The organism is Mesorhizobium sp. M0184 (assembly GCF_040322215.1).
Classification (GTDB): domain Bacteria; phylum Pseudomonadota; class Alphaproteobacteria; order Rhizobiales; family Rhizobiaceae; genus Mesorhizobium.
In genome coordinates this window covers 1-53,989 of sequence record NZ_JAMYSZ010000024.1, presented here as the reverse complement: position 1 = coordinate 53,989, position 53,989 = coordinate 1, and the positions used below count along the sequence as shown (strand labels likewise).

The following is a 53,989-nucleotide window of genomic DNA, read 5'->3' as shown; positions in this document are numbered from 1 at the left end:
TCGGCGACGCCGACCGTCGCCTTCCAGTCGCCTGATGTCTTTGAGATATTCATGTGCTCGGGACGGATGCCGACGGTTTTGGCGCCATATTTGGCTGCCGGCGCGCCTTCGAGCAGATTCATCTTCGGCGAGCCGATGAAACCGGCGACGAACAGGTTCTTCGGCGTCTTGTAGAGCTCCATCGGCGAGCCGACCTGCTCGATATTGCCGGCGTTGAGCACGACGATCTTGTCGGCCATGGTCATCGCCTCGATCTGGTCGTGGGTGACGTAGACCATGGTCGTCTTGAGCTGGTGATGCAGCTCGCTGATCTCCAGCCGCATGGTGCCGCGCAGCGCCGCGTCGAGATTGGACAACGGTTCGTCGAACAGGAAGGCCGATGGCTGGCGCACGATGGCGCGGCCGATGGCGACGCGCTGTCGCTGGCCGCCGGAAAGCTGGCCGGGGCGGCGATCGAGATAGTTGGTGAGGTTCAAGATGCGCGCGGCGTCCTTCACCTTCTTGTCGATGGTCGCCTTGTCCTCGCCCGCCATCTTCAGCGGGAAAGCGATGTTCTTGGCCACCGTCATGTGCGGGTAGAGCGCATAGGACTGGAACACCATGGCCAGCTTGCGCTTGGCCGGCGCCTCACCGGTGACGTCGCGGCCATCGATGTTGATGGTGCCGCCGCTAGTGTCCTCCAGGCCGGCAATCAGACGCAGCAGGGTGGACTTGCCGCAGCCCGACGGTCCGACGAAGACGACGAACTCACCGTCCTCGATGACCAGGTCGAGACCGGGAATGATGGATGTCGCCCCGAAGGATTTAGAGACGTTCTTGAGCGTGATGTTTCCCATAGTTTCCTCCCCCGAAGGGCTATTTCGTCGTTTGCGTCATGTCCGTTATTTCGCGGCACCGCCCATTATTTTACGGCACCAAATGTCAAGCCGCGCACCAGCTGCTTCTGGCTGAACCAGCCCATGATCAGGATCGGCGCGATCGCCAGGGTCGAGGCGGCCGAAAGCTTGGCCCAGAACAGCCCCTGCGGGCTGGAGAAGGAACTGATGAAAGCGGTGAGCGGGGCGGCCTCGGTGGTGGTCAGCCGGATCGTCCAGAACGCCTCGTTCCAGGCGAGAATGATGTTGAGCAGCATGGTCGAGGCGATGCCCGGCACAGCCATCGGCGTCAGCACATAGATGATCTCGTTCCAGAGCGATGCGCCATCCATGCGGGCGGCTTCCAGGATCTCGCCCGGGATCTCGCGGAAGTAGGTGTAGAGCATCCACACCACGATCGGCAGGTTGATCAGCATCAGCATGACCATCAGGCCGATGCGGCTGTCGAGCAGTCCGGTATCGCGGAAGATCAGATAGATCGGAAACAGCACGGCAACCGCCGGCATCATCTTGGTGGAGAGCATCCACATCAGGATGTCCTTGGTCCACTTGCCCGGCGAGAAAGCCATCGACCATGCCGCCGGAACCGCGACGATCAGGGCCAGAATGGTCGAGCCGACCGAAAGGAAGACCGAGTTGAGGAAGAACTTGAAGTAGCCGCTCTGCGCCTCGACCTCGGTATAGCTCTCGAACGTCCCCGACGGGAACAGGTTGAAGCCCTGGATGGCCTCCTGCTCCGACTTGAACGAGGTGATGATCGTATAGAGGATCGGGAAGAAGATCAGCAGCGCAACGATCCAGGCGGCCGCGGTCGCAATCGTTTTGTGCTGGGTGGTGACTGCACGTGCCATCGTTTCCTCCCTTATTTGTCCAGGTTCTTGCCGACGGCGCGCATGGCGAAGAAGGCGACGATGTTGGCGAGAATGACCGCGATGATACCGCCGGCGGACGCCTGGCCGATTTTGAACTCCAGCAATGCCTTCTGGTAGACGAGGAAGGGCAGGTTGGTGGAGGCATAACCGGGGCCGCCATTGGTGGTGACGAGGATCTCGGCATAGACCGACAGAAGGAAAATCGTCTGGATCAGGATGACCACTGTTATGGCGCGCGACATATGCGGCAGCGTCAAATAGATGAAGCGGCTGATGAAGCCGGCGCCATCCATTTCGGCGGCTTCCTTCTGCTCGCTGTCGAGCGACTGAAGCGCGGTCAACAGGATCAGCGTCGCAAACGGCAGCCACTGCCAGGCGACGATGATGACGATCGCCAGGAGCGGGTGCTGCCCGAACCAGTCGATCGGCTGCCCGCCGAAGAAACGCGCAATGTCGGCGAAGACGCCGTATTGGGGATGCATGATCATGTTCTTCCAGACGAGTGCCGCCACCGGCGGCATGACGAAGAACGGCGAGATGACGAGGATGCGAACGATGCCCTGTCCCCACATCGGCTGATCGAGCAGAAGGGCCAGCAGGGTGCCGCCGATCACCGTGATCAAAAGCACGCTGACGACGATGGTGAGCGTGTTGAGGATCGACTGCAGGAATGCCGGGTTGGAATAGAAAAGCGCGTAATTCGAAAAGCCGACGAAGCCGTCGCGGATCGGATTGAGCGGGTTGTACTGCTGGAAAGAGAACCACAGCGTGAATGCCAGCGGCACAATCATCCAAACCAGCAGCAGCACCACGGATGGCGCCATCATGAAGCGGGCAAGCGAACGGGTCTGCTGAGTAGCCATGACGGTCACCCTTCGAGGTCAGCCAAGTTTTTCAGCGGTGTGAAGCTGGCCGCCCGAACTGGGATTCGGGCGGCCCTTGCCGGCCATGATGGGCTGCCGGCACCGGGAGGAGCCTTATTTGATGTAACCGCCCTCGGTCATCGTCGCTGTGGCGGCGTCCTGCGCCTGTTTCAGGGCATCGTCGACGCTTGACTGGCCGGCAAGTGCCGCCGAGAAGAGCTGGCCGACAGTGGTGCCGAGACCCTGGAACTCAGGAATGGCGACGAACTGGACGCCGACATAAGGCACCGGCTTGACGGTCGGATGTGTCGGATCGGCGGAGTTGATCGAGTCCAGCGTCATCTTGGCGAACGGTGCCGCCTTCTGGTACTCGGGATTGGCGTAGAGCGAGGAGCGCGTTCCCGGCGGAACGTTGGCCCAGCCTTCCTTCGAAGCGACAAGTTCCGCATAGTGCTTGCTGGTTGCCCAGGATACGAACTTTTGAGCGGCGTCGGCTTTCTGGGTGCCGGCGGGGATGGCCAGAGACCAGGCCCAGAGCCAGTTGCCGCGCTTGCCCAAGCCATTGTCCGGCGCCAGCGCATAGCCAACCTTGTCGGCCACGGTGGAGTTCTTCGGATCGGAGACGAAGGAGGCAGCGACGGTGGCGTCGATCCACATGCCGCATTTGCCCTGCTGGAATAGCGCCAGGTTCTCGTTGAAGCCGTTGGACGACGCACCCTCTGGGCCGTCGGCCTTCATCAGATCGACATAGAACTGCAGCGTGTTCTTCCATTCGGGCTGGTCGAATTGCGGCTTCCAGTTCTCGTCGAACCAGCGGGCACCGAAGGAGTTCGACATGGCGGTCAGGAAGGCCATGTTCTCGCCCCAGCCGGCCTTGCCGCGCAGGCAGACGCCGTTCACGCCGTTGGCGCGGTCGGTCATTTTGTCGGCGGCCTGCTTGATGAAGTCCCAGGTCGGCGCATCGGGCATCTTGAGCCCGGCCTTCTCCATCAGGTCCTTGCGGTACATGACGAAGGAGCTTTCGCCGTAGAAGGGCGCTGCGTAGAGCTTGCCGTCGACCGACAGGCCGCCGGCTATGGCCGGGATGATGTCCTTGACGTCGTAATCGTCGCCGAGCTTGTCGAGCGGCAAAAGCCAGCTCTGCTTGGCCCAAATCGGCACCTCGTAGGTGCCGATGGTCATCACGTCGTACTGGCCGCCCTTGGTGGCGATGTCAGTGGTGACGCGCTCGCGCAGGACGTTTTCCTCGAGCGTGACCCACTGCAGCTGGACGTCGGGATTCTTGGCGGTGAAGTCGTCGGTCAGCTTCTGCATGCGGACCATGTCGCCATTGTTGACCGTGGCGATGGTGATAGATTCGGCATGCGCGGCAAAAGCGAGGGCGCTGGCCGACAACAGACCTAGGGTGAGCGTGCGAAGTTTCATCAAAATTCCTCCCGTGAACCAAGCTGAGCATTTGCCTTGGCTATGAGCAATTACTCACTTACTGTGAATTATGTCAAGCCGGATTCGTTGCTGCAGCGCAGCATGCCTATCGCGTGCAGCGGCAAGCCTGGGATGTCTGGCCTGGGATATCTGGGAAGGGCTCGGTCGGGCTCATCGCGCGCCAAAAGCCAGGGCTTCGCTGTCCGGCTGGCTTTGCCTCAGCCTATTGGCAAGCGATCTCGGCCAGGATCCATTCGCGGAAGGCTCGTATCTTTGGCACGTTGCGTCGCGCCGTAGGATAGACCAGCCAATAGGCATGGCCGTCGTCACCGACCAGGTCGAAAGGCTGGATCAGGCGGCCGTCGGCAAGTTCGGTCTTGAACAGCGCCTTGGTGACGATCGCCACGCCCTGGCCGGCAATCGCGGCATTGGCCTCATAGGCCTGCGCGCCCATACTGGTGCCGGGGCGCTTGGCCAATTCCGCGACCGGCAGGCCGGCGGCGGCAAACCAGTCCCGCCACCAGATGTCGCCCGGATCGAGGATCGGCAGCCGCAGCAGGTCGGCCGGCTCGTTGACGCCGCCGATGCTGGCCGCGAGCTTTGGGCTGAGAACCGGCGTGAAATCGGCCCTGAAAAGCATATGGGTCTCGACGCCCGGCCAGTTGCCACCGCCGGAGCGGATGGCGATGTCGATATCCTCTCTGGCAAAGTCGACAACCCTGTTCGAAGTATCGACACGCACCGCCAGCGACGGATGTGCGACCTGGAACGAGCCGAGATGCTGCGCCAGCCAGTTGGAGGCAAAGGTCAGCAGCGTCGAAACGCAAAGCACGCCGTCGGCGCCGGTGCGCGCGGCGGCATAGGCCCCGCTTAACAGCGCGAACGCTTCGCTGACCGCCGGCGCCAGGCGTTGACCGGGTTCGGTCAGCACGATCTGCCTTGGCTGGCGCAGGAACAAGGGCGCGCCGATGCGCTCCTCCAGAAGCTTGATCTGGTAGCTTGCCGCCGCCTGCGTCATGCCAAGCTCCCGGGCGGCCTTGGTGAACGAGAGGTGCCGCGCCACCGCCTCGAACACCCGGATCGCCTGAAGCGGAGGAAGCTGTGAAACCAGCTGTCGTGAATTGAGCTCCGGCATAAGCCCTCCTTATGGGCAGTGATCGACGTTTGATTGGCGGCAGCGGCCGGTCCGACCGATATTCCGTGTTGAAGATCAATTTCGCCTAGAGATAGCGAAGGCTGAGGATCATGACCACGATACAGGAAAAGCTGCTTCCTGCTCCAGCCCATGGCTGGTTTTCACGGTTGGCGCGGGGATTGGCAAGGCACGCGGCGCGCAAACGCGCTTATCTCGACGTCCGGGAACTGCCGCCGCATTTGCAGCGCGACATGGGCTTTCTCGACGGCAACGATCCTTGCGGCCGGCACCAGTAGTGTCGCTCATTTTATCGAAAAATCATGCACCGGCCAGCAAGGCGGCGGCGGTCCGCTCATCGGTGATCAGCCCGTTGACCAGCCGCCGGTTGACGGCGGCGAAGATACCCGGCAGCTTGCGGTCGCCCATGGCAAGCGCGATCACCAGCGACTTTTCGCGCGACGGCAGCGGCGCCGACGACACCCGGTCGTTGGTGATGCCTTCGATCATGCGGCCATCGCGATCGAACACCCAGCCAACGATCTCGGCGACGCCGCCGGCCTTCTGCAGCGCCTTCAATTCAGCCTCCGAAATGAAGCCGTCCTCGTAAAGCGGCGCCTTCGGGCCGAGATCACCGATGCCGACAAAGGTGACGTCGGCCTCGGCCGCAAGCGCCAGCGTCGGCTGGATCATCGGCTGGCTGAGCAGCATCTCGCGCTCCTCGGGCGAGGAAGCGATGACCGGCAAAGGCATCGGAAACGAACGCGCCTTGACCCTGTCGGCCATGGTGAAGATGACGTTGTAGAAGGCGGCGGAGCCGTCCGGCGAGATGTTGCCGGTCAGTGATACCACCTTGTGCTGCGGGCATTCCATCGGCGGCAGCTGCTCGATCGCCGCCTTCAGCGTGCGGCCGGTGCCGATTGCCATGACAATCGGCGTCGGCGACCGCAGCCGCCGTTCGATCTCGGCCGCCGCCGCTTCGGCGACGCCGATGATGGTGGAGGACGAAGAAGGGTCGCTCGGCACCACCTCCACCAGATCAAGCGCAAAGCGCGATTTCAGCCGTGCCGCAAGGTCGAGGCAGTTGGCGATCGGATGGTCGACGCGCACCTTGATCAGCCCTTCGGAGACTGCGAGCGACACCAGCCGCTGCGCCGTCTGCCGGGAGATGCCAAGCGTGGCGGCGATTTGGTCCTGGGTGTTGCCGGCAACGTAATAGAGCCAGCCGGCGCGCGCCGCGTCGTCCAGCCTGTTGCCACCGCTGTCCTGCCGGGAATTCAAGTTCGTGCCTCCCAACTCCGCCAAGCATAAGAGGCGGAGTACCACAGTTTCGCAGGGAATGAAGTTGCGCGCAATTGTCTATTGCAAGAGCAATTGCTTAGGGTCGGGGAGTTGGTGCTTCGAGCGACGCGGCCGTCGCCGGCGCAGCCTCTTCGAAGTAATCCGGGCAGTCGCGGTCGCACTAGATCGGTTCTCGCAGGCGCAGCGGTTTATCTCCCGAGCTAAACGCTTTAAGGGGGTTTTGGAGAATGGAGCCTTGCATGACGCCGAAAGCGGTTTTCTGGGATATGGACGGCACGCTGGTCGACAGTGAGCCGCTGCACGAGGCGGCGCTGATTGCAGCGCTGCACAGTGTCGGCATCGCACCGCCGGCCGACCTGCATGAGCGCGTGCTCGGCATCGCCGCATGGCCGGTCTACGAGATGCTGCGCGACGAGTTCGGCCTCGACCTGCCTTTCGACGACTGGATCGTGCGCAAATACGATCACTATCTGCCGATGGCCGAAACGCTGACGCCACGTACCGGCGCGATCGAGATCTTCAACGAGCTGCGAGAGCTTGGCCTGCCGCAAGCGGTGGTCTCCAACTCGGACAGGCTGATCGTCGATGCCAATCTGCGCGCCGTCGGCCTCGTCTATCCCGGCATGAAGACGGTCAGCCGCAACGACGTGCGCGAAGGCAAGCCACATGCCGAACCATTCCTGCGCGCCGCCTGGCTGGCCGACGTCGACCCCGCCGAGGCCGTGGCGGTCGACGACAGCCGGACCGGCGCCATGGCCGGGCTGGCAGCGGGGATGAAGACGATCTTCTGGCCGGAGGTGCCGATGGAAGGCCCGCCGGGGGCGATCGTCATCAACAGCGCCGATGAATTGCGCGCCGAGTTGGGGCTTTAAGCCACGCCGGTTGAATGAGATTCAATTCCGGTAGGCAGGCTCCTGCTCGTCGAGGATCGCCTTCAGTTCGGACAGGTGGCGTTCGGCCTGGTCGGGATAGTCTTCCTGTTCCCTTGCCGCCTTTTCGGCGATCTCGTCCGACAGTACCCGCAGCGGCCGGCCGGTCCACAGCGCCTTGATATAGGTTTCGGCGGCGCGCTCGAAATAGAACATGCGGTTGAAGGTGTCGGCGACGCTGTCGCCAATGACCAGCACACCATGGTTGCCCATCACCATCACCTTGACCTTCGGGTCGACAAGGAGTTGCGAGCAGCGCTCACCCTCTTCCTCGAAGGCCAGCCCGCCATAATGACCGTCGACGACATGGCGGTTGAAGAAGATCGCCGAGTTCTGGTCGACCGGCGGCAGCGTCGAGTCCGCCAACGAGGCAAGCACGGTGGCATGGATCGAGTGGACATGTATGACGCAGCGCGCATGACGCACATTGCGGTGGATGGCGCCATGCAGGCCCCAGGCCGTCGGGTCGGGCGCATTCGGGCCGGCCAGCGTGTCGGGATCGTTGGCGTCGATCAAAAGCAGGTCGCTCGCCTTGATGCGCGAGAAATGCACCTGGTTGGGGTTCATCAGGAATTGCGAGCCATCGTCGTTGACGGCCAGCGAGAAATGATTGGCCACCGCCTCGTGCATGTTGAGCCTCGCCGTCCAGCGGAAGGCGCAAGCGAGATCGACGCGCTCATCGTAGAATGGCAGGTTGGTCAACGGCTCCTTCTGCAGGCGGGCGATGCTCATCGTAAACCTCCGTGAAAGAGGCAAGGATGCCGCGCGGCTGCAACGCGCGCAACCGGTTTCGTTTGGTGCAGACAAGCACCGTTACTATGCCGCCGTGCTGGTGGCCGTGCCGATCCGAAGCCCGCCATGCTCGACGATGAAATCGATCACCTCCTGCAGCCCCTTGCCGCGCGACAGGTCGGTGAAGCCGAACGGCCGCTTGCCGCGCATGCGGGCAGCGTCGCTTTCCATGATTTCGAGATTAACGTTCACGTAAGGCGCAAGATCGCTCTTGTTGATGACCAGGAAATCCGACCGCGTGATTGCCGGCCCGCCCTTGCGCGGGATCTCCTCGCCTTGGCAAACCGAGATGACATAAAGCGTCAGGTCGGCCAGGTCCGGCGAGAAGGTGGCGGCGAGGTTGTCGCCGCCCGATTCGATGAAGACGATATCGAGATCCGGGAATTTTCTGGTCATCTCGGCGATTGCCTGCAGATTGATCGAGGCGTCCTCGCGGATGGCGGTGTGCGGGCAGCCGCCGGTCTCGACGCCGATGATGCGGTCCTCGGGCAGCGCCTGCAGGCGGGCCAGCATCATGGCGTCTTCCTTGGTGTAGATGTCGTTGGTGACGACGGCGATCGAGAACTCGTCGCGCAACGCCTTGCAGAGTTTCTCGGTAAGCGTCGTCTTGCCCGAGCCGACCGGGCCGCCGATGCCGATGCGAAGAGGACCGTTTGGGGACGTCATGTGGGGAACTCCGTCAAGGCAAGAATGGCGAAGCCAAGCCCGATCAGCAGGCACAGCGGCGAATAATAACGCCGATCGAGCCGCTCGAAAGGCTGCTCGGGCGTCAGCCGGCGCCACCACGGCGTGAAGCCGGCAATGCCACGCGCCAGAAAAACCAGCGCGATGAGCAGCGACGTGGCGGCAAGCCCGGCCTTGGGAAAGGGCGTGGCAAAGATGCCCTCGAGCGCCATCGGCCACAGTGTCGCAAGGCCAAGGCAGGCGGCAACGGCGAAGCAGGCGAAGGGCGCCGGCATCTCGTCGACGCCGCGAAAGCCGATGACCGCACGGGCGCAGGAAGCGGCGTCCCTGCCCGGCCAGATGCCGCCAATGCCCCAATAGACATGCAGTGCAGTGATCAGCAGCAGGACGAGCGAGAGGGCGAAAGCGAGGACGATCATGAGCGGAACAGTCGCGAATACTGGGTCTCGTGCTTCATCGCCGTGATATCGGAGATAAAAGCGCAGCCGCCGAGATCGTCGAGCGTCGATCCGGCAGCGCGGGCGGCAGTGGCCAAGGCCAGCGGCTCGAAGCCGGCGAGCAGCGTCATCGCAGCGCCCTGGCCGAGGACGCCAAGCCGGATCGCGGCCTGGACGAGGTTGGAGAAGAAGGCCTGCAGGAAGGCAGCCAGCGCGTCCTGCAGCGGAATGCCGTGGCCGCCGGCAACAGCACCGACGACAACGCAATAGGCGCATTCGGGCGGCAGGCGGCGGTCCAACACCTGGCACGGCCAGGCCGAGGCCGCTTTCAGGAAGGCGGCGCCCTGCAGCATCGTCTCGGTATGGCGCTCGCGCGAGCCCGCCAAGGCCTCGGCGAGTGCGGCAATTTCGGTGAGATCGCCGGCTTCACGCGCCCGCCGCCAGCTTTCGGCAAACAGCACGGCATCGTTCCAGCCCGAACCCATCTCGACCAGCGTCTCCAGCCATGCGGCGAGGTCTTTGCTGTCGGCAACCAGCCCGGCATGAACGGCTTGTTCCAGACCATGGCTGTAGGAAAAGCCGCCGACCGGGAAGGAAGGCGACAGCCACGCCATCAGCCGCAACAATGCGATGTTGGAAGGCTGGGCGACGTTGGAAGGCTGGTCAGTCATGGTCATGGTCGTGCGAATGGCTGTGGGAATGCGATTCGCTATGGGTATGGGAATGCGCTTCGGCATGGCTGTGCGCATGCGCCTCGGCATGAGCATGGCCATGGCCGCCATGGCCGGAATAAGCGCCGCGCACCGGCTTGAACGGTTCGGAGACATCACTCACGGTCGCACCCAGCCCTTCCAGCATCGCCTTGATGACATGGTCGCGCAGGATGAGGATGCGGTTAGCCTCGATGGCGGCGGCGAGATGGCGGTTGCCGATATGCCAGGCGAGCTCGGCCAGATGGACAGGTCCGCTGGCCCGGATATCGTAGAGCGGCTCCTCGGCCGCGAAGATCTCGATTTGGCGGCCATCCTCCAGCACCAGCCGGTCACCATCGTTCAAGGCCACCGGTTCGGGCAGGTCGACCAATACCCTGTCGCTACGGGCCGTTTCGATGGCGCGGCGGCGCAGATGCCGCTCGTCATGGGCAAGCACCGCACTGTCATATGGCGTCGTCGCTCCGGCTTCGCCTGCGGCCAGGACGGAGACGGCGCGCGGGAATTTGGTGAAGTCGGTGCGGATATCGAGCTTCATGTAAGACTGCCTTTCGCAAAAGCCTAGACTATCCGGTTCCCCGCCCCAATGGCGCTCAAACGATCGTGTCGAAGAGCCGCAGGATAAACGATATCTGGTAGACAAGCGCGGCGGCGACAAAGGCGATGTGAAAGCGGCGGTCGCGCAGCAGGATCGCAACGACGCAAAGCGCGACGAAAACCGGCGTGCGGATCAAATATTCAACGCCGAAATGGGCGAAATGCGCCGGCCCTTTCAGCAGCGTATCGACCACGTCCAGCAGATAGGTCGCCGCCAGCAGGCCAAAGAACCAGGCCCGGCGCGAATAGAAGAAATCCTCATAGCTGGTGTAGTCCAGCATCGAGTCCGGGAACAGCAGCGCGCAGAGCAGGAACAGCGTGACGGCGTAGAAAATGATGAACAGGTACTTGCCGAAGGTCCAATTCTCGATCTGGAACAGACCGAACTCCCACCACCAGAAATGCACCAGCATCAAAAGCACCGACGCGACCCAGGCCAGATGCACGGGATAGAGCCGGTACTGGCCGGGATGCTGGACGATGCGGGCGAGCCCCGACAAAAGGCGGGTGACGCCAAGGCCGATCACCATGCCCAGGACGATGCGGATATGCGGGAAGATGTCGTGGGCGTAAGGAAGTTGCTGGTCCATAGGCCTCGCGCGGCACGTTCTACATCGGGCGTTCTAGCGCCTATGGTTCAGAACAGGAAGTAGCGCTGCGCCATCGGCAACACGGTGGCCGGCTCGCAGGTGAGCAATTCGCCGTCGGCGCGGACCTCGTAGGTCTCGGGGTCGACCTCGACATGTGGCGTGGCATCGTTGAGCACCATCGAATGCTTGCCGATGCCGCCGCGGGTGTTCTCGACCGCCACCATCTGCTTGTCGACGCCGAGCCTGTCGCGCAGGCCGGCGTCGAGCGCGGCCTTGGAAACGAAGGTCACAGATGAATTGGTCATCGCCTTGCCATAGGCGCCGAACATCGGCCGGTAGTGCATCGGCTGTGGCGTCGGGATCGAGGCGTTGGGGTCACCCATGGGAGCGGCGGCGATCATGCCGCCGATCAGCACCATGTCCGGCTTGACGCCGAAGAAGGCCGGGTTCCACAGCACAAGGTCGGCGCGTTTGCCGACCGCCACCGAGCCGATGTCCTTCGACAGGCCATGCGCGATGGCCGGATTGATGGTGTATTTGGCGATGTAGCGGCGGACGCGGAAATTGTCGTTGTTGCCGGTCTCCTGCGGCAGCGAACCGCGCTGGCGCTTCATCTTGTCGGCGGTCTGCCAGCAGCGGATCGCCACTTCGCCGACACGACCCATCGCCTGGCTGTCCGACGAGATGATCGAGAAGGCGCCGATGTCGTGCAGAATGTCTTCGGCGGCGATGGTTTCCTTGCGAATGCGGCTTTCGGCAAAGGCGATATCTTCGGGGATCGACGGCGACAGATGGTGGCAGACCATCAGCATGTCGAGGTGTTCGGCCAGTGTGTTGATCGTGTAGGGGCGGGTTGGATTGGTCGAAGACGGAATGACGTTGGGCAAGCCGCACACCTTGATGATATCAGGCGCGTGGCCGCCGCCGGCGCCTTCGGTGTGGAAGGCATGGATGGTGCGGCCTTTGATCGCCGCGACCGTGTTTTCGACGAAGCCGGACTCGTTCAGCGTGTCGGTGTGGATCATCACCTGCACGTCGTAATCGTCGGCGACCGACAGGCAGCAGTCGATTGCAGCCGGCGTCGTGCCCCAGTCCTCGTGCAACTTCAGCGAGCAGGCGCCGGCAAGCACCATCTCCTCGAGCGCGGCGGGCAGCGACGCGTTGCCCTTGCCCGACAGGCCGATATTCATCGGGAAGGCGTCGAAAGACTGGATCATGCGTGCCAAATGCCACGGCCCAGGCGTGCAGGTGGTGGCCAGCGTGCCATGCGCCGGACCGGTGCCCCCGCCGAGCATGGTGGTGATGCCCGACATCAGCGCTTCCTCGATCTGCTGCGGGCAGATGAAGTGGATATGCGCGTCGAAGCCGCCGGCGGTCAGGATCTTGCCTTCGCCGGCGATGATCTCGGTGCCCGGGCCGATGATGATGCCGACGCCGTCCTGCGTATCCGGGTTGCCGGCCTTGCCGATCGCGGCGATGCGGCCGTCCTTGATGCCGATGTCGGCCTTGACGATACCGGCGACGGCATCGACGACCAGCGCATTGGTGATGACGGTGTCGACAGCGCCTTGCGCCCGCGAAACCTGGCTCTGGCCCATGCCGTCGCGGATGACCTTGCCGCCGCCGAATTTCACCTCCTCGCCGTGAAGGGTGAAATCCTTTTCGACCTCGATGAACAGCTCGGTGTCGGCGAGCCGGACCTTGTCGCCGACGGTCGGGCCGTACATCTGGGCATAGGCGGCGCGGGTGATTCTAGCCATCAGCAATTGCTCCCGAAATACAGTCTGGTCGAAGCCGGGTCCCACATTGCCGCCATCCTATGGTCACGCAATGACCCGCTGAGCGACACTTTCCGATCCCATTTAGCGTTTGAGGTGGCCGGGCCACCCCAAAACGACCACTTGCCAATCGATGGAAAGGAACATCCATGCGCAAAACAATCCTTCTGGCAGCCGCCGCCACGCTGGTGCTCGCAACCGCCGCCAGCGCCCAGCAACAGCCTGCGCAGCAGCCCAGTCCGGCGCCGGCCGCGCCTGCTCCAGCCGCGCCCGGGGCGCAGCCGCAGGCGCCCACCATCCAGGCGATCAATGTCGTCGATATCAAGGATCTGCCGGCGGACACTCAGGCCAAGGTCAACCAGGTGATCGCCAAGCGCAGCGACGCCGACCTGCAGAAACTGCGCGGCTCGATCGACGCGACGCCGGAGGTCAAGTCCGCGCTCGAAGCCAAAGGGCTCACCTCGGCGCAGGTGATCGCCGCCAGCATGAGCACCAATGGCGCGCTGACGCTGATCACCAAGAAAGCGAGCTGACGAGACGAGGCGGCGGGCCGGCACAAGATCAGCCCGCCGCCTCGCAAAGGGAACCTTCACAGGGGAAGTTACGTTTCGGTCCTGTCGCCCTGACACCAGCCTCGAAAAGGACCCTGAGAACGAGCGATGGCGATCACCACCTTCTCCGACACCAGACGGCTGCATGGGATTGCTGCGACCGCTTTTTTGGCAGCCAGCATTCCGCACGCCGCGCTGAACGCGCAGAGCCTCGACAGCGCCGAGACCGTCAACCGGATCGTCGGCTCGGAGGTCGGGCAGGAAGAGACCAAGACAAATGCGGAAGCTGGCAAGGTCAGCTCGGCGATCGATCGCACGCGTGAAAACATCGCTGCCGTGCGCAAGACATCCAAGCTCGACAAGGTCGATATCGTGTTTCTTACCGACGCCGCGCGCACCGAAGGCGGCCCGCCGCCGGCGATCGAGAACAAGGTCAGGCAACATCGGGACGACATTGCGGAGTTGCGCAAGGAGATCGAGGCGAACGCATTGCTGTTCAACGCGATCGACTCGCGGCGTGTGCAGACCGAGGACGTTCTGGCGGTTGAATTCGATGATCCGGGAAAGGTCGTCATCTATGCGGCGGCCAAGCCGCCCGGTTAAGCTTCCCCTGGCTAAGCTCTGGTGAGCATCTGCAGCCGATGCGGTCGATCTCACAGCTTGCCCATGATCTTCTGCTGAAATCCGTAGACCTCGCGCTTGCCGCCGAACGGCACTAGCGTAACGTCGCGCTCCTGGCCGGGCTCGAAGCGCATCGCGGTGCCGGCGGCGATGTCGAGGCGCATGCCCCGCGCCTTGTCGCGATCGAATCTCAGCCCTTCATTGGTCTCGAAGAAATGATAGTGGCTGCCGACCTGGATCGGCCGGTCGCCGCTGTTGGCCACCTTTATGGTGACCGTCGGCAGTCCCTTGTTCAGTTCGATCTCGCCGCTTGCCGTGATGATTTCGCCGGGGATCATCGCGGCCTCACAGGACGCCGAAGGCGAGGCCGGCGCCAATCGCGGCACAGGCGACCCCAGTGGCGCGGGCAAGCCCGCGGAAACGCCAGCCGAGGTTGAGACCGGCAGTGATGCCGACGGCGTGGAGCAGCGCGGTGGCAAAGGCAAAGCCCGCCATATAGCCGAGCCCGCCGGTATTTTCAGGCACCTCGGTGCCGTGGGCGTAGCCGTGGAACAGCGCGAACAGGCCGATGACGGCGACGCCGGCCGAGACGGGAAGATCGACCGCGAGCGCAACCAGCAGCCCCAGCGCCACGGCGGACGCCAGTATGGCCGGCTCGACGAAGGGCATCGGCACATGCAGCATGCCGAGCGCGCCGCCGGCCAGCATGACGCTTACAAAGGCCAGCGGCCATGCCCAGATCGCTTTGTCGCCCTTGAGCGCGGCCCATAGCCCGACGGCAATCATCGCCGTCATGTGATCGAGGCCGGAGAGCGGGTGGGAGAAGCCGGCGGTGAAGGACCAAACCGTGCCGACGCCGACATGGGCATAGGCTGGCATTGCTGCCGCCAGCAACAGGACCGCCGACAGCGTTGAGCGTTTCATCGTAGCGGGGATCATCGGCGTGCCTTCCATCTTTGAGATCATCATCCCTCTCACGCTGCCTTGCGGGCCGGACCGCAGCCCTCTGCCTTGAGGACGCGCTTGGTGGAGGCCGGATATTTCTTCAGCAGCGCTGCCGGACGGATCGGGCGGGCCGAGAAGTTGCCGCCGCAATTCGGACAGGCGCCGCCGAGCACGTTTTGTGCGCAGTCGGCGCAGAAGGTGCATTCGAAGGTGCAGATCACCGCATCCGTCGCGTCGGGCGGCAGATCCTTGTCGCAGCACTCGCAGTTGGGACGCAGCTCAAGCATTTCCTCTCCTTGGCGGTGTTATCTGATCGGCTCGTGCACGGTCACCAGCTTGGTGCCGTCTGGAAACGTCGCCTCGACCTGCACATCGTGGATCATTTCGGCAATGCCTTCCATCACCTGGGCCCGGGTGACGACATGGGCGCCGGCCTCCATTAGCTCGGCGACCGCGCGGCCGTCGCGGGCACCCTCGACGACGAAATCGGTGATTAGCGCGATCGCTTCCGGATGGTTGAGCTTGACGCCGCGTTCGAGCCGCTTGCGGGCCACGATCGCCGCCATGGCGATCAGCAGCTTGTCTTTCTCCCTCGGCGTCAGATTCATGCTTTTTCCTGCAGTGGCACAATCGAAATCAGAGTGACCATAATTTGGGCAGGCCCGCCCGTCCGTTGAGCAATTCGACAAGCGGCACCAGCCGCTTGCGGAGCTGGTAGCCGTCCTCGGCGAACAGCCTCGCAAGAAGCTTGCCAGATTTCCGCACGCTCCAGAAACTGACGCCGCCCTGGCCGCCGACTATGCCCCGGGCCGGCTCGAGCAAAGCCTCTGCCCGTGGCGACACCATCAGTAGCGTCGCCACGGCGACAGCACCGGCGGCCGCTGCGGGACGGTTCAAGGCGGCCGCAATGTCCGGCCCGATGCGGAACTCCTCTGCATGGACCAGCGCCCCGTCCTGGCGGACGCGCCAGCGGTCGTGGAAATGGCCTTGCGTGGCCCGTTCACCCATGGCCAGGCGGCCGAAGACGGTGGCCTCCAGGATCAGCGCCTCGGCTCCGGTGGCAAGCTCCACGTCAAGGCTGCGGGCAAAGGCCGAGCGGTCGAAGACGATGGTTTCCTGTGGCAGCCAGGCAATGTGGCCTTCTTCCCCGACAGTCAGCTGCACCCGCACTTCGGCGCGATCGGATGCGGCGCGATAGATTTTCTCGCAGGCCTGCGTTGTCATGGTTGCGGAGGCGCCGGCACCGACATTGACCTCCCAGGCGAGACGGTCGCCACCGGTCAGCCCACCGGCGGTGTTGATCAGGACGGCTTCGAGCGGATCGGCCGAGACCGCCGGCATGCGGATCTTGGCTGAACCGTCCTGGTACAGACGCCGAAGACGCGTGCGGCCTCCGTTCCAGTCGCAGCCAAGCCGCGCGACGCCGGCAACACGCTGGGCCGGCGGCACTGAAGTCAAGCTATATGCGATCGTATCCACGACACCAACGTTAAGCACTGCGGCGGCTTTGTCGATATATAGCTTGTTGCTTGACAGCGTTTCGGTTTCTATAGAGGGAGCCACCTTGGTACGGTCACCGGCGCCTGGCGGGGGTAAAAGGCGACGATGACGACGTAATCGAGGACAAAAGGGGCGCTGATCAGTTGGCGTCGGGAAACGACAGAGTTGGGGAAGAAACCGAATGGCTGACCAGCTGGCAAACGATATCATCGCCAAGATCAAGGCTCATGCCGAGCCGGGCGGCGAGGAAATCACCACCAGTACCGAACTGACCGCCCTTGGCATCCATTCGCTGGAACTGACGGAGATCATCTTCGATCTCGAGGAAGAGTATGGCATCGAAATCGAGATGAACACTGTCGATGCCTGGAGCAATCTGAAGAATGTCGGCGACATGGTCGAGGCGGTTCGCGCGCTGATCGCGAAAAAAGCCTGACTGAATGCACAAGCGCGTCGTCATCACGGGCATCGGCGGATTATGCGGGCTCGGCACCAATGCATCGGCAATCTGGAATGAAATGCGCGCCGGCCGTTCGGCAATCGGCGCGATCGACAATCCGCTGCTGCATGATCTGAAGGTCAAGGTCGGCTGCGAAATCAAGGCGCTTCCCGAGCACGGCATCGACCGCAAGCAGGTCGTGTCGATGGACCGCTTCAGCCTTCTGGCGACGATCGCCGCGCGGGAGGCGGCACAGCAGGCGGGATTGAACCCGCACGCGGCCAACACCTACCGGATGGGCACCATCGTCGGCGTCGGCGTCTGCGGCTGGGAGGCGATCGAAGAGAACTATCGCGCCATCCTGCTCGAAGGCAAGAACCGCGCCGGCATCTTCACCGTCCCGAAAGTAATGCCGGGCGCTGCAGCCGGCCATGTCAGCATGAATCTTGGTCTGCGCGGGCCGGTGTTCGGCATCACCTCTGCCTGCTCGTCATCCAACCACGCCATTGCCTCGGCGGTCGATCAGATCAGGCTCGGCCGGGCCGACGTCATGGTCGCCGGCGGCACCGATGCGCCGCTGGTCTGGGGCATCCTCAAGGGCTGGGAGGCCCTGCGGGTATTGTCGCCGGACACCTGCCGGCCGTTTTCGGGCGACCGCCAGGGGCTCGTGCTCGGCGAAGGCGCCGGCATGGTGGTGCTGGAAACATATGAGCATGCCATGGCGCGCGGCGCCGCCATCCTTGCCGAAATCGCCGGCGTCGGCCTTTCCGCCGACGCCTCCGATATCGTCGCGCCAACCATCGAAGGGCCTGAGGCGGCGATGCGCTTCTGCCTCGTCGATGCCGGGCTCAATCCCGAGGACGTCGACTATCTCAACGCGCATGGCACCGGCACCAAGGCCAACGATCAGATCGAGACGGCGGCGATCAAACGCGTGTTCGGCGGCCATGCCTACAAGCTTTCGGTGTCCTCAACCAAATCGATGCACGCCCACTGCCTCGGCGCCTCCGGCGCGCTGGAAATGATCGCCTGCGTGATGGCGATCCGCGAAGGCATCGTGCCGCCGACCGCCAATTATCGGGAAGCCGACGCCGACTGCGATCTCGACATCACGCCGAACGTGGCGCGCGAACGCACCGTGCGCACCGCGATCAGCAACAGCTTCGCCTTCGGCGGCACCAATGCGGTGCTGGCGGTCAAGGCCGTGTGATCCCACCCCTTGCGGGTCCTTCACCGGGGGCCGGCGAAACTTTCCATGCGCATATTGATCGCGCCAGGCGTCGCGCCTAACTCTCTGCGACCCGCCATGACCGTGCCGCTCGGCGCGGTCCCCTACCAGGAGTTTCGATGACCGATCTGTCCGCGTTTCCGATTGCTAGGCGCTGGCCGGCGAGCCACCCCGACCGCATCCAGCTTTATTCGTTTCCGACGCCGAACGGGGTGAAGATATCGATCGCGCTGGAGGAACTTGGCCTGCCTTACGAGCCGCATGCCGTCGATATCGGCAAGAACGAGAGCTGGACCCCGGAATTCCTGTCTTTGAACCCGAACGGCAAGATACCGGCGATGATCGATCCGGACGGCCCGGGCGGCAAGCCGATCGGCTTGTTCGAATCCGGCGCCGTCCTGCTTTACCTCAGCGACAAGACCGGCAAGCTGGTCCCGGCAGACGCGACGCTGCGTTATGAGACGATCCAGTGGGTGTTCTTCCAGATGGCTTCGATCGGGCCGATGTTCGGCCAAGTCGGATTCTTCCATAAATTCGCTGGGCGCGAAATCGCCGACAAGCGCCCGCTGGAACGTTATCGCGACGAGTCGCGACGGCTGATCGGCGTCCTCGAAACGAGGCTCAAGGGCCGCAGCTGGATCATGGGCGACGATTACACCATCGCCGATATTTCGATGCTTGGGTGGGTGCGCAATCTGATCGGCTTCTACGAGGCGCGGGAACTCGTCGGTTTCGACGATTTCCCCAGCGTGGGCGCATGGCTGGAGCGTGGCCTCGCCCGGCCGGCGGTGCAGAGGGGCCTCACCATTCCGGCCAGAAGCTGATCTTACGTCGATTCCGCTCGGCTATTTTGCCTTGGTCCGGGGTTTTGAGCCGCCCTTGCCGACTACGGAAGCAGCAAGCGACGCCGCACCTTTGGCGGTGGCAAGCACGGCACCGGCGGCGACATTGGCCGTTGCTTTAACAGTGCGCATTGCGCTGCCTGCGATCGATCCTCTGCTGCTTGCCGATCTTTTGGGCTTGGGTGCAGCGGCTTTGGCCGCGGCAGGCACCACCTTCTTCGGCGCTGCCTTGCCAAAGCTGGGCTTTGCCGCATCCTTGGAGCGGGCCGCCGCTGCCGGGCCGGCGCTGGTTTTCACTCGAGTGGCCTTTGATCGTGTTGCCCTGCCCTTGGCGGGCGCAGGCTTTCTTGCCATGGTTTCCATCGAACGGTTCCCTCATGGGCACAATTGCCGTGTCCGGGATAACGGCCTGAAACTGTCAAGGTTCCGGCCGGGCGGTTCCTTGCAAGTCAGGCCAGGTCGCCGACCACCAGGTCGGCGGGCCGCCGACGGGCAAGCACGCGGTCGATGTTCGGCATATCGTTAGAGGCGATCCAGGCGCGCGCGTCCTCGTCGGAGCGGCCGTGCTCGTGCCATCGCGCCAGCAGTCGGCGCTCGAGCTCGGCGCGCGGCACATCGACGAAGATCGAGAAGTCGAACAGCGGCGCCAGCCGCGTCCAGGGTTCCTCGTCGAGCAGGAGATAATTGCCTTCGACCAGAATGAATTTGGTGTCGGCGGCGACAATCGCAGCGGCGGCGCGCGACAGCTCCATGCTGCGGTCGAAGACCGGGATGGCGATATCCGGCTCGCCGGCGCGGATGCGCTTCAGCAGCGCTTCGAAGCCGGCAAAATCAAAGGTTTCCGGAGCACCTTTTCGCGCGCGAAGGCCGCGTCGATCGAGAACGACGTCATCGTAATGGAAGCCATCCATCGGCACGACTTCCGCCGTGCCTTCCGGCAGCAGGTCGTGCAAGCCTGTCGACAATGTCGACTTGCCGGCGCCGGGCGGACCGGCAATGGCAACGATGAAGCGCGGCGCCTTGCCGGCGCGCTTGAAAATGGCAGCAGCGATATGGGCGATTTCTGACATTGGCCCCCTTACGGTGGTTCTGGCGCATTTTGGCGGCAGTTTTCGAAAATTTCAAACGCCGGATTGTGCCAAGCCTTCAATCGGGCCCGGATTGACCGATCCGCAGGAAATCGCTGTCGAAGGCGATGTCGCGCACGGCACCGTCAGCCGCCAGGATGCGCATGCGGCCCGGCGAGGTCGTGACGTCGTGCGGCGGCTCGCGGGATGGCCATGGCAGCGCGCCGATGACATGGCGGAACGAAAAGCGGCGCCCTTCGGAAAGGGCAAAGGCGGTCGCCACGCCTTCGCGCTTCAGCCAGTTGTCGCCGAGCGATGCGGCGTGGCCGACGGCCGTGCGGCCGTCCTCGATGCCGAGCACGCCGCGGTGGCGGCCACTCCATGGCGCATAATCGCGCCCGCCGTTGCTGACCCACAGCATGGTGACCGGCAGTTCGGCCGGGTTCTTCAGCACCAGCACGAGATCGGCTTCCGCCTGGCGCGCCAGCGCGGTCCAGCCCGGCCCGCCATGATCGGCCTCGACCAGCGTCACGAAGTCCTCACGCAGCTGGTCCATGCGATAGGTGGTCAGGTCAATCGTGCCGCCGTTGGCGGCGGGAAAGCGCGTCAGGTCGGCGGTTCGCGCCGGGTAGGCGAGCAACGAGCGGCCGCGGGCCGGATCGGGCTCCGGCGGCTCGTTCGGCGTCGCGGCAAGGCGCTTCGGCGAGAACGCCAGCCTACCGCCGGTCTTCATCACCGTCATCGGATGGTGGGCGACGGGAATGGCGCCGGAGCCGCCGGAAAAGACGTGCTCCTGATAGAGAAAGGGATGATCGTCGCGCAAGGTCAGGATCTTGTCGACGGTCGCGCCCATGATCGGGCGCTGCAGCCGGAAGACGGCGCGCCAGCCATCGGTCGTTGCCGCGCTGTCGACGACGTCCCAGCGACTATTTGCCGGCCAGCCATGCAAAGGTGCCGCTTCGACGTCGCTGATCGAGAACGGCGCGCACAGGAAATCGCCGGACAGGTGGACCGTCCCTTCAGGCAGGTCTTTCGGCAGCATCTCGCGCGGCTCGCCGACCCAGGGTGCGCGATGCAGCGGCTTCAGCCGGCGGCCATCGATATCGACCGTCATGTCGGCGAGATGGCCGACGGCAAGATCGACCGATACCGAAATGCCCTTCGCCGTGATCGTGACCGTATCCATGTGCACCTACCGATTCTGCCAGCCCGATTCTGGCGGCCCGATTCTGCCGGCGCCAGCAAAGCCCACTCGCCGCCGATTGCGCAAGCGCGGTGGCCGGCAATTCACATCAGGCGGCGCCACGTCGGCCTGTGGACAGGGCACCGTTCGAGGCCCCGAGCGATATTAACCAAATGGACTGTGCCTTTGCGTTAAGATAGCTTCGCCTCGTCTCAGAAACAGCCTGCCTTCGGAACTGACTTGTCCGCCTTCCGGTTCTTTTCGTCCATCCACAAATGCGTCGCTGTGCTGGCGCTGCTGCTGTTTGCTGCCGGCTGCACGACTGTCACGCCGCCCGACAGCGTGCTGGCGGTACCGGCGCCGCCGCAGAAATATGCCGCCATGGTCATCGATGCCGGCACCGGCAAGACGCTGTTCGAGGTCAATTCGACGGCGCCGCGTTATCCGGCGTCACTGACCAAGATGATGACGCTCTACCTCCTGTTCGAGGCGCTGGACCAGGGCCGCATCAGCAAGGAGACGCAAATCCCGGTGTCGGACAACGCCGCCCGGCAGCCGCCGACCAAGCTGCGGTTCAGGCGCGGCGAGACCATCGACGTCGATTCGGCGATCCGCGCCGTCGTCGTCAAATCGGCCAATGACGTGGCGGTCGCCGTCGCCGAATATCTCGGCGGCAGCGAAGAGGCGTTCGCCGGCATGATGAGCGCCAAGGCGCGCCAGATCGGCATGAGCAGCACCGTTTTCCGCAACGCCTCGGGCCTGCCGGACGGCGACCAGCACACCAGCGCGCGCGACATGGCGGTGCTCGGCATGGCGCTGCACGCCCGCTTCCCGCAGCATTTCCACTATTTCTCTGAAAGCGACTTCATGTTCCGCGGCAGGCTGGTGCGCGGCCACAACGACATGCTCGGCCGGGTGCGCGGGGTCGACGGCATCAAGACCGGCTACATCAGGGCTTCGGGCTTCAACATCGTCACCTCCTATAATGCGGACGGGCACAGGCTGATCATCGTGGTGATGGGCGCCGACAGCGCCCGCCAGCGCAACGACCATGTCGAGGCGCTGATCCAGCGCAGCCTGTTGCCGACCTCCGAGGCAAAGACGCGGCTGCTGTATGCCGAGGAGCAGTGACAGTTGAAGTCCGAGTGTTGACCGCGTGCGGGTTCAGGCGACAAACGCAGAGCCGCCGTTTTGCGCGACACTGCTGAGATACTTTGCCGGCGGCTTGCCAAGCGCTTTCTTGAACATGGTGATGAAGGCGGTGACCGATTCGTAACCGAGATCGGCCGAAACCTGCTGCACGCTGGCGCCGGAGGCCAGCTCGCGCATTGCGACGATCAAGTGCAATTGCTGGCGCCAGCGCCCGAAGGTCAGCCCTGTCTCCTTTACCACGAGACGTGCGAGACTGCTCTCGCTGAGCGCAACGCGATTGGCCCATTCCGCCAGGGTGCTACGGTCGGCCGCATCTTCCGCCAGCGCCGCGGCGATCCGCCTCAAGCGCGGCTCGGACGAGATCGGCAGGTGTAGCTGCTGAACAGGCATGCGCGGCAGTTCGGTTAGCAGAACCCTGGTCAGGAGCTCGCCCCTCGCGTCATCGTCCTCGTCGCGATCCGCCAGCTCGATAATGAGCTCGCGCAGCAACGGCGTGATCGAAAGCGTGCAGCACCGGTCCGGCAGGTCGGTAGCTCCCGGTTCGATATAGACGAAGAAAATCCGGGCATTGGCGGTCGCGATATTGCTGTGCTCCATGTCGCCGGGAATCCACACCGCGCAATGCGGCGGCACCATCCACAGGCCGCTGGGGACGCGACATGTGACGCCACCGCCCAGCGCGAAGACGAGTTGCCCTTTGCGGTGGTGGTGGTCCGGCACCTCCGCCCTGGTTTCGGTAACGTCAACGCGCACGGCGATTGCCGGGGCGAGGACATCATCCGGATCGAAAGGCCAGGGGTAGCGGAGAGGCTGTCTCATATTGACTGATTTTAGCGATCGACTGCCAAGATATCTAAATTACTCAAACAGGAAAGTCGATAGTTTAGGGATGAGTAACTCAGAAGCCGACAGGCGGGCTTCCATTTAGTCATGCCCTGCTCGCGTTCTGAACGTCGGACCAACAAGCCCGGCGCACGAAAACAGGCTGGCGTCCGCCACGCAGCAAGAAGGGACGATACCAATGCTCGCCTTGGTCACATCTTCCGACAGCGCCACCGGGTTGCGGCTCGCCGAGCTAGGTGAGCCCGAGCCCGCCCCGCATGAGGCGCTGGTCTCGGTCCGGGCAGTCTCGCTGAACCGCGGCGAACTGCGCCTGCTCAACATCCGTCCGAACGGCTGGGTGCCTGGTCAGGACGTCGCCGGAATTGTCGAGCGCGCCGCGGCCGACGGCTCCGGGCCGGCCGTCGGCGCCCGGGTTGCGGCTCTGGTCGACGAGGCCGGGTGGGCCGAACGGGTCGCCGTTCCGACCGACCACCTCGCCGTCCTGCCGGACGACGTCAGCTTCGTCTCCGCCGCCACTGTTCCGGTCGCGGGCACGACCGCGCTGCGGACCCTGCGCCTCGGCGGCGACCTGGCCGGCCAGCGGGTCCTGATTACCGGCGCAAGCGGCGCGGTCGGCCGTTTCCAGATCCAGATCGCCCGCCAGCAGGGCGCGTCGGTGGTGGCGGTCGCCGCTGAACGGCATGCCGACGATCTCCGCGGCCTCGGAGCCGAACGGGTCGTCGAAACGATCGAGCTGGCCGAAGGACTGTTCTCGCTGATTACCGAATCGGTGGGCGGCGATAGCCTCGCCCACGCGATCGAACGGATCGCGCCCGACGGGACCGTCGTCATGTTCGGCTCGAGCAGCGGCGAACTCACGCCCATCGGCTTCCGCCAGTTCGTTCCGGGGCACGAAGGTGCGCGGCTGCAGACCTTCGCCTACTACGCTTCCGGTCCGGAGGTTGGCGCCGACATCGCCTCGCTGCTCGCGCCGATCGCAGCCGGCCGGCTCGAAACGCGCGTAGTCCTCACCGTGCCGTGGCGGGATGTAGCCCAGGCCCTCGACGCGCTGCGGCAGCGCAGCATCAGCGGCAAGGCAGTGCTTACCGTGACCGAATGAGCAGGCGGGGGCGCCGGACGGGACGGTGTCTGTCTCCCCCGGGCTGCTACGGCAACTTGAGCCCGCTGGCGATTGCCCGTTGAAGCCGGCGCCTGCTTCCGCTAAGAAGCCGTGGCTGGCCGGTTTACCGGCTGGTTCGTTTTTGGGATCACCGATCCTGAAGGCACCCGTAGCTCAGCTGGATAGAGCGCTGCCCTCCGAAGGCAGAGGTCACAGGTTCGAATCCTGTCGGGTGCGCCAAATTTTCTTGTGTCCAACCCAGACACATAGGTCACCCATCTCTCGGGAAGGGCAGCTTCCGTAAACTACCGATCAATCCCCAATTCCGCGGCGGTGAAGGCGTTCGCCGCTGCTTGCTGGTACAAAACGTCGAGTTCCGTGCCGAGTGCCAGAAGTGCGGCGATGCGTTGGATCATTTGACGAAACCATTTGCGTTCATCGTCGGTCAACGAGTTGTTGTCGCGCCGATCGGCTTGGCGGTAGCCGAGCCATTTCTTGAGAACGGGATAGCCGCCAAGCTGATAGGTCCAAACTGCTTCAGGGACGTGGGAGAAAAACGCATCATCATTGATGTAGAGGTCACCAGTGCGTTCCCCCCAAACGTCAGCGCCCCACATCTCATTCGGGGCATCGTCGATGGTGAATGGTCGGGGCTTCCATCGGCCCTTGCCTCCACCCCAATAGGTGACATTGATCTTCAAATCACCGGGACGAAGATTGCTGCCATCATCGCGCTTCAGCGGCCCAAGCAGTGCAGCGCGCTCTCGCCCAAGAACAATGTCGATCACGTCGCGGGCGTCGCGGTTCGCATCGAGAAGGCGCGTCACCTGTTCGCCCTTGGCGACAAGTTGTTCGAAAAGATCGGGATCCTTCGGAATGGGCAGATGCGCCCAATCGGCCGAAAGTGCGCTCTTGTGTTCGGCCTGATAAGCTGGTGCGTGAAGGATCGCGAAGCCAACGCGAAAAAGCCTGCCCACAAAGTCGCGGGCAACATCGCTATCCCTTAAAAATGTAAATCGACGGGCTGTTTCAGTTGGTTCGGTAAGCTTAAAATGCACGCCTAAAGCGCGCCAAACTGCTTCCGATAGGTTGGCATACCGTTCGGCAGAAAACCCCTCTTGAACTTCGCGCGGAAGTATTGCGGATCCTCGTTCATGAACATGCCGATTTGTGAGGGTTGATGAAAAAACCGGGCGCGATTCTGATAATTTGCGCGGCTCAGGCACCGTCACAAAGAACTCGTTACCCTTGAGGTTCTTATCAAATTCAGGGCGGCTTTCGTTCAACCATTTGCCGCTAACTTCGTAGTACAAATACCTCTGATCAAACGGAAACAATAGATTTTCTACAATCTTACTCTCGGAAAAGCCTATTTTCCGTACGGAATCCCATTCTTTCTGGGCGTCATATCGTGAGTATTGTTCCGAAAAAGCTGGATGCAGACTTATTGCTTCGTCAAAATTCGACGCACCAAGGTAATGTTGAATTCGTCGAGTTAGTTCGCGTTTGTCAGTGTCGATAACTGTGCCAGACAGGCCACGGCTTGGTTCCACACCCTGATAAGATGTTGGAAAGAGCTCATCCAAAGCGGGCCATGCTTCGTAGCCACCTTCGACCATCGTTGGCGACAGACGCCAACGGTTTTCGCGTGTCGGGGTAACAAGATCATACGGTGCTGACAAATTACCCACGCCGGTAGGTAAGGCGGCTACAAGTGCGGCCCGCTTGGCGTTCGCCAAGCCCCAAAAGTCGCGGTAGTGAACCGCTGTTGCCGTTGGCTCGGTCTTGGCTTCAGCCCGTTTCACAAGCGTGATAATGGCAGTTCCCGGCTGAATGCCGCGGGCATCCATATCCGTGCTGAATGCGCTTTGGTCCGAAGTGCCAGCGCCTGACAATCCTTCCGGAATAAGTTTGCCCGTTTTGTATTTATCGCCGTTCAGATTGTCTATCCAAACATCATGGAAGTTCGACAATAGCGACTTGCGCATGATCGGGTGCGAACGCCCAGTTAGATATGACGAATTCGAAATGTAGGAGACGATACCAAATTTTGCCACTTCGCCGATGCGCTCTTCGGCCATACGGAAGAAGCGGATATACAGATCATCAAGGAGCTGTTTGCGAACACCATAGTCGAAATAAAGCGCGCTTTGCCCGCGCTGTTTCTTTTTCGGGTTGCCGAATTCGTTGCGCTTCACCTGTTTCGTTTTGGAATCGATGTCATCGATAAGTTCGACGCCCTTATAATGTGCGACTAACTCCGCTTCTTCGGCTTGTGCTGCACCTGCAAATGCGTCGTAGGGCGGATTGCCGATGACGACGATGATTTTTGCATTTCGCTTTACCTCTTGAGAGGCATCGAACTCTTCGCGCATCTCAGGGAAGGTCAATTTGACGTCGCCGCTATCCCGCCAACCGGAAAGCGAATTGGTGAGAAAGATTGTCAAGCGCTTGTCCGGGTCCGGCTTTGCTCCCAGGCTGTCGAGCAAGAGATAGAGTTGCAGTTGCGCGACAGCGAAAGGCGCGGTGAGGATTTCGAACCCGATCACCCGTTCATGGAAGGCGCGGGACAGTTCTAAGCCGATTGCGGATTCGTCCCCATCCGCCTTCGCTTCATCGGCAATGCACCGTGCCACTTCCAAGAGATATGCGCCGGTGCCGCAACATGGGTCCAGGACGACAACATCGGGATTGGCAAGGCCGCGTGGGAGATTGAGTTCGGTCTTCAGGATGTGGTGAACCCGACGCACTTGATAACGCACAATTTCCGGGGGCGTGTACCAAACGCCCAAATCGTCGCGAAGCTTCGGATCGAAGGCTTCCAAGAAGGGTTCATAGAAATAGGTGATCGCCGCCGCCGTTGTTTGTTCATCGATCGTCGGGAAAGTCATGCGTGCCCGAAACAACGGGCGATGAACACGGTTCAATGTCGCGATGGCACGGGCAAGATGATCCTCAAGCCCAAGTGCCTTCAGTCTCTTCGGATGACGAATGTCGTGAAGGAGCGCATCGAGGAACGGGATCGGAAGGTAGCTGTGGGCGTCGTCGATTTCGAAGCGAGTTTTGGCGGGAACCGGACGGCCTTTAGCAATTGCCTTGATGCGTTCTTCCTCCTTGGACTTATCCCACAGCACCCATGCGGCGAACAGCGAATAGAATGCCGTTTGCACCAATGAAGATCGGAAGAACCGATCCCCCTTTTCGTCGTCAATGTCGAAGGAAAGGCCAAGCGCTTGGCGGTAGTCATCCAACAATGGTTTGACAGCTTTCAGGTCACCGGGAAGTTGGTCCTTCGCGTCGCGAGCCTGTCTCGCAAGCACCCTTCGCCAAGCTGGAAGGATCGGCAAGCGGGGCATAGTCGGTGACGGACCGTTCGAAGATTTCCAACAAGTCCGCAACTGCCACGTCATCGACTTTAGCGTGTGGTCCCGCACCGGTGACGCCGGACCATACATCTATGGTCTTGATCAGCGCTCGCTTGTCGGGCGGAACGCTGCCTGTTACCGGGCGGTCATAGCCCGCGACGCATGCGAGCAAGCCGAAGCTCCGGACATTTGAAATCAACACCACACCGGTTTGCGCGAGATAGCGGCCGATTTGATCGTTCTGTTCCATCGAAACGGCGAGGTCTTCAAGCGAAGCGCTTGGCCGCTTTACTTCGCCATAGACGCCGACAAACATCTTGTCGTCGCCAAGAACGAAGTCGGGCATGTCCCGTGCCTTCGCATTGGATTCCGATGTGTTTACCCGTACTTGGAACGGAAGTCGGCCTTCCTTTAGTACCGCCGTAATCAATGTCTTGATTGCGGGATAGAACGTATTCTCCGTAGAGGAGGACAGTGTGTGCAGATGTCTTGTCTCGCTGACGTATTCGAGGATGGCGCGAACAATATTCTGCATTCCTTGTCCCAAATCCCTCGAATCGCCAATATTCTGTCCCCGATTCGAGACAGTGGCAGATTGCCAGCAGCGTTGAAACAGCCAACGTCAAGAGGTATCGGCATTTAACTCCTGGACGACCTCGCCTTCGGATTCACCCCCTCAAGCAGCGCCAGCAGACCTTTCAGGATGTCTGTTCACCGGCGGCGGCGGGCAGCCTGGAATATGCAGATCCATAGGCAGTATCTCCGACACGTCGCCCATCACGCCACCTTCCACCTTAGCGATGATCTGGAACCCAATCGGCTTCGAACGATTTGTTTCTGGGTATATTTCTAAGGAGCGCCCCGTGTCCGCACCACCTGAAATGGATGTCGTCCTCGAAAAGCTGCCTTTGAGGATCGGCGCCTATATCCCCGACGACTTGCTGGAGGACTGGTTTGCGCCGGGAACCGGCATGAACCCGGTCAGCAAGGAGGCGCTTGCCGCCGCGAAGAATTACGGTTGGCGCTTCGAATGCGAGTTCAAGCACTACCCCGAACGCAAGGAAGGCGTGTTCTGGAAGTGGGTGCCGGCGATCTGACCGGGGCTGGACGGTTCATCGTTCCGCGGAAACGCAGAACCGGTCTATCTTATTGTTTGACGCAAATACCGGACGGAAAACCGCTTCACACTTTTCCTGGAATTGCTCAGCCTCCGCCTATCGGCGTCGTCACCTTGCCGGTTCCGCCGCATTCGGGGCAGGTGCGGCCGTCGATCATGCCTGACCCTGCACAGCGGCGGCAAATATTCTCGCCAGCGCCTGGAGTGCCTGCGGGGACTTCGTCCGTGTTGGTCTGACCGGCTTGCCGGGGCTTGCCCTGCAGCTTGTTTCTCAGCCGGGCGACCCAGCCTTCGTCGACCTCGAGCGGCCTGCTGCTGTCGTCCGGCAGGCCTTCGCCGGATTGGCCGATGGTTTCATTGCGCGGCCGGTCGTTCGCGCCTGTCGTGATCTTCTGAGCCATTGCGTTTGCCTTTACGCCTTGCAATTTTCGAACGCCTCAGCTCCGCAGAGGTTCCGGTTCGACCGGCAGCCTTTCAGCCGGGTTTTTGCCGCACATTATCTATCCTGAACCCGGATTTCGGCCGCGCCGGCATGCGGGCAAGCGAGACGGTCATATCCTGATCAGGCACCCGGTAGGCCATCGACCGCGTCAGCAGGCGAACCGCTTCCATGATCAGCGCGACGGTGACGGCTTCTCCGGGGCAGCGATGGGTAGTCGCCGGATCTCCGCCGCCATGCGGGATGAAGTCGAAGCCGTGGGTTTTCCAGCTCAAGCCGCGCTCCGGGATAAATCGGGCCGGCTCCACAAACAGGCGGCGATCGTGGTTGGTGCCGTGCAGGTCGAGCAGAACCCAGTCGCCTTTGCCGAAGCGGTAGCCCTTCCATTCGAAGGGGTGGCGGGCGCGGCCGCCGATGAACGGGAAGAACGGATAGAGCCGGCGAACCTCCTCGGCGAAGGCTTCCAGCCCGTCGTCATCGCCGGCGGCGAACTTATCGTACCATTGGCGGTGCTGGTGAAGCGCCAGCGCCGCAAACATGATGAAGCGGCCGATGGCGACAACCGGCCGGATGATGTTGATGATCTCGACCGCGGCACTGGCAAGATCGAGCAGCATTCCCTCGGCATCGACATATTCGCTGACCAGGCGGACCGGGCTGTTTGCCGGCAAATCAAGCGCGCCGCTTCGAACGCGCCGCACGAGCTCGCCGATAGTGCGTTCGGTCGGGCGTCGCCGCCACAGCGCCAGCATGGTCGACGGCCCAACGCCGCCGGCGTTCTCGACCATGCCGCTGAGCTCGCGGCAGAGTTCGGCGCGATCCTTGTCGGCGGGGATGCCTGCCCAATCCGCTGCCGCCTGGGTCAGGACGAGGTTTACGGCGTCGAACAGGACGATCTCGTCACGCCGCTGCCAGTCTTCCAGCTGGTCGAGCCAGGCGCGACGGAAGGTTGCGCGGAGCCGCTCGATCTGGTCACCATCCAACAGGATCGACAGGAAAAGCGCCTTGCGGTGGCGGTGAGCGGCGCCGTCGAGCGCCTGGACGCTGCCCTTGTCCTGCAGCAGACGCAGCGTGGTCTGCGGCATCGCACCAATTCGGGTGAAGTGGTCGCCGCCATAAAACATCTCGGCAGCCTCGGCACCGCGGACGCAGATTGCCGGCCGCAGCATCAGGCGCGTGGCAAAGATGTCGGTGTTCATGCGCCGGCAGCGGGCCGAAATGAAGTCATAGCCTTCGCGCAGCAGGGCCAAGGTGCTATCGAACGCGGCGCGCGGAATGGGTTTTGCGGCATGATTGCCGCCGTCGGCATCGATCAGTTCACGTCTGTTCATGGCGTGCTCCCTGGCGTTGAAATTCCTCAACGCACGGCCGGCACTTTCGATCACTCGACTTTTTGACGGCTTTGCCGCGCCGCCCTTCGGCCGCGGCTGGCAAGGATGGTGGTCAGCGTGACCGGACGAAAATCCCAGCTGTCGACGCCGACGTCATACTGGCGCGTGACCGGGGTCAGCCTGCCGTGGGAATGGCCATGCAGGTCGATCGATTTCCTGCCGATCTGGTTCCAGGTGCGAAAAGGGTAGTGGCAAAGGATCAGCAGGCTGCCGTCGAGCGCCAGCTCCTTGTAGTGCTGCGTGCTCGCCCAACCCGTGGCCTCGATGGTGGCCGCAGCATCGTTGTTGCCGATGATCAAATGCTTGCTGCCATGAAGAGACGCCAGAAGCGACGACACGAACGCGGCCGATCCCCTGGCAAAATCGCCGAGATGCCAGACCTCGTCGTCCGGCCCGACAGTCTCGTTCCAGAACGCAATGAGCGACCGGTCATGTTCCGCCAGCGAGCCGAACGGGCGGCGGTCGATGCGCAAAATGCGCGGGTCGCTGAAATGCGTGTCGGCGGTGAAGTAGATCATGCGCTGGAGCCTGTTTTGAACTGCCGATCTGGGCGCGTGGCGCACCAAGTCCATGTTGCTCTCCCGATGCTTGCTCAACCCGCTCGATCGCCGGTTGTTCCTGGAAGCAGGCCTAGGCGGTTTCCACTCGTTGGAACTTCAAAAAGGGGGAACTTTGAAATGAGACGCAGGTTAGAATGCTTGAGGCCGATGCTCTGAAAGGACCTCGACGATGACCGACGCAGAACCTCTTGGGCGAAGCCCGGCTCAAGCGCGGGGCGATATCGACGCCGGGCGCGAAGGGGACAAGACCCCGGGCATCGATCCGGCTGCGGCTCCCATGGAAACGGACGCGGAATCCGCCGGCAACGCTCCGCCGAAGAGCCCTGCCGCGCGCCATGAAACGCCGAAGTTTACCAACCAGGCGAGCTATGCCAATGCGATGCGCCCGCTGGCGGATGAGCCCGACGTCCAACCGAGCAGATATGGGCCAGTCATGGTGATTGCCGCCATCGTCGTGCTGGCCGCTGCAGTTTTCATCGGCGCAGCCATGCTGCGCTGAATATCGCAGATCCGAGAGCAGTGGCTGGACATTTCGTGTCCGGTCCGGGACCTTGCTGACGCGCCAGGTCAGGCGTGAACGAGTCTGCTACACAGTGACTACGACCCATCAATTCTTTGCCCGAGACGCCGCCATCGTAGCGCGCGACATGATTGGCGCCACGCTGCTTTTGCACGGCGTTGGCGGCATCATCGTCGAGACCGAGGCCTATCGCCCGGATGACCCGGCTTCGCATGCTTTCGGTGGCAGGACGGTGCGCAACGGCGCAATGTTCGGCGCCCCAGGCAGCGCGTATGTCTATCGCTCCTATGGCCTGCATTGGTGCCTCAATGCCGTGTGCCTGCCCGGCAGTGCCGTGCTTGTCCGCGCAATCGAACCGCAATCCGGGCTGGAGGTGATGCGGGCCAATCGCGGCCTTGACGATCCCCGGCTGCTTTGCTCGGGACCGGGCCGCCTTTGCCAGGCGCTGGCAATCGACAAATCCCATGACGGGCTGCCGCTGGACGTGCCGCCATTCGAATTCAGGCAGCCGGGCGACGCCGGCGCCGTTCTAACAGGCCGCCGGATCGGCATTTCCAAGGCTGTCGATGCCGAGTGGCGGTTCGGACTGCGCGACTCGGATTATCTGAGCCGCAAGTTCTGATGCCCGCGGCAGCGGCAGAGCAGTTGCCCCCGGCATCACTCGTCGGGTTTGCCGAGATGCATGGGTGTCGCCTGCTGGCGGGCTTCCCTGGTCACCTCGTCGGCTCCGGCAGGTGAAATCCCTCGCAACGCTTTCGCAGCTACGGTCAGGCGCCCGCGATCATTGCCGAAGCTCTTGATCAGCTGGCGGACCTGGTCGGCGGTGATGCCGTTCTGTTGGGCAAAATACTCGACTTCACGGTCGTCTTCCGCAGCAACGCGGTCGCGCTCGCGGAAATCTCGCTTGCTCTTATCGTCGGCCATTTTTTCCTCCTGGTGGAGCTTTGCATCAATGGCAACGTGGGTGAGCCGCTTTCGTTGCCGCGATCAGGCGGACTTTTCCACCGCCGTGCCGACTGCCCAGGAACCATGAGGCGAGCAGCCGGTTTGGCTTGGATGCAGACATATTCGGCTACAATTCATACCGATGGAGAATACGATGACGCTCGCAAGCAAAACCACTGCAATTGCCGCGGCGCTGGCCATGTTGGCCGCGCCGGCATTCGGCCAGACGAGCCCACCTGCGCCCGCCGCGCCGGCACCGGATCGTGGCGCCGAACCGTCGCCCGGAATGAGCGGGCAGAGCCAGGATGCCATGCGCGATATGATGCGCCAGATGATGACCGAGATGCTGGAGGAGAGAATGCAAGAGGATCGCGCGCCCTGGACAGAACGGCGAGGTCACTGGCATCGCGGCTACAGGATGGGCCCACCTGAGCGAGGGTGGGAGATGGGAGGGCGCGGCGGCATTGCACGCGGGATGCATGGCGCGAAGATGCGCATGATGTTCGCCATAGTAGATGCGGACGGCGATGGCGCGCTTTCTCAGAGCGAAGTCCAGGATTTCGTCGGGCGGATATTCAACGCCGTCGATGAGGACGGTGACGGCAGCGTCGACATGCAGGAAATCCGGTCCTTCTTCCACGGAGGAGGCGCCGAGGATCAGGAGTAGGTCTCCTAGCGGTCGGCAATGAGGCCCCTAGCGGAGGTAGCGCCCACGTCAACCGGGGGGCCAAAACCGTCGCTGGCAGATGCATTCCCTGGCTGGCCTTGCCAAGCCGAATGCCGGGTCGGAACGATTCGAGACAGCAGGAATTCAATGGCCATGACAGAGAAAACTCCAACCATCGCCCGTGTCTGGCGCGGCAGAACCTTGCCTGAGAAGGCAGACGCCTATGAGAGCTACAACTATGAAGCCGGCATCAAGCTGCTGATCGAGAAGGCGCTGGGCGTGCAGACCTTTCGCGAGGACACGCCGACCCATTCGGAATTCGTGACGATTTCCTATTGGGAAAATGTCGAGGCGATGGCGGCCTTCACCGGCGGCGATCCGACGAAAATCCACCATCTCGAGCGGGACGAAGAGTTCCTGATCGAGTTGCCGTCGCGGGTGCAGGTGTTGCGCATCCGATCGAGTCACGGGCGGCTGGGATAGGGCAGCGCCGCCCGGTTCGGCCCGATCTAGGAAATCGCCGTCAAGTCGATTTCGGTGATGTGCCAGCGGCCGAGATTTGCGGTGTAGAGCTTGTCGCCCTTGAAGGCAATGTTGGTTGGGTGGGCGAGCGTCGTTGCCGCCGGATCCTCGATCAGCACCTCGAGCCCGCTATCCTTTCGCCAGCGGTAGATGCGGCTCGGCTCGTAGCAAGAGATGAACAGCGACCCGTCCGGTGCGAAGGCGACGCCATCGGGAACGTTGCTCACGCCGTCCACGACGAGCTGGCGAGGTCCTGCCGTGCCGTCGGCACGGATCGGCACATAGCTGAGGCAGGCCGCATGGCTTTCCACGACGTAAAGCCCATCGCCACCCGGTGCCATCGCCATGCCGTTGGCGAAGGCCATGGTCTCGCTGCACCACAGGCCGCCTTCGCCGGTCTTCAAATCGTAGCGAAAAATGCCGGAGCGGTTGTCTTCGCCTACGCTGTCCGACACGTAGAGCCAGCCGCGTGTCTCGTCGACGATCGGATAGTTCGGCACGCGGATGCCGGCCGAGGCGAAGCGCTGCATACCAGCCGTCGCGGCATCCCAGCGAAAGATCGCCGAATGTCTCAAATCGCATGCAAAACAGTTTCCCGCGCTATCGAAGGCGATGCCGAGCAGAAAGCCGTCCGTGCCGCCCATGCGTTCGACCGAGCCGCCATCGGCGGCCAAGCGCAGCAGGTCGCCGGTTTCGGTGCCGCACCAGATCGAGCCGTCGCGATGGATGGCCACGCCTTCCGGATGGGCGACGCGCGGGCTGGTGAAGATGCCATCGAAGAAGACCCTCGCGGCCGACATTTCGAGCAACGGCTTTGCCATGCGCACCCCCTTCAATCCGGTGCAGTATGCGACCGCTGTGCGGCGATGCAGCGCTCGACCATCCGCCGGTCGGTGGCCAGGATCTCGGCGATCAGGGCGCTGCGCTCCCTGGCGCTGACGAATTCGAGGCGCCGCAGGCCGAGCGGGTCGATGCGGTTTCGCAGGATGTCGAGCGTCTCGTTCGAGGGTAGCGCAACTTGGCGGCAATCGGCATCGAATGTCAGGGCAAAGCCGGTGGCATCCTGGAGCTGCTGGCGCGTCACGCCCGGCATGGTCTCGATGACGGCCAATTGCCGGCTCTCCCCGTCGAGCCGAAACACGCAAAGGTCGGTGAACACCAATGCCGCGCCGGTCCGATAGCCCATCGGCTCGCGTTCGGCCTCAGTCAACAGGCCGCGCGCCGAGCTGGCAATCTCGACCGTCTCGACCAGCGACTGCACGGAATGGCGGGGGACGTAGAGCAGATAATCGCGATGCATGTTGGCGACGTCGGCCATGCCGCCTTGCCCGGGCAGCCGGATAAGGCTGCCGTCACGCTTGCGCAGCGCAATGGTGTTGACGCGCCCACGGCGGTCGACCTGCGCGGCACCGACGATCTCATGCGTCACCGCGCCGGCCTGGTAGTAGGTCGAATAGGTGTCGTCGCCGCCGGCATACGCCACCGCCGTCTCGCAATCGAGGCTTTCGATCAGCGACAGGATCATCGGGCTCGGTGCTATGTCGAGATGGCCGCAACTCATGGTGGCGATGATCATGTCCGGCGCGTGCGTCGCTTTGGCCAGCCGGTAGGCGACATTGGCGAGCGGCGACACCGCGCCGGCACTGGCAAAGCTCTCATTGTCGAGCTCAGCGGCGATGCGGGCGGCGATGATCTCGTCGATGGACGCCTCCTTGTTGCCGTGCACGAGCCTGGGCATTGCGAGGACTGTTTCAGCGCGGACTTTTGCAGCGTCTTGAACCCGCTCCGGCACGCCTTCCGAAGGCATGCTCAGGCTGTCCGACAAAGGTATTTCCTTGGCCGCGAACGCCCCCGCCAACGCTTGATAATCCGTCACATAGAATGGCAGGCAGGAGGCGGGATAGGCGCCGCCTGGTGCCAGCGCGATCGCCGACACCTGGTTGCGGGTCAAAATGCTCTGCCGACCATCATGCCGCAGCGCTCCGACCGGGACGATCTCCTCGACCGTCACCAGCACCTCGCGCGCCGCGCCGGCCATGGCGAAATCCAGCGCCCGTGGTCCGATGATCTGGACATTGCCGCTCTCGTCGGCACGCTGGGCATGGACGACGAACGTATCGAGCCGCAAGGCCGGGATGATCCCGGTCGTGATTCCCGCGATCGGATCGGGCGCGGCGATCGCACCCGGCACGCGCGCCAGCATGTCCGAACCCTCCGGAAGCTGAAACGGCATCAACGGCAGGTTCTGCTGCCCCGCCCGCAGCGCCTGGATCATGGCCAGCGCCGTCCAGTCGCGGACCGGCACGGCATTGGTCTCGGCAGCCGCGCGGAAGCGCGGCGGCAAGCCAAAAATATCGAGGCTGGAAAAGCAGATATCGACCTCCGCCACGGCATTCGCTTCGAGAAGCAGTTCGAGCGGCAGGCCGCCGGCCCAGCAGACATAGCGAAGATCCTTGACGCCCATGCGGGCGATGGCCCGCAACAAGGCGATCGGCAGCCGGGCAAAATGATGGCCACCGACACCGAAGACGTCGCCGCCGCCGACCATCGCGGCCAGGCCCTCGACATCGGTGAAGCGCGGCCGGTTTTGCTTGACCAGGGACGTCATTTCGCAGCCTTCGGCCGCATCGCGCTCTTTTCAGCAAATTCCTTGACGCGCCGCTGGCCGGTCTCGCTGCGGTACAGGCCACCCAGGACATCGCGCTCCATGGCAAGGCCGTCGGCCAGATCGCCCGACACGGCATGCGCGGTCAGCGCCTTCAGCGCCTCGATTGCGGCGGCCGGTTCGGCGGCGATCATGCCGGCGAGTTCCAGCGCCCGCGGCATCAGCCTTTCGGCATCGACGATCTCGTTGACCAGCCCGGCGCCGACGAACTCGGAAGCCGGCACGATGGCGCCGGTCATCAGCAGAAAATTGGCGCGGTTGCGGCCGAGCTTCTGGACGCTGCGCTGGGTGCCGCCGCCGCCGGGGACCAGCCCGAGCTTGATCTCGGGCAGGCCGAGCTTCGCGAACTGGTTGGCGATGACGATGTCGCAGCACAGCACCAGCTCCATGCCGCCGCCGAGCGCAAAGCCGTTGACCGCGGCGATGACCGGCTTGCGGTTGTTCTCGACCGCCGCATACATGCGCGTGCCGGCGGCCTGGAAGGCGTCGAACTCGATAGCTGTCTGGGCAGCGTATTCCTTGATGTCGGCGCCGGCCATGAAGCCGCGCCCCTCGCCGGTCACCACGATCGCGCCGACGCTGTCATCCTGCGACAGCGCCTCGAAAAGCTCGGTGATCTCGCTTTGCATCAGCCGGTTCATGGCGTTGAGCTGATCGGCGCGCCGGAAGGTGACGACTGCGACGCGCCCGGATATTTCCAAGGTGAGTGTCTGGTAAACGCTCATCGTCAGGCAGCATCCACGGTCATGTCGCCGGACGCCTCCAGCGCGGCGATCTCGTCGCTGTGGAGGCCGAACTCGGCCAGTATCTCGCGGCCATGCTGGCCGACCAGCGGCGCCGGCCGCTCGATGGTTGCCGGCGTCTCGCTCATCTTGACCGCCGGCGCGACCACCCTGACCTTACCGCCTCGCGGATGGTCGTAGCTGGTGATCATGCCCATGTGCTTGACCTGCGGGTCCTCGGCTGCGCGCCTTATGTCCTTCACCTCGGCACACCAGATGTCGGCTGCCAGCAGCCGCGCCAGCAGGTCCTGCGTGGCAAACTTCCTGGTTTCGGCGTTGACCTTGTCGAACACCTCGTCGCGCCTGTCGAACAGCGTCTTCAGATCGTCGTAGACAGCAAGCTGCGGCGCGTCCAGCAGTTCATACAGCGTCTTGAACGGGCTCATGGCGATCGACACATAGCCGCCGTCCTTCGCTTCATAGACACCGAACGGCGCCTGCATGCCGGGGTGGCCGATGCCGGAATTCGGGCGCACGAAATCCTCGCCGAGATTGAGCACGGCGACATATTCCTGATTGAGATGCGCCAGCATGCCGGCGAGCAGATTGACCTCGATCTTCTGGCCCTTGCCGGTCTTCTCGCGATAGTAGAGCGCCGACAGGATGCCGTAGACCATGTTCATGGCGCCGATCTGGTCGGCCAGGCCGGCACCGGCCGGAACAGGAGCCTGATCGCCGCGGCCGGTGTTGGAGATCAGCCCGGACAATCCCTGGATCAGCATGTCCTGGCCGGGGCGCTCGACATAGGGGCCTTCTTCGCCAAAGCCGGAGCCCGAGCAATAGATAATGGCGGGATTGACCGCCCTGAAATCCTCGTAGCCATAGCCGAGCCTGGCGAGCACGCCGGGGCGGAAATTCTGCACCACCACGTCCGCCTTCTTGGCCATGTCCATGATGATGGCATGCACCTTGCGACTTTTCAGGTTGAGCGCGATGGAGCGCTTGTTGCGGTTCCAGGCGAGGAAATTCGGGCTTTCGGAGCCGCCGACCCATTTGGCGAAGAAGGTCATGCCGCGGAACATGTCGCCGGCGCCGGCACGCTCGATCTTGATGACGTCGGCGCCCATGTCGCCGAGCAGCTGCGTGGCGAACGGCCCTTGCAGCAGATGGCTGAAATCGAGAATGCGGACGCCTTCGAGGGCTTTGTTCATTTCATGTCTCGTTGGTTGTCAAAGCAGGTCGGGTACGTAGCGGGGTGCTGCGGTGAGGCCGCCGTCGACGCGCAGGTCGGTACCGGTGGTGAAGCCGGCGGCGTCGGAGGCCAGATAGACGGCGGCTTCGGCCACCTCGGACGGTTTGCCGATGCGGCCGAGCGGATGCATCTTGACCCAGGCCTTGGCGAGATTGCCGCCGATCTCCTTGACCAATTTGTCGTTCATCGGCGTGTTGATGGTGCCGGGCGAGATCGAGTTGACGCGGATGTTGAGCGGGCCGAACTCGACCGCCATCTGGCGCGTCATCGCCATCACCGCACCCTTGGCGCCGGCATAGGCGGTCCAGCCGTCGAGCCCGATATGACCTTGCGCCGAGGCCATGTTGATGATCGAGCCCGATTTCTGCGCGATCATGCGCGGCAGCGCATATTTGCAGCCGCGGAACACGCTGGTGAGGTTGACCGCGATCAGCCGGTGCCACTGCTCGTCGCTCATTTCGTGAACCGGCATGCCGCCGATGGCGATGGCGGCATTATTGACGAGAATATCGAGATGGCCGGTCTTGCCGACGGCTGCGTCGATCAGGGCGGCGATGTCGGCCTCCTCCGCCACGTCGCAATGGATGTAGTCGGCGCGGTGGCCGGCGGCGCGCAGCTCGGCTGCGAATTTTTCACCCTTCTCGTCGGCGATGTCGCCGAGGAAGACGTGCGCGCCTTCCCTTGCCATCGCCTCGCTGATCGCGTGGCCGATGCCGTCGGCGGCGCCGGTGACGATTGCGGTTTTCCCTTTGAGACGATCCATATCAGCCTCCAATGGCGCGCCGGCGCTTTGCTTCGTCGAAGGCGACGGCGGCAATGATGATCATGCCGGTGATGACCAGTTGCCACTCGGTCGGCAGGCCGAGACCACGGAGGCCGTTGGACAGGAACTGCAGGATGAGCACGCCGAGCGCCATGCCGGTCAGGCTGCCGATGCCGCCGGCAAGGCTCACCCCGCCAAGCACGGTGGCGGCAACGACCTGGAACTCGAAATTCAGCCCGGCCGTATGCTGCGCCGAACCGACGCGGGCCGCCAGGATGATGCCGGCTACCGTCGCCAGCAGCGCGCTGATGATGAAGCAGGTGAACTTGACGCGGCGCACGTCGTAACCCGCCAGCCGTGCCACTTCCGGATTGCCGCCGACGGCATAGATCTGCCGCCCGAACGGCCGGTGCTGCATCACGTAGGCGAAAACGGCGAGCAGGACGATGGCGATGACAGCCGAATAGGGAACGACGTTGAACAGGCGGCCGTCCGACAACGCGATGAAGCTGTCGAGCGCGGCATCGTCTGGAATAGCGCGCTGGCCGGTATAGAGATAAACGCCGCCGCGCATGATGAACATCGTGCCCAGAGTCACGATCAGCGAGTTGATGCCGGCGTAGGCCGTCAGATAGCCATTCACGACGCCGATGATCAGCCCGAACAGCAGCGCGCCACTGATGCCGAGCAGCAGAGAATTCGTGTCGTTCATGATGATGATCAGCGGCAGGGCGATGGTCGCCAGCAGCGAGCCGATCGAGATGTCGACCTCGCCTGATATGAAGACGATGGCGCAGCCGATGCCGGCTGTCAGCGCCAGCGAAGCCTGACCGAGCACATTGGTGATGTTGCGCACGGAGAAGAAATTCTCGGCGGTGAAGGAAAAGAACGCGATCACCAGGATGAGGCAGAGGAGCAATGCCAATTCCTGCCGCGCGACGAGCCGCGCCAGCATGGACGGCCCAGCTTTCATGGTGTCGGTGCTTGCCAGGCTCATCGCTTGGTCCCTTTGCGAAGCGTCATCGTCTTAGCCGATCGCCGCATTGAGGATGTTCTCCTGCGTGGCCTCGTCGCGAGGCATGATCGCGGTGAGGCGGCCTTCGCACATCACCGCGATGCGGTCGGCAAGCCCCAGCAGCTCGGGCATTTCGGACGTCATCATGACGACCGCCAGGCCCTCGCCGGCGAGCCGGTCGATGAGCGCAAAAATCTCCGACTTGGCACCGACGTCGATGCCGCGGGTCGGCTCGTCGACGACGATCACCTTGAGACCGCGCATCAGCCAGCGCGAGATCAGCACTTTCTGCTGATTGCCGCCGGACAGATTCTTGACCTGCTGGAACAGGCTGGGCGTCCGGATGCGGAAACGGTCGACATAGTCCTGCACCGCGTTGCGTTCGCTGACCTTGTCGACAAAGCCCATTCTGGCGAAGGCGCCGAGTGAGGCGAGGCTGGCATTCTGGTAGACCGGCAATTCGCCCATCAGCCCCTCGCTCTTGCGGTCCTCGGTGAGCAGGCCGATGCCGAGCCGGACGCCGGTGTGCGTTTCGTGCGGCAGCAACCGGCTGCCATCGACCGAAATGGCGCCGGAAGTGATAGGGTCGTAGCCGACGATGGCCTTGGCGAGCTCGGTCCGGCCGGCCCCCATCAGGCCGAAGAAGCCGAGGACCTCGCCGGCACGCGCCTCGAACGACACATCCTTCAGCTTCTTGGCGGTGCTGAGCCCTTCAACGGAAAGCGCGACCTTGCTGCCCGGCGCGCCGCGCTTGCGCGGGAACAGGTTTTCGATGCGCCGGCCGATCATGTCCTGGATCAGTGTGTCGTTGGTGTGCTCGCCGATCGGCCTGGTCGAGACGTGGCGGCCATCGCGCAGCACGGTCACGGTGTCGGCGATCTCGAAGACCTCGTCGAGCTTGTGGCTGACATAGAGCACCGCGATGCCGAGCGCGGCCAGCCGGCGGATGACGGTGAACAGCAGCGAGACCTCGTTCGGCGTCAGCGAGGAGGTCGGCTCGTCCATCACCACGACGCGGGCCTCATGGGCGAGTGCGCGGGCGATCTCGACCATCTGCTGCTGGCTGACCGGCAGCGATCCCGTGCGCGCCGCCGGGTCGACATTGAAGCCGATACGCTTGAACAGAGCGGCCGCATCGGCACGGATCTTCTTCCAGTCGATCGAGCCGCCTTTGCCGGTCGGATAGCCTTCGAGGAAGATGTTTTCGGCGACGCTGAATTCGGCGATCAGCGCGATCTCCTGGAACACCACCTTGATGCCCTCTTTCAGGCTATCGCGCGGCGACTTGATGTCGGCCTCGCGGCCGCGCAGGCGGATGGTGCCGGCATCCTTGCCGTAGACCCCGGCCATGATCTTGATCAGCGTCGACTTGCCGGCGCCGTTCTCGCCCATCAGGGCATGGATTTTGCCGGGTTCCAAGGTCAGATCGACATTGTCCAGCGCCACCACGCCGGGAAAACGCTTGCCGATACCGCGCATCTCCAGCGCCGGCACGCTTTTGTCGACAGCCACGGTTTCGCCGGGGTGAAGGAAATCAACCGACATTGGCTCTGTTCCGCACGATGTCGAGATAGGTCGCCAGGATGATGACGATTCCAGGCACCACCATCTGCAGATCCTGGTTCCAGCCGAGGATGATGATGCCGTTGTCGATGACCTTCAGCACGAGCACTCCAAGCAACGTGCCGAGCAGCGAACCGCGGCCGCCAAGCAGGCTGGTGCCGCCGAGGATGACGGCGGCAATCACCGTCAGCTCGAAGCCGCGGCCGGCGGTCGGCTGGCCGGCATTCATCAGCGACGACAGGATCATGCCGGCAATGCCGACGCACAGGCCGGTGACGACGAAGGCGAACAGTTTCAGCCGTTGCGAGCGCACGCCGGAGAGACGAACCGCGCGCTCGTTGGCGCCGACAGCGTAGAGATAACGGCCGAGCGTGGTGAAGCGCAGCGTTGCCGCGGCCAGCGCGAAAATCACCGCGGCAACGACCACGGGCAGCGGGATCGCGCCGATATAGCCGGCGCCGAGATCGGTGAAGCCGGCAAGCCGGTGGTGGTTCTGCACCGCCTCGCGGGTGAACAGGTAAACGCCGCCCTGCAGCATCATCATGGTGCCGATGGTGGCGATCAGCGAGTTCACTTTGAGCCTGGTGACGACCAGCCCGTTGAACAGGCCGACGGCACCGGCAAAGGCGAGCGCCGCCAGCAGCCCGAGCGTCAGGCTGTGCGTCGAATTGAGCACGGCCATGCCGATGCAGCCGACAAAAGCCAGCGATGCACCGACCGACAGGTCGACTTCCGCGGTGATGATCAGCATCGTCATGCCTGAGGCGACGATCAGCACCAGTGCGCATTGGCGCAGGATGGCGATGATGTTGGCCTCGGAATAGAATTGCGGCGCGGCAATCGAGATGGCCATGCAGAGCACGGCCAGGATCACGCCGAGCACCAGCTGGCTGCTGCCCAGCAGCTGGCCGCCGATGAAACGCCTTGGCGCGGAGGATTGCGTAAGCTCGCTCATGTCCATTTCATTTCCGGGCCGCATCGGGTGCCGTCGCCGTCTGGAAACTGCCGGCCAAAACAGGACGGTTGACCTGTTTTGCCGTCGGCATCCGATCCGATGCCCTTCCCGCCGCGCGGGAAGGGCTAGCCGGAATCCTTACTTCTTCAGATCGGCGGAAGTTTTCATGCATTTTTCCGGTGGCTGAAGCGCATTGACGGCATCCCATTTGATTTTGCGTGTGGTGCCATCGTAGTCGTAGAACTTCTTCCAGTCGTCGCCGTTCATCGGCGCGGTCGGGCTGACGATGTGTTCCGGCACCTCTTCGCCGTTGAAGAGCTTAACCGCTGCATTGATGGCGGTGTAGCCTTCCTTTTCCGGGAACATCGCGGCTTCGATGCGATAGGACGGCTCGTTCTGCATCGCATTGATGAAGGCAAGGCCTTCGCCGCCGGTGCCGACCGTCAACAGGCCATCCTGCGACTTGCCGGCCGCTTTCCAGGCCTGAAGGCCGCCGAGCGAGGAGGAATCGTTGATGCCGTAGATGATGTTGATGTCGGCGTTCTTGGCAAGTGCCGCCGAAGAGACCTCGAGCGCGCGATCGGGATTGCCGCCGCCGTCGAGGTCGTGGACCATGACCGCGTCGGGGATGATGGTCTTGAGGCCATCCATGAAACCCTGCGACCGCAGCACCGTGGCGGACAGCAGCGGCAGGCCGACATTCATCACCTTGGCTTTGCCTTCGAGCTTTTCCTTGGCGTATTTGCCGGCTTCGACGCCGGCGGTGTAGCCGGTGTCGTAGTCGCAGATCGCGACCATTGTGGTCATGCCCTTGACCGGATTGCCTTCGAGCACGACTGGAACGTTGTTGGATTTCGCCTGGCGCAGCAACGGCACGACGCCTTCCTCGTTGACGGGCGTGATGATCAGGACGTCGACGCCCTTGGCCATGAAATCTTCGGCGGCGGAGACCTCCTTGGCAACGTCCAGATTGGCGTCCTGCACCTCGAGCTCGATACCGAGTTCCTTGGCGCGGGACTGCATGCCCTTGATGACGTTCTGATACCACTCATGCGTGGCGTAGTTGGTGACGTAGCCGATGCGCTTCGGCATGTTTTCGGCGTGTGCCGCGGCGGCGCTCAGAGCAAGCACCGCCGCCGAGGCAAACAGCATCGATTTGGACCAGTTCATGTTTCTTCTCCCTGTATTTCTTGTCAGTTGCTGAACGGATAGTCCCGCCGTTCCGGGTCGGCACGTGAAGAGACGGCAGCTTCGCCCGCGCCCAGCGCCGCCGATATCGTCTCGGCCGCCGCCTTCGTCCGCTCGAAGACGGTGCTGCGATCGAAGCGGGCGGCCTTTTGCGGCAGGAAGGGGACGGTGAGCGCGGCAATGACGGCGCCGGTATGGTCGCGCACTGGCATCGAGATGTTGGTGCAGCCCTCGACAGCCAGCGAGGCGCGCATTTCATAGCCGAGCCTTGCGACCTCGTTCAGCCGCGCTTCGATTTCCGCCCGGCTGCCTTGGCCTTCGCCTGCGGCGACGATCCGTTCGACGATGCGGTCACGCTCGGCGCGGCTCGAATGCGCCAGCAGCACCGCGCCGGAGCTCGTTTCGAGTATCGGGAAATGCGAGCCAAGGGCAACCGAATAACGCATCGGCAAAGGCGAATCGATCTGCAGCACGACCAGTGCGCTCTCGCCTTCGCGCACGACCAGATGGCAGCTCTGGTCGGCATTGGCGGCGAGGCCGCGCATCACCGGCAGCGCACATTCGACCAGGCGGTTCACCGGCGGATGCATATGCGCCAGTTCGAACAGCTTCAGCGACAGGCGGAAGCGGTCCGATTGCGTCCGGAAAATGTAGCCGCGCTTCTCCAGCAGCAGCAGGATGCGGTAGATCTCGTGAATGGAGCGCCCCATTCCAGTGGCGATCTCGGTTTGGGTCAGCGGCTCGCCGCTGGCAGCCATGAATTCCAGTATGTCGAGCGCCTTCTCCACCGCCGGCACCCGATAGCCGTTGCGGCCGCTTTCGCCTTCGTCGACGATCTGGGCAATATCGGCGGCCATTACGCGACGCTCCGTTGCGGCTGGCCATGCCTGGTCTCGCGATAGAGCCGGTTCAGCCGATCCGCGAGCTCGGCCGCCTGCAATTCGCCGGCGATCGCCGCCGCGGCATGAGGGGCGCATTGGCGGAAGAAGCTGATGAAGCCCGGATGGGTCGGGCGCAGATAGGAGGCTTCGATCGTCGCCAGCGTCGAGGCGAAGAAGCCGCCCGAGAGAGCGTTGACCTCGGCATCTTGCCACGCCGCCAGCGACCCCGGCTGTCCGCCGGATTTCACATAGTCGCCGCGCTGATAGCCGGGCGAGCACAGAAACAGCGCGTAATCGATGGCTGCCTGCTTGTGTTTCGATTGGGCGCTGACGCCGATGCCGGCGCCGCCGAGCAAGGCGCCGGCGGATTGCGGCGTCGGCACGTCGGCGAAGCGCAGATACGGCCTGTCTGCCTTAGAGGCGTAGTTCACATAGCCGAAGGCGAACGGCACGTAGACCACGTCGTCATGCCCGATCATGTGATCGTAGCAACGGATCGGGTTCCATTTCGGCGAGTTCGGATGCGACAGCGCTGCAAGCTGGCGCAATTGCCCGACGGCCCGCTCGATTTTTTCCGCGGCGATGAACTCGTCGCCGTCTTCCCGCGGTTCGCCCAGCGTCAAAAGCAGGCACATGGCGTCAGTCGGCACCAACGGCAGCCCAAGCCATTTGCCGTCCTTCAAGGCGCGCCGGCCGAGCTCCAGCACCTCGTCATGGCTGCGCGGCAGCGGTCCGTAGCGCTCCAGGAGATCGGGGCGATACGAGGCAACCTGACAGGCAGCATCGATCGGCAACGCCCATTGAAGCCCGTCCCTTGCGTAGGATTGCCAGGACGCGCCAACGGAATCCCGTTCGAAGCCGCGGCGCTGCTCGGCCGACAAATCGAACGGCACCATCAGCCCGCCTTCGGCAATATCGCCGATGAACGGATGGTCGAACACGACAAGATCATAGGCGCCGAGCACCGGACCAAGCGCGCCCTCGCCGAATTCGTAGAGGCTGCGGCGGTCCCATTCGATCTCAAGACCGGGATTGGCGGCACAATACGGCCCGATGCTGGCGTCGAGCGGACCCCAGCAGCGTCGGTGATCCCACGCGAGACCGCGCAGTCTTGTCATGCCGAAATTCCTCCCAGAGGCGGCCATGCGCCGGCCCAGCCGATTAGTAGCAACTATTTTCACCTAGACAAGTAGTTTTTACATACGCAAAGCCAGTCCTCGCTTCCGTTTGGCGAGAAAGCCGCCCAATCATCCTTGGTGCGCATCGCGTTGCCGCCGGCCTGCAACCAAAGGCTGCGATGGATCTGGCTTTTTGGGAACTTTCGCGACGAACATTCGTTCGGTTGGCGCAGCCATCTTGAGCAGCATCATGCGTCACTGGATTCAGCGCCGAGTCGCGGGGAGCGGACTAAATGGACCAACGGTGGGCGCGGCCATGAACCGGTTTACCGCCTTGGCATTCGCCACGTTTCTGGCGATAACTTCGATCTGGGTCCTGTCGCTGGTTTCTTAAGATTTGGCTCTGGTTTTTCAGGATTTGGCTCTGGTTTGTTAGGATTTGGAGGGGTTCTCGACAGGTCGACCGCTTAACGATGACGTCCGCCGCATGTGGTTCTGCCAGCCGGAGCCGCGTGCGTGAAGAAACTGTCGCCAGGAGCACACCGGCGCGCACATTCGGGGTTGGCAGCCACGCTGCCTGCAACGTTCCAATCGGTTTTCAGGAAACGGCGAGATCTCATGCTGCTGAGGGTGATCGTTCGAAACTGTGCCGCCATCCGTCTTGGCTGCCTCGGCGCGACGATTTTGCTGGTCGGGCTGCTTGCCGGCTGCCAGGGCGGCGTGCTCGATCCGCAAGGGCCGGTGGGGGCGGCGCAGCGGGCGATCCTGCTCAATTCGGTTGCTATAATGCTGGCCATCGTCATCCCGACGATCGTGGCGACGCTCGGCTTTGCCTGGTGGTTCCGGGAAACCAACACAAGAGCACGGTACCTGCCGGAATGGGCCTATTCCGGACGCATCGAACTGGTGGTCTGGTCGATCCCCATCCTCGTCATCCTGTTTCTGAGCGGCATCATCTGGATCGGGTCGCATGACCTCGATCCAATGAAGCCGCTGGATTCGCAGCAAAAGCCGCTTGAGGTGCAGGTCGTCTCGCTCGACTGGAAATGGCTGTTCATCTACCCCGAGCAGAATGTCGCGAGCATCAACCAGCTCGTGGTGCCGGCGGGCAGGCCGGTGCATTTCTCGCTTACCTCGGCAAGCGTCATGAACGCGTTCTTCGTGCCTCAGCTCGGCGGCATGATCTATACGATGAACGGCATGACGACGCAGCTTCACCTGCAGGCGGATCAGCCCGGCGAATTCTATGGGCGGTCGGCCCATTTCAGCGGCGACGGTTTTCCAGGCATGCAATTCGTGCTGCATGCCGTCGCAGCGGATGCCTTCGACGCGTTCGTCAATTCGGCGCGAAGCCAGGGACAGGCACTCGACAAGGCCAGCTACCAGGAACTAGCCAGACAGAGCATCGACGTGCCGCCTTCGACCTATCGCTCGGTCGAGCCGGACCTTTTCCATGAAATCGCGACGCAGGGCGTTCCGCCCGCGCCCGGTCCCCAGGCCGGTCGCCTCGAGCCGAGCGTATCGCCCACGACAGGAGGCTGACAATGCTCGGAAAATTGAGCTGGGACGTCATTCCGTTCGATCAGCCTCTGCCGATGATCGCCTCGGCGGTCGTCGCCCTGGCAATCCTCGGCGTGCTGGCCTGGGTCTTCCTGGCCGGCCATTTCCCCTATCTGTGGCGCGAATGGATCACCAGCGTCGATCACAAGCGGATCGGCGTCATGTACACGCTGCTGGCGCTGCTGATGCTGCTGCGCGGCTTCAGCGACGCCGTCATGATGCGGTCCCAGCAAGCCCTCGCCTTCCAGGCGCCCGGCTATCTGCCGCCCGATCACTTCAACCAGGTCTTTTCCGCCCACGGCACCATCATGATCTTTTTCGGGGCGATGCCGTTCGTCATCGGACTGATGAACCTGGTCGTGCCGCTGCAGCTCGGCGTCCGCGACGTTGCCTTTCCGACGCTCAACTCGGTGAGCTTCTGGCTCACCGCCACCGGTGCGCTGCTGGTCAACATCTCGCTGGTGATCGGAGAATTCGCCCGTACCGGATGGCTGCCCTACCCGCCGCTCAGCGAGACCGCCTACTCACCGGGCGTCGGCGTCGACTATTATCTGTGGGCGGTGCAGATATCGGGCGTCGGAACGCTGCTCACCGGGATCAATTTCGTCACCACGATCCTGAAGATGCGGGCGCCCGGCATGAGCTACCTGCGCATGTCGATGTTCTGCTGGACCTCACTCGCCGCCAGCCTGCTCATCGTCGCCGCCTTCCCGATCCTCACCGCCACGCTCGCGATGCTGACGCTCGACCGCTATTTCGGCTTTCATTTCTTCACCAATGAAGCCGGCGGCAACATGTTGATGTTCGTGAACCTGATCTGGGCCTGGGGCCATCCCGAGGTCTATATCCTCGTCCTGCCGGCGTTCGGCATCTTCTCGGAGGTCATCTCCACCTTCTCCAGCAAGCCGCTGTTCGGCTACCGCTCGATGGTGGCCGCGACGCTCTTCATCTGCATCGTCTCCTTCATGGTGTGGCTGCACCACTTCTTCACCATGGGCGCCGGCGCCGACGTCAACGCCGCGTTCGGCATCGCCACCAGCATCATTGCTGTCGGTACCGGCGTGAAGATCTACAACTGGATGTTCACCATGTATGGCGGCCGCATCCGCTTCGCGACGCCAATGCTGTGGTCGCTGGGCTTTATGGTGACGTTCGTCATCGGCGGTATGACGGGCGTGTTGCTGGCCGTGCCGCCGGCCGATTTCCTGCTCCACAACAGCCTGTTCCTGGTGGCGCATTTCCACAACGTCATCATCGGCGGTGTGCTGTTCGGCGCCTTCGCGGGATATACCTACTGGTTTCCAAAGGCATTCGGTTTCCGGCTGCACGAGGGCTGGGGCAAGCTGGCCTTCTGGCTGACTCTGATCGGCTTCTACGTCACTTTCGTGCCGCTCTACGCTGTTGGCCTGCTCGGCATGACCCGCCGAATGCAGCATTTCGACGTGTCGGCATGGTATCCCTGGGTGCTGGCTGCCGGCGTCGGCATGTTAATCACTACCGCCGGCGTGGTCGCGCAGATCGTACAGCTCGTCGTCAGCATCCGGCAGCGCGCGGCGCTTCGCGACGCCACCGGAGATCCCTGGGACGGCCGCTCGCTGGAATGGGCCACGCCCTCGCCGCCGCCGGTCTTCAACTTCGCCGCGCTTCCGCATGTCGAGGGCGAAGAGCCCTACTGGAGCATCAAGCAGCGGGCACGCGAGCAAAACCGGCTGCGCGACGAGCCTGACTACGAGCCGATCGAGATGCCGCGCAACAGTCCCACCGGGTTCATCTGCGCCTTCTTTGCGACCGTAATGGGTTTTGCCCTCATCTGGCACATCTGGTGGATGGTGGCGCTCGGCGCTCTCGGTGCTTTGGCCACCTTCGTCGTATTCGCGTGGCGCGACATCCCCGAATACGTCATTCCTGCCGCCGAAGTCGCCCGGATCGACCGCGCCAACCGAAGTGCCCGCCGCGAGGCGCTGGTTACCTACACAGGGCCAAGGCCATGACCGCGATCGATGTTCGAGAGCGTGACCCTTACCGCCTCCATGGCGGGCACGGCCATGCACCTGGCCACGGCGACGGCGGCCCGGCACCGATCCGGATCGTCGTCGGCTACGGCTTCTGGATCTTCCTCCTGAGCGACATCGTGATGTTCTCGGCCTTCTTCGCGGCCTACGCCGTGCTGGCGGGCAAGACGGCGGGCGGACCAAGCGGGGCCGAGCTGTTCGACCTGCGCAACGTCGCGATCGAGACGGCGGCCCTGCTTTTGTCGAGTTTTACCTGCGGTCTCGCCAGCCTCGCCGTGACAGCGCGGCGAAGCTCCTGGTTCTATGTCGCGATGGCTGTCACTTTCGTGCTCGGCGCCAGCTTCATCCTGCTCGAGTTGCGCGAGTTCGCCCATATGGTTGCCCGCGATGCCGGACCGACGCGCAGTGCTTTCCTGTCGGCGTTCTTCACGCTGGTTGGATGCCATGGCCTTCACGTGACGGCGGGGCTGCTGTGGCTGCTCACGATGATGGCGCAGATCTTCGCCAAGGGATTCCGTGACGATATTCTTCGGCGTTTCATGTGCTTCAGCCTGTTCTGGCACGCCCTCGACATCATCTGGGTCGCCCTGTTCACGGTGGTCTATCTCCTGGGAGCAAGTCGATGAGCAATGCGGACGATCGCCACGCGCAACGGCGCGACACCGATGGGCTGGAGCGCTACGACATCGATACGGCGCCGGGTGACGAATACCTCGGCGACACCGAAGTCGGATCCGGGCTACGCGGCTATGTGATCGGCCTCGGGCTGGCAACGCTGTTGACCATCGCCTCGTTCTGGTTGCTCGGAACCAACCTGATATGGGCACCCGGCATTCCGGTGGCGCTGGTCGTGCTTGCGATCGCCCAGATGGGCGTGCATCTCGTCTTCTTCCTGCACATCACGACGGGGCCGGACAACACCAACAACGCTCTAGCGCTTGCCTTCGGCGTGCTGATCGTAGTTCTGGTGATTGGCGGCTCGATCTGGATCATGGCCAACCTCGACCACAATTTGATGCCGATGAACGCGATCATGAACATGAACCGCTGATGCATGTCGCGCAAAAGTGTGCAGCGGTTTTGTGATAACGACATGCGTAAAAACAAGAATCTAAAGCGCGTCGCATGAGGCCGATCGAACGCGACGCGCTTTAGCGATTATTCCGGCCGTTCGCCGCAGTTCATGCGACAGCGAGCTCCGGTCTCAAGCCCGTTCGAATGTGCCGACGAGCTCGGCCTCTCCCACGACGTGCGGCGCGGCCTGTTTCAGCACGTCTTCGACGGCAGCCTTCTCGTCGAGACGCAGCGTCTCGACGTCGACCGCAAGAAGCCGGAAATGGTAATGGTGGAGCCCATGCCCAGGCGGCGGCTGGGGGCCGTCATAATGAGGATTGCCGAAATCATTGACGCCGTGTCCGAGGCTCTCGGTCTTGGCGCCGGCGGTCGTGCCTTCGGGAAGAAAGTTCCGCTGTGCGTCGATGTCGTAGACCGCCCAATGACGGAACATGCCTGAAGGGGCGTCGGGGTCCTCGACGGCCAGGACGAAGCTTTTGGTTCCTTGCGGCGCGTCCGTCCACTCCAATGGCGGCGAGACGTTGCCGCCGTCGCGGGAATAGCGCGGCGGTATTTTTTCGCCATCGGCAAAGGCAGAGCTTTGAGCGTGAAAGCCATGGTCTCGATCTCCCTGGCTGAGGTTCCCGCATAACAACCGCGAGCCACCGATGTTCCGGGCAGCCACCTGGTCAAACCCGCAGCCGGCCGTTGGCCGGAACATTCGCCGAGGAAGCGGGTTTTTCGGTTCGGACGCATCGCCGCGGAATGGCGGCAAGAGGCTCGGCAATGGACGAAGGGCGCGACATGACCGGGCTAAGCGGTAAGCAACCAAGCGGGGCGAAAGGTGTTGTGGTCGCATTCTCCGTGCCGGGCGGCGAGACAATCTATACCCACGAGCGGGAAACCGTCGCTGCCGTTGCGCGCACGATTGCGGCGTTGAAGGGCTTTGCCTTCCGCCAGGGCCTGCGTGACGGCGGCGGTGACAGTGGCCGACTGTATTTCGTGCCGGACGACAGCCTGCTTGCCGTCGATGCGCTCCAACTGGGCATAAACGGGCCGGACGACCTCTTCGGCGGTGTGGTGCCCTGGCGCCTCGCAACCACCAAGGCCATAACCCACGAGCTGGTGGACGGATCGGCGGCACGGCCAAAAGAATGGCACGCCGGCTTCGGCAGGGCCGTCGCCGCGGCCGTACTGCCCGGTTACACCGCATTTTCACGCCACGACGCGCTGCGCGCAGCGCAACGTCTGCTGGAGCTCGGGCTGGTCCGGTTCAAGCCACCGCGCGCTTCGCGGGGCCGCGACCAGCACACCGCCGCGACGGTCGGCGATGTCGAAAGGCTGCTGGACCAATATCCATCCTCTGACCTAAGCGAATACGGCCTTGTTCTCGAAACGCAGCTTCGCGACATCGTTACGCTGAGCGTTGGCAGAACCATGATCGACGAATTGTCGATCAGCTATTACGGCACCCAGCGGACGACGACCGACAACGACGGACAGCCCGTTTACGGCGGATCCGATCTGGTCGTCGTGCGCGGCGGATGGGAGGCGCTGGATGAGCTGCGATTATCGCCGACGCTGGGTTTGGCCGTGGCGCAGGCGAGAACCTATGACGCAGCGATGGATGGTTATCCCGGATTTTTCGCCTCACGGCGCAACTACGACATCGGCCAAGGTGTCGATTCCTCGGGCATCTGGCGATCGGGTGTGCTGGAAGCCAGCTGGCGGATCGGTGGCAGCAGCAGCGCCGAGCTGGCAGCAATGGAGGCCATGACGCGTGACCCCGACGTGCAGATTGTGCATGTCTCCGCGGTCAAGCAGTTCGGCAACACCGCGCAGCTGCCGCTGAATGCAGAAATCCACTTCGACGGAGAGGACCCCGAGGAGGGCCAAATCACGCGTTACACCGTCGTCACCCGGGCGATCCGAGGGCCGATCGGGAAGCCGGCCGATCGTCATTTTAGGTCGAAGTGAAACACGCCTTTGGCAGGGAACATCCGCGAATGGCCCGAGTTTGTTTCAGGCAGCCAGCCAGTCAGAAACCGGAGGAAAAAATGATCGAGATGATTTCCGCTCCCCAGAACGTAGCCGCCTTTCGTGTCACCGGCACCGTGACGGCGGACGACTACGACAGAGTCATCCCGGCAATCGAAGCGAAACTGAGCGACCACAAGGACATCGGCGTCCTGACCGATCTTGCCGATTTCGAGGACATGACGGCTGGCGCCTTGCGGCGCGACCTGCAGTATGGGCTGAGCAAACTTGGCGAGCTCCACCGCTTCAAACGTGCCGCGGTGATTTCCGACAAGCAGTAGATCAAGGCCGCCACGGAAATGACGGACGCGCTGTTTCCGCAAATCGAGGCGCGGGTGTTCCCGGAGGACGAAAAGGCCCAGGCCCTGAAATGGGTGGCGGGCGTGCAATAGCGGCGTTGCCTGCAGGAGTGGTTACGGAAATGGCCATGCCAACCGTTTACGACAAACGACAGGATCCGGAAGGCCTCTGGGAGGTCTATGACAGCGAGAGCGACGAAGCCGTCGTGGTCGATGGATTGCCGCTTTCCGGTCTCGACGAAAGCGAAGCCGATGAAGCGATTGAAAAGCTCAATCGGGGCGATCTGACGTCGGACAACATCCCCGAGACGGTTCGGTCAGGGTGGCCTCCGACCAAGGACGGTTTGTGATGACAGCCTGACGGACGTCACCGAGGCGATCGGTCGCGGATCTACGACGAGGCCTTGACCCCGAGCTTGCGGGCCTTGTCCTCGAAGTCGTCACGAATGTCCTCGATCGTCGGCAGATGCAGTCGGCGCAGCTGGGCGTGCAACTTTTTGGCAGCGTCGGAATTCAGGTCGCGCTTGAAATTGGTCGCGACCTCCTCGGCCGAGCCGTAACGGCGATAGCGCTCAATCTCGGTCTTCGTGGCCTGCTGGACATGTTCGAGCGTCTTGCGCTCGGCATCGGATTTTCCGTCCGGTTTGGCCCGCATGACCGGGTTGAAGGTTTTGCTGATAACGAATTCGACCAGTTCCTGCTGGGCGTGAGCCATGATTGTTCTCCCTCGAAGGAGGCCTGTCCGGGCCTAGAACGGTTCGTCGTTTCCCGGAAACGCTGAACCGCTCTATTTTTTCGTTTTGACGCAATTCCGAACGGAAAACCGTTCCACACTTTTACTGGAATTGCTTGTCTTATGACTTTCGCTGCCGAATGGGTCAGAAAGGAACGCTGAGAGAGGGTAGCCGCCCTCCCTCAGCGGCG

At 62.9% G+C, this 53,989-nt stretch carries 62 protein-coding genes, 1 tRNA gene and 1 pseudogene (1 of these 64 cut by a window edge); 22 read left to right on the top strand and 42 right to left on the bottom strand.

The window, feature by feature from the left end; translation table 11 throughout:
• The 5 genes from NKJ23_RS24815 to gcvA form a co-directional block, all read right to left on the bottom strand.
• Positions 1–836 carry the 5' portion of an ABC transporter ATP-binding protein gene (locus tag NKJ23_RS24815; protein ID WP_352683027.1) on the bottom strand. It extends 169 nt beyond the left edge of the window, so 836 of the gene's 1,005 nt are visible here — the first part of the coding sequence; it begins with the start codon at positions 834–836; its stop codon lies off the left edge, out of view.
• Positions 837–901: 65 nt separating this feature from the next.
• Complete coding sequence (locus tag NKJ23_RS24810; protein ID WP_352683025.1) at positions 902–1,726, bottom strand: carbohydrate ABC transporter permease; 825 nt, start codon at positions 1,724–1,726, stop codon at positions 902–904.
• Positions 1,727–1,737: 11 nt separating this feature from the next.
• Positions 1,738–2,610, bottom strand: coding sequence for a carbohydrate ABC transporter permease (locus tag NKJ23_RS24805; protein WP_352683023.1), 873 nt, complete (start codon positions 2,608–2,610; stop codon positions 1,738–1,740).
• A gap of 114 nt (positions 2,611–2,724) precedes the next feature.
• Complete coding sequence (locus NKJ23_RS24800; RefSeq protein WP_352683022.1) at positions 2,725–4,035, bottom strand: ABC transporter substrate-binding protein; 1,311 nt, start codon at positions 4,033–4,035, stop codon at positions 2,725–2,727.
• Between the two features lie 223 nt (positions 4,036–4,258).
• Positions 4,259–5,170, bottom strand: coding sequence for a transcriptional regulator GcvA (gene gcvA / locus NKJ23_RS24795; protein WP_352683020.1), 912 nt, complete (start codon positions 5,168–5,170; stop codon positions 4,259–4,261).
• Between the two features lie 110 nt (positions 5,171–5,280).
• Here gcvA and NKJ23_RS24790 point away from each other — a divergent pair, with 110 nt between their 5' ends.
• A complete protein-coding gene (locus NKJ23_RS24790; RefSeq protein WP_352683019.1) occupies positions 5,281–5,466 on the top strand; it encodes a hypothetical protein in 186 nt (61 codons plus the stop codon).
• 22 nt (positions 5,467–5,488) lie between these two features.
• Here the strand turns inward: NKJ23_RS24790 and NKJ23_RS24785 are convergent, their stop codons facing one another.
• Positions 5,489–6,448 (bottom strand): sugar-binding transcriptional regulator, encoded by a 960-nt coding sequence (locus NKJ23_RS24785; RefSeq protein WP_352683017.1) that lies wholly within the window; start codon positions 6,446–6,448, stop codon positions 5,489–5,491.
• Between the two features lie 260 nt (positions 6,449–6,708).
• On the opposite strand from NKJ23_RS24785, the gene NKJ23_RS24780 reads away from it, so the two are divergent.
• Complete coding sequence (locus NKJ23_RS24780; RefSeq protein WP_352683015.1) at positions 6,709–7,341, top strand: HAD family hydrolase; 633 nt, start codon at positions 6,709–6,711, stop codon at positions 7,339–7,341.
• 21 nt (positions 7,342–7,362) lie between these two features.
• Here the strand turns inward: NKJ23_RS24780 and NKJ23_RS24775 are convergent, their stop codons facing one another.
• The 7 genes from NKJ23_RS24775 to ureC all read right to left on the bottom strand — a co-directional run bounded on the left by NKJ23_RS24775 (position 7,363) and on the right by ureC (position 12,968).
• The gene (locus tag NKJ23_RS24775) at positions 7,363–8,130 is read right to left on the bottom strand and encodes a class II aldolase and adducin N-terminal domain-containing protein (RefSeq protein ID WP_352683012.1); all 768 of its coding nucleotides are present in this window, start codon (positions 8,128–8,130) and stop codon (positions 7,363–7,365) included.
• A gap of 84 nt (positions 8,131–8,214) precedes the next feature.
• A complete protein-coding gene (gene ureG, locus NKJ23_RS24770; RefSeq protein ID WP_352525818.1) occupies positions 8,215–8,856 on the bottom strand; it encodes an urease accessory protein UreG in 642 nt (213 codons plus the stop codon).
• A complete protein-coding gene (locus NKJ23_RS24765; RefSeq protein ID WP_352683010.1) occupies positions 8,853–9,293 on the bottom strand; it encodes a DUF3995 domain-containing protein in 441 nt (146 codons plus the stop codon). Before NKJ23_RS24765 ends, ureG begins: the two co-directional genes overlap by 4 nt.
• Positions 9,290–9,988, bottom strand: coding sequence for an urease accessory protein UreF (locus NKJ23_RS24760; protein WP_502902568.1), 699 nt, complete (start codon positions 9,986–9,988; stop codon positions 9,290–9,292). Before NKJ23_RS24760 ends, NKJ23_RS24765 begins: the two co-directional genes overlap by 4 nt.
• Positions 9,975–10,559 carry an urease accessory protein UreE gene (locus NKJ23_RS24755; RefSeq protein ID WP_352683006.1) on the bottom strand — a complete coding sequence of 195 codons (585 nt, stop codon included), beginning with the start codon at positions 10,557–10,559 and terminating at the stop codon, positions 9,975–9,977. The genes NKJ23_RS24760 and NKJ23_RS24755 overlap by 14 nt, the downstream gene beginning before the upstream one ends.
• 55 nt (positions 10,560–10,614) lie before the next feature.
• The gene (locus NKJ23_RS24750; RefSeq protein ID WP_352525812.1) at positions 10,615–11,208 is read right to left on the bottom strand and encodes a hypothetical protein; all 594 of its coding nucleotides are present in this window, start codon (positions 11,206–11,208) and stop codon (positions 10,615–10,617) included.
• Positions 11,209–11,255: 47 nt separating this feature from the next.
• Entirely contained in the window at positions 11,256–12,968 is a 1,713-nt protein-coding gene (gene ureC / locus NKJ23_RS24745; protein ID WP_502902567.1) for an urease subunit alpha, read from the bottom strand.
• A 167-nt stretch (positions 12,969–13,135) separates the two neighbouring features.
• Between ureC and NKJ23_RS24740 the strand changes: the two genes are divergently transcribed.
• Together NKJ23_RS24740 and NKJ23_RS24735 are read left to right on the top strand one after the other, a co-directional pair.
• Entirely contained in the window at positions 13,136–13,519 is a 384-nt protein-coding gene (locus tag NKJ23_RS24740; protein ID WP_352525811.1) for a hypothetical protein, read from the top strand.
• A gap of 126 nt (positions 13,520–13,645) precedes the next feature.
• Positions 13,646–14,140, top strand: coding sequence for a hypothetical protein (locus tag NKJ23_RS24735; RefSeq protein WP_352683004.1), 495 nt, complete (start codon positions 13,646–13,648; stop codon positions 14,138–14,140).
• A gap of 50 nt (positions 14,141–14,190) precedes the next feature.
• On the opposite strand, the gene NKJ23_RS24730 is transcribed toward NKJ23_RS24735, so the two are convergent.
• The 5 genes from NKJ23_RS24730 to NKJ23_RS24710 are packed head-to-tail and all read right to left on the bottom strand — an operon-like array spanning position 14,191 to position 16,561.
• Positions 14,191–14,496 carry an urease subunit beta gene (locus NKJ23_RS24730; protein ID WP_352683002.1) on the bottom strand — a complete coding sequence of 102 codons (306 nt, stop codon included), beginning with the start codon at positions 14,494–14,496 and terminating at the stop codon, positions 14,191–14,193.
• 7 nt (positions 14,497–14,503) lie between these two features.
• On the bottom strand, positions 14,504–15,097 hold the full coding sequence (locus tag NKJ23_RS24725; protein ID WP_352683071.1) for a HupE/UreJ family protein: 594 nt from the start codon (positions 15,095–15,097) through the stop codon (positions 14,504–14,506).
• Between the two features lie 35 nt (positions 15,098–15,132).
• On the bottom strand, positions 15,133–15,390 hold the full coding sequence (locus tag NKJ23_RS24720) for a DUF1272 domain-containing protein (RefSeq protein ID WP_352492190.1): 258 nt from the start codon (positions 15,388–15,390) through the stop codon (positions 15,133–15,135).
• An 18-nt stretch (positions 15,391–15,408) separates the two neighbouring features.
• Complete coding sequence (locus tag NKJ23_RS24715) at positions 15,409–15,711, bottom strand: urease subunit gamma (RefSeq protein WP_023677011.1); 303 nt, start codon at positions 15,709–15,711, stop codon at positions 15,409–15,411.
• 28 nt (positions 15,712–15,739) lie between these two features.
• Positions 15,740–16,561 carry an urease accessory protein UreD gene (locus NKJ23_RS24710; protein ID WP_502902566.1) on the bottom strand — a complete coding sequence of 274 codons (822 nt, stop codon included), beginning with the start codon at positions 16,559–16,561 and terminating at the stop codon, positions 15,740–15,742.
• Between the two features lie 223 nt (positions 16,562–16,784).
• Between NKJ23_RS24710 and NKJ23_RS24705 the strand changes: the two genes are divergently transcribed.
• The 3 genes from NKJ23_RS24705 to NKJ23_RS24695 all read left to right on the top strand — a co-directional run bounded on the left by NKJ23_RS24705 (position 16,785) and on the right by NKJ23_RS24695 (position 19,094).
• Positions 16,785–17,039, top strand: coding sequence for an acyl carrier protein (locus tag NKJ23_RS24705; protein ID WP_023677013.1), 255 nt, complete (start codon positions 16,785–16,787; stop codon positions 17,037–17,039).
• A gap of 4 nt (positions 17,040–17,043) precedes the next feature.
• Positions 17,044–18,252, top strand: coding sequence for a beta-ketoacyl-[acyl-carrier-protein] synthase family protein (locus tag NKJ23_RS24700; RefSeq protein ID WP_352474750.1), 1,209 nt, complete (start codon positions 17,044–17,046; stop codon positions 18,250–18,252).
• 137 nt (positions 18,253–18,389) lie between these two features.
• A complete protein-coding gene (locus tag NKJ23_RS24695) occupies positions 18,390–19,094 on the top strand; it encodes a glutathione S-transferase family protein (protein ID WP_352683000.1) in 705 nt (234 codons plus the stop codon).
• A gap of 21 nt (positions 19,095–19,115) precedes the next feature.
• Here the strand turns inward: NKJ23_RS24695 and NKJ23_RS24690 are convergent, their stop codons facing one another.
• The 3 genes from NKJ23_RS24690 to NKJ23_RS24680 all read right to left on the bottom strand — a co-directional run bounded on the left by NKJ23_RS24690 (position 19,116) and on the right by NKJ23_RS24680 (position 21,365).
• Complete coding sequence (locus tag NKJ23_RS24690) at positions 19,116–19,409, bottom strand: hypothetical protein (protein WP_352682997.1); 294 nt, start codon at positions 19,407–19,409, stop codon at positions 19,116–19,118.
• 152 nt (positions 19,410–19,561) lie between these two features.
• Positions 19,562–20,182: a nucleoside triphosphate hydrolase gene (locus tag NKJ23_RS24685; RefSeq protein WP_352449496.1), complete on the bottom strand. Its 621-nt coding sequence runs from the start codon at positions 20,180–20,182 to the stop codon at positions 19,562–19,564.
• A gap of 76 nt (positions 20,183–20,258) precedes the next feature.
• Positions 20,259–21,365 (bottom strand): hypothetical protein, encoded by a 1,107-nt coding sequence (locus NKJ23_RS24680; RefSeq protein WP_352682995.1) that lies wholly within the window; start codon positions 21,363–21,365, stop codon positions 20,259–20,261.
• 237 nt (positions 21,366–21,602) lie between these two features.
• On the opposite strand from NKJ23_RS24680, the gene NKJ23_RS24675 reads away from it, so the two are divergent.
• A complete protein-coding gene (locus NKJ23_RS24675) occupies positions 21,603–22,493 on the top strand; it encodes a D-alanyl-D-alanine carboxypeptidase family protein (protein WP_352682993.1) in 891 nt (296 codons plus the stop codon).
• Between the two features lie 33 nt (positions 22,494–22,526).
• Here NKJ23_RS24675 and NKJ23_RS24670 read toward each other — a convergent pair whose 3' ends face one another.
• Positions 22,527–23,333 carry an AraC family transcriptional regulator gene (locus NKJ23_RS24670; RefSeq protein ID WP_352682991.1) on the bottom strand — a complete coding sequence of 269 codons (807 nt, stop codon included), beginning with the start codon at positions 23,331–23,333 and terminating at the stop codon, positions 22,527–22,529.
• Positions 23,334–23,535: 202 nt separating this feature from the next.
• On the opposite strand from NKJ23_RS24670, the gene NKJ23_RS24665 reads away from it, so the two are divergent.
• Complete coding sequence (locus tag NKJ23_RS24665; protein WP_352682989.1) at positions 23,536–24,456, top strand: zinc-binding dehydrogenase; 921 nt, start codon at positions 23,536–23,538, stop codon at positions 24,454–24,456.
• Positions 24,457–24,619: 163 nt separating this feature from the next.
• Positions 24,620–24,696: transfer RNA gene (locus NKJ23_RS24660), tRNA-Arg, on the top strand.
• A 65-nt stretch (positions 24,697–24,761) separates the two neighbouring features.
• Here the strand turns inward: NKJ23_RS24660 and NKJ23_RS24655 are convergent.
• The 3 genes and pseudogenes from NKJ23_RS24655 to NKJ23_RS24645 all read right to left on the bottom strand — a co-directional run.
• Positions 24,762–27,707, bottom strand: coding sequence for a type ISP restriction/modification enzyme (locus tag NKJ23_RS24655; RefSeq protein WP_352682987.1), 2,946 nt, complete (start codon positions 27,705–27,707; stop codon positions 24,762–24,764).
• A 22-nt stretch (positions 27,708–27,729) separates the two neighbouring features.
• On the bottom strand, positions 27,730–28,356 hold the full coding sequence (locus NKJ23_RS24650; RefSeq protein ID WP_352682985.1) for a hypothetical protein: 627 nt from the start codon (positions 28,354–28,356) through the stop codon (positions 27,730–27,732).
• 104 nt (positions 28,357–28,460) lie between these two features.
• Positions 28,461–28,602, bottom strand: a pseudogene (locus NKJ23_RS24645) (hydrogenase); the annotation flags it as partial.
• Positions 28,603–28,684: 82 nt separating this feature from the next.
• Between NKJ23_RS24645 and NKJ23_RS24640 the strand changes: the two are divergent.
• A complete protein-coding gene (locus NKJ23_RS24640; RefSeq protein WP_352682983.1) occupies positions 28,685–28,918 on the top strand; it encodes a hypothetical protein in 234 nt (77 codons plus the stop codon).
• 106 nt (positions 28,919–29,024) lie between these two features.
• On the opposite strand, the gene NKJ23_RS24635 is transcribed toward NKJ23_RS24640, so the two are convergent.
• From NKJ23_RS24635 to NKJ23_RS24625, 3 genes are all read right to left on the bottom strand, one after another.
• Positions 29,025–29,339 carry a hypothetical protein gene (locus NKJ23_RS24635; RefSeq protein ID WP_352540042.1) on the bottom strand — a complete coding sequence of 105 codons (315 nt, stop codon included), beginning with the start codon at positions 29,337–29,339 and terminating at the stop codon, positions 29,025–29,027.
• A gap of 73 nt (positions 29,340–29,412) precedes the next feature.
• Positions 29,413–30,708: a cytochrome P450 gene (locus NKJ23_RS24630; protein ID WP_352682981.1), complete on the bottom strand. Its 1,296-nt coding sequence runs from the start codon at positions 30,706–30,708 to the stop codon at positions 29,413–29,415.
• Positions 30,709–30,758: 50 nt separating this feature from the next.
• On the bottom strand, positions 30,759–31,286 hold the full coding sequence (locus NKJ23_RS24625) for a metallophosphoesterase (protein WP_352473019.1): 528 nt from the start codon (positions 31,284–31,286) through the stop codon (positions 30,759–30,761).
• A 211-nt stretch (positions 31,287–31,497) separates the two neighbouring features.
• Here NKJ23_RS24625 and NKJ23_RS24620 point away from each other — a divergent pair, with 211 nt between their 5' ends.
• Positions 31,498–31,827 (top strand): hypothetical protein, encoded by a 330-nt coding sequence (locus tag NKJ23_RS24620; protein WP_352682979.1) that lies wholly within the window; start codon positions 31,498–31,500, stop codon positions 31,825–31,827.
• 94 nt (positions 31,828–31,921) lie between these two features.
• Positions 31,922–32,470: a DNA-3-methyladenine glycosylase gene (locus tag NKJ23_RS24615; protein ID WP_352682977.1), complete on the top strand. Its 549-nt coding sequence runs from the start codon at positions 31,922–31,924 to the stop codon at positions 32,468–32,470.
• Between the two features lie 35 nt (positions 32,471–32,505).
• Here NKJ23_RS24615 and NKJ23_RS24610 read toward each other — a convergent pair whose 3' ends face one another.
• A complete protein-coding gene (locus NKJ23_RS24610) occupies positions 32,506–32,772 on the bottom strand; it encodes a DUF3606 domain-containing protein (protein WP_352473022.1) in 267 nt (88 codons plus the stop codon).
• 175 nt (positions 32,773–32,947) lie between these two features.
• Here NKJ23_RS24610 and NKJ23_RS24605 point away from each other — a divergent pair, with 175 nt between their 5' ends.
• Complete coding sequence (locus NKJ23_RS24605; RefSeq protein ID WP_352682975.1) at positions 32,948–33,460, top strand: EF-hand domain-containing protein; 513 nt, start codon at positions 32,948–32,950, stop codon at positions 33,458–33,460.
• Positions 33,461–33,613: 153 nt separating this feature from the next.
• Positions 33,614–33,943 carry a hypothetical protein gene (locus tag NKJ23_RS24600; protein ID WP_352682973.1) on the top strand — a complete coding sequence of 110 codons (330 nt, stop codon included), beginning with the start codon at positions 33,614–33,616 and terminating at the stop codon, positions 33,941–33,943.
• 26 nt (positions 33,944–33,969) lie between these two features.
• Here NKJ23_RS24600 and NKJ23_RS24595 read toward each other — a convergent pair whose 3' ends face one another.
• The 11 genes from NKJ23_RS24595 to NKJ23_RS24545 all read right to left on the bottom strand — a co-directional run bounded on the left by NKJ23_RS24595 (position 33,970) and on the right by NKJ23_RS24545 (position 46,104).
• Positions 33,970–34,803 (bottom strand): SMP-30/gluconolactonase/LRE family protein, encoded by an 834-nt coding sequence (locus tag NKJ23_RS24595; protein WP_352588733.1) that lies wholly within the window; start codon positions 34,801–34,803, stop codon positions 33,970–33,972.
• Positions 34,804–34,814: 11 nt separating this feature from the next.
• Complete coding sequence (locus NKJ23_RS24590) at positions 34,815–36,590, bottom strand: CoA-transferase (RefSeq protein WP_352682971.1); 1,776 nt, start codon at positions 36,588–36,590, stop codon at positions 34,815–34,817.
• Positions 36,587–37,372 (bottom strand): enoyl-CoA hydratase/isomerase family protein, encoded by a 786-nt coding sequence (locus NKJ23_RS24585; RefSeq protein WP_352682969.1) that lies wholly within the window; start codon positions 37,370–37,372, stop codon positions 36,587–36,589. The genes NKJ23_RS24590 and NKJ23_RS24585 overlap by 4 nt, the downstream gene beginning before the upstream one ends.
• A 2-nt stretch (positions 37,373–37,374) precedes the next feature.
• Positions 37,375–38,580, bottom strand: a complete 1,206-nt coding sequence (locus NKJ23_RS24580) for a CaiB/BaiF CoA transferase family protein (protein WP_352682967.1) — start codon at positions 38,578–38,580, stop codon at positions 37,375–37,377.
• Between the two features lie 18 nt (positions 38,581–38,598).
• Positions 38,599–39,384 carry an SDR family NAD(P)-dependent oxidoreductase gene (locus NKJ23_RS24575; RefSeq protein ID WP_352682966.1) on the bottom strand — a complete coding sequence of 262 codons (786 nt, stop codon included), beginning with the start codon at positions 39,382–39,384 and terminating at the stop codon, positions 38,599–38,601.
• Position 39,385: 1 nt separating this feature from the next.
• The gene (locus NKJ23_RS24570) at positions 39,386–40,381 is read right to left on the bottom strand and encodes an ABC transporter permease (protein ID WP_352501149.1); all 996 of its coding nucleotides are present in this window, start codon (positions 40,379–40,381) and stop codon (positions 39,386–39,388) included.
• A gap of 30 nt (positions 40,382–40,411) precedes the next feature.
• A complete protein-coding gene (locus NKJ23_RS24565; RefSeq protein ID WP_352682964.1) occupies positions 40,412–41,944 on the bottom strand; it encodes a sugar ABC transporter ATP-binding protein in 1,533 nt (510 codons plus the stop codon).
• Entirely contained in the window at positions 41,934–42,917 is a 984-nt protein-coding gene (locus tag NKJ23_RS24560; RefSeq protein WP_352682963.1) for an ABC transporter permease, read from the bottom strand. Before NKJ23_RS24560 ends, NKJ23_RS24565 begins: the two co-directional genes overlap by 11 nt.
• Before the next feature lie 138 nt (positions 42,918–43,055).
• Entirely contained in the window at positions 43,056–44,087 is a 1,032-nt protein-coding gene (locus tag NKJ23_RS24555; protein WP_352682961.1) for a sugar ABC transporter substrate-binding protein, read from the bottom strand.
• Between the two features lie 23 nt (positions 44,088–44,110).
• Positions 44,111–44,962, bottom strand: a complete 852-nt coding sequence (locus tag NKJ23_RS24550) for an IclR family transcriptional regulator (protein ID WP_352682959.1) — start codon at positions 44,960–44,962, stop codon at positions 44,111–44,113.
• On the bottom strand, positions 44,962–46,104 hold the full coding sequence (locus tag NKJ23_RS24545) for an extracellular solute-binding protein (protein WP_352682958.1): 1,143 nt from the start codon (positions 46,102–46,104) through the stop codon (positions 44,962–44,964). Before NKJ23_RS24545 ends, NKJ23_RS24550 begins: the two co-directional genes overlap by 1 nt.
• A 618-nt stretch (positions 46,105–46,722) precedes the next feature.
• On the opposite strand from NKJ23_RS24545, the gene cyoA reads away from it, so the two are divergent.
• From cyoA to cyoD, 4 genes are read left to right on the top strand one after another with little or no spacing between them, the layout of a single operon-like run.
• A complete protein-coding gene (gene cyoA / locus NKJ23_RS24540; protein WP_352588758.1) occupies positions 46,723–47,646 on the top strand; it encodes a ubiquinol oxidase subunit II in 924 nt (307 codons plus the stop codon).
• Positions 47,647–47,648: 2 nt separating this feature from the next.
• Positions 47,649–49,655, top strand: coding sequence for a cytochrome o ubiquinol oxidase subunit I (cyoB, locus tag NKJ23_RS24535; protein WP_023677047.1), 2,007 nt, complete (start codon positions 47,649–47,651; stop codon positions 49,653–49,655).
• Entirely contained in the window at positions 49,652–50,302 is a 651-nt protein-coding gene (gene cyoC / locus NKJ23_RS24530) for a cytochrome o ubiquinol oxidase subunit III (RefSeq protein WP_023677048.1), read from the top strand. The genes cyoB and cyoC overlap by 4 nt, the downstream gene beginning before the upstream one ends.
• Positions 50,299–50,727: a cytochrome o ubiquinol oxidase subunit IV gene (cyoD, locus tag NKJ23_RS24525; RefSeq protein WP_023677049.1), complete on the top strand. Its 429-nt coding sequence runs from the start codon at positions 50,299–50,301 to the stop codon at positions 50,725–50,727. Before cyoC ends, cyoD begins: the two co-directional genes overlap by 4 nt.
• Before the next feature lie 153 nt (positions 50,728–50,880).
• Here the strand turns inward: cyoD and NKJ23_RS24520 are convergent, their stop codons facing one another.
• Positions 50,881–51,384, bottom strand: coding sequence for a YbhB/YbcL family Raf kinase inhibitor-like protein (locus NKJ23_RS24520; RefSeq protein WP_352588960.1), 504 nt, complete (start codon positions 51,382–51,384; stop codon positions 50,881–50,883).
• Positions 51,385–51,515: 131 nt separating this feature from the next.
• Between NKJ23_RS24520 and NKJ23_RS24515 the strand changes: the two genes are divergently transcribed.
• The 3 genes from NKJ23_RS24515 (at position 51,516) to NKJ23_RS24505 (ending at position 53,415) form a co-directional block, all read left to right on the top strand.
• Positions 51,516–52,706: a DUF3182 family protein gene (locus tag NKJ23_RS24515; protein WP_352682955.1), complete on the top strand. Its 1,191-nt coding sequence runs from the start codon at positions 51,516–51,518 to the stop codon at positions 52,704–52,706.
• A gap of 80 nt (positions 52,707–52,786) precedes the next feature.
• The gene (locus NKJ23_RS24510; protein WP_352682953.1) at positions 52,787–53,047 is read left to right on the top strand and encodes a SpoIIAA family protein; all 261 of its coding nucleotides are present in this window, start codon (positions 52,787–52,789) and stop codon (positions 53,045–53,047) included.
• 146 nt (positions 53,048–53,193) lie between these two features.
• A complete protein-coding gene (locus tag NKJ23_RS24505) occupies positions 53,194–53,415 on the top strand; it encodes a hypothetical protein (RefSeq protein ID WP_352588767.1) in 222 nt (73 codons plus the stop codon).
• A gap of 41 nt (positions 53,416–53,456) precedes the next feature.
• Here the strand turns inward: NKJ23_RS24505 and NKJ23_RS24500 are convergent, their stop codons facing one another.
• Positions 53,457–53,780, bottom strand: a complete 324-nt coding sequence (locus NKJ23_RS24500; RefSeq protein WP_352682951.1) for a hypothetical protein — start codon at positions 53,778–53,780, stop codon at positions 53,457–53,459.
• Positions 53,781–53,989 lie beyond the last annotated feature (209 nt).

Bases quoted from the DNA above. Each gene is read 5' to 3' on its own strand.
- NKJ23_RS24810 (WP_352683025.1), bottom strand. From the start codon at position 1,726: ATGGCACGTGCAGTCACCACCCAGCACAAAACGATTGCGACCGCGGCC.
- NKJ23_RS24805 (WP_352683023.1), bottom strand. From the start codon at position 2,610: ATGGCTACTCAGCAGACCCGTTCGCTTGCCCGCTTCATGATGGCGCCA.
- NKJ23_RS24800 (WP_352683022.1), bottom strand. From the start codon at position 4,035: ATGAAACTTCGCACGCTCACCCTAGGTCTGTTGTCGGCCAGCGCCCTC.
- gcvA (WP_352683020.1), bottom strand. From the start codon at position 5,170: ATGCCGGAGCTCAATTCACGACAGCTGGTTTCACAGCTTCCTCCGCTT.
- NKJ23_RS24790 (WP_352683019.1), top strand. From the start codon at position 5,281: ATGACCACGATACAGGAAAAGCTGCTTCCTGCTCCAGCCCATGGCTGG.
- NKJ23_RS24780 (WP_352683015.1), top strand. From the start codon at position 6,709: ATGACGCCGAAAGCGGTTTTCTGGGATATGGACGGCACGCTGGTCGAC.
- NKJ23_RS24775 (WP_352683012.1), bottom strand. From the start codon at position 8,130: ATGAGCATCGCCCGCCTGCAGAAGGAGCCGTTGACCAACCTGCCATTC.
- ureG (WP_352525818.1), bottom strand. From the start codon at position 8,856: ATGACGTCCCCAAACGGTCCTCTTCGCATCGGCATCGGCGGCCCGGTC.
- NKJ23_RS24765 (WP_352683010.1), bottom strand. From the start codon at position 9,293: ATGATCGTCCTCGCTTTCGCCCTCTCGCTCGTCCTGCTGCTGATCACT.
- NKJ23_RS24760 (WP_502902568.1), bottom strand. From the start codon at position 9,988: ATGACCATGACTGACCAGCCTTCCAACGTCGCCCAGCCTTCCAACATC.
- NKJ23_RS24755 (WP_352683006.1), bottom strand. From the start codon at position 10,559: ATGAAGCTCGATATCCGCACCGACTTCACCAAATTCCCGCGCGCCGTC.
- NKJ23_RS24750 (WP_352525812.1), bottom strand. From the start codon at position 11,208: ATGGACCAGCAACTTCCTTACGCCCACGACATCTTCCCGCATATCCGC.
- ureC (WP_502902567.1), bottom strand. From the start codon at position 12,968: ATGGCTAGAATCACCCGCGCCGCCTATGCCCAGATGTACGGCCCGACC.
- NKJ23_RS24740 (WP_352525811.1), top strand. From the start codon at position 13,136: ATGCGCAAAACAATCCTTCTGGCAGCCGCCGCCACGCTGGTGCTCGCA.
- NKJ23_RS24735 (WP_352683004.1), top strand. From the start codon at position 13,646: ATGGCGATCACCACCTTCTCCGACACCAGACGGCTGCATGGGATTGCT.
- NKJ23_RS24730 (WP_352683002.1), bottom strand. From the start codon at position 14,496: ATGATCCCCGGCGAAATCATCACGGCAAGCGGCGAGATCGAACTGAAC.
- NKJ23_RS24725 (WP_352683071.1), bottom strand. From the start codon at position 15,097: ATGATCCCCGCTACGATGAAACGCTCAACGCTGTCGGCGGTCCTGTTG.
- NKJ23_RS24720 (WP_352492190.1), bottom strand. From the start codon at position 15,390: ATGCTTGAGCTGCGTCCCAACTGCGAGTGCTGCGACAAGGATCTGCCG.
- NKJ23_RS24715 (WP_023677011.1), bottom strand. From the start codon at position 15,711: ATGAATCTGACGCCGAGGGAGAAAGACAAGCTGCTGATCGCCATGGCG.
- NKJ23_RS24705 (WP_023677013.1), top strand. From the start codon at position 16,785: ATGGCTGACCAGCTGGCAAACGATATCATCGCCAAGATCAAGGCTCAT.
- NKJ23_RS24700 (WP_352474750.1), top strand. From the start codon at position 17,044: ATGCACAAGCGCGTCGTCATCACGGGCATCGGCGGATTATGCGGGCTC.
- NKJ23_RS24695 (WP_352683000.1), top strand. From the start codon at position 18,390: ATGACCGATCTGTCCGCGTTTCCGATTGCTAGGCGCTGGCCGGCGAGC.
- NKJ23_RS24685 (WP_352449496.1), bottom strand. From the start codon at position 20,182: ATGTCAGAAATCGCCCATATCGCTGCTGCCATTTTCAAGCGCGCCGGC.
- NKJ23_RS24680 (WP_352682995.1), bottom strand. From the start codon at position 21,365: ATGGATACGGTCACGATCACGGCGAAGGGCATTTCGGTATCGGTCGAT.
- NKJ23_RS24670 (WP_352682991.1), bottom strand. From the start codon at position 23,333: ATGAGACAGCCTCTCCGCTACCCCTGGCCTTTCGATCCGGATGATGTC.
- NKJ23_RS24665 (WP_352682989.1), top strand. From the start codon at position 23,536: ATGCTCGCCTTGGTCACATCTTCCGACAGCGCCACCGGGTTGCGGCTC.
- NKJ23_RS24650 (WP_352682985.1), bottom strand. From the start codon at position 28,356: ATGCAGAATATTGTTCGCGCCATCCTCGAATACGTCAGCGAGACAAGA.
- NKJ23_RS24635 (WP_352540042.1), bottom strand. From the start codon at position 29,339: ATGGCTCAGAAGATCACGACAGGCGCGAACGACCGGCCGCGCAATGAA.
- NKJ23_RS24630 (WP_352682981.1), bottom strand. From the start codon at position 30,708: ATGAACAGACGTGAACTGATCGATGCCGACGGCGGCAATCATGCCGCA.
- NKJ23_RS24625 (WP_352473019.1), bottom strand. From the start codon at position 31,286: ATGATCTACTTCACCGCCGACACGCATTTCAGCGACCCGCGCATTTTG.
- NKJ23_RS24620 (WP_352682979.1), top strand. From the start codon at position 31,498: ATGACCGACGCAGAACCTCTTGGGCGAAGCCCGGCTCAAGCGCGGGGC.
- NKJ23_RS24610 (WP_352473022.1), bottom strand. From the start codon at position 32,772: ATGGCCGACGATAAGAGCAAGCGAGATTTCCGCGAGCGCGACCGCGTT.
- NKJ23_RS24605 (WP_352682975.1), top strand. From the start codon at position 32,948: ATGACGCTCGCAAGCAAAACCACTGCAATTGCCGCGGCGCTGGCCATG.
- NKJ23_RS24600 (WP_352682973.1), top strand. From the start codon at position 33,614: ATGACAGAGAAAACTCCAACCATCGCCCGTGTCTGGCGCGGCAGAACC.
- NKJ23_RS24595 (WP_352588733.1), bottom strand. From the start codon at position 34,803: ATGGCAAAGCCGTTGCTCGAAATGTCGGCCGCGAGGGTCTTCTTCGAT.
- NKJ23_RS24590 (WP_352682971.1), bottom strand. From the start codon at position 36,590: ATGACGTCCCTGGTCAAGCAAAACCGGCCGCGCTTCACCGATGTCGAG.
- NKJ23_RS24585 (WP_352682969.1), bottom strand. From the start codon at position 37,372: ATGAGCGTTTACCAGACACTCACCTTGGAAATATCCGGGCGCGTCGCA.
- NKJ23_RS24580 (WP_352682967.1), bottom strand. From the start codon at position 38,580: ATGAACAAAGCCCTCGAAGGCGTCCGCATTCTCGATTTCAGCCATCTG.
- NKJ23_RS24575 (WP_352682966.1), bottom strand. From the start codon at position 39,384: ATGGATCGTCTCAAAGGGAAAACCGCAATCGTCACCGGCGCCGCCGAC.
- NKJ23_RS24570 (WP_352501149.1), bottom strand. From the start codon at position 40,381: ATGAGCCTGGCAAGCACCGACACCATGAAAGCTGGGCCGTCCATGCTG.
- NKJ23_RS24565 (WP_352682964.1), bottom strand. From the start codon at position 41,944: ATGTCGGTTGATTTCCTTCACCCCGGCGAAACCGTGGCTGTCGACAAA.
- NKJ23_RS24560 (WP_352682963.1), bottom strand. From the start codon at position 42,917: ATGAGCGAGCTTACGCAATCCTCCGCGCCAAGGCGTTTCATCGGCGGC.
- NKJ23_RS24555 (WP_352682961.1), bottom strand. From the start codon at position 44,087: ATGAACTGGTCCAAATCGATGCTGTTTGCCTCGGCGGCGGTGCTTGCT.
- NKJ23_RS24550 (WP_352682959.1), bottom strand. From the start codon at position 44,962: ATGGCCGCCGATATTGCCCAGATCGTCGACGAAGGCGAAAGCGGCCGC.
- NKJ23_RS24545 (WP_352682958.1), bottom strand. From the start codon at position 46,104: ATGACAAGACTGCGCGGTCTCGCGTGGGATCACCGACGCTGCTGGGGT.
- cyoA (WP_352588758.1), top strand. From the start codon at position 46,723: ATGCTGCTGAGGGTGATCGTTCGAAACTGTGCCGCCATCCGTCTTGGC.
- cyoB (WP_023677047.1), top strand. From the start codon at position 47,649: ATGCTCGGAAAATTGAGCTGGGACGTCATTCCGTTCGATCAGCCTCTG.
- cyoC (WP_023677048.1), top strand. From the start codon at position 49,652: ATGACCGCGATCGATGTTCGAGAGCGTGACCCTTACCGCCTCCATGGC.
- cyoD (WP_023677049.1), top strand. From the start codon at position 50,299: ATGAGCAATGCGGACGATCGCCACGCGCAACGGCGCGACACCGATGGG.
- NKJ23_RS24515 (WP_352682955.1), top strand. From the start codon at position 51,516: ATGGACGAAGGGCGCGACATGACCGGGCTAAGCGGTAAGCAACCAAGC.
- NKJ23_RS24510 (WP_352682953.1), top strand. From the start codon at position 52,787: ATGATCGAGATGATTTCCGCTCCCCAGAACGTAGCCGCCTTTCGTGTC.
- NKJ23_RS24505 (WP_352588767.1), top strand. From the start codon at position 53,194: ATGCCAACCGTTTACGACAAACGACAGGATCCGGAAGGCCTCTGGGAG.
- NKJ23_RS24500 (WP_352682951.1), bottom strand. From the start codon at position 53,780: ATGGCTCACGCCCAGCAGGAACTGGTCGAATTCGTTATCAGCAAAACC.